Origin of the sequence: Sporobacter termitidis DSM 10068 (assembly GCF_900130065.1) — a bacterium.
GTDB classification, from domain to species: domain Bacteria; phylum Bacillota; class Clostridia; order Oscillospirales; family Oscillospiraceae; genus Sporobacter; species Sporobacter termitidis.
Map to the genome: position 1 here is coordinate 1 of NZ_FQXV01000014.1, position 57671 is coordinate 57671.

The following is a 57671-nucleotide window of genomic DNA, read 5'->3' on the forward strand; positions in this document are numbered from 1 at the left end:
GGGATATTCAGTTTGAGCGCCAGGGCTTTGAGGTCGTGAGATATCTCGGTGATCTCCTCATATTTTGATTTCCGCCTACTACCCGGCCGTATAAGACCCAAATAGTCGATGATAATTAGGCACGGATTGACTCTGACGGCCATTGTCTGTACATCTGCAACAGATGCCGACACGCGTTTATTGAGTATTACAGGAATCTCAGCCAGCGTTGATGCTGCATCTCCGAATTTCCGATATTCATCCGCAGAAAGAGAGCCGGTTAAGATTTTCATATTTGGAATACCTGTGAGCCTCGATATTCGCTTTGCCGTCATCTGCCGAACGCTCATTTCGAGACTAACAAAAAGCACATTTCCATGATACCCCGCCACATTGTCAGCCATCTGGAGCGCAACGCTAGTCTTTCCCATGCTAGTCCTCGCAGCGAGTATGTAATATCCGCCCTTCAGCAGACCGCCTCCGAGAATTCTGTCAAGATTCTCAAACCCTGTTCGTATAAACTCGCCGTCAGGCTTTTCGCTGATGGCATTCCGGTACTCATGAAGGTCTAAAAGCGCCGACACGCTGTCAATCACATCTACCGGCGTTCCGTTTTGCATCAGCTCATCAAGTTTCTTGATTGACCGGACAAGTATTTCCTGCCCATCATCGGTATCATGGACATCCTGCATCTCCGAGGACATCGATTTTAGAGAGCGAATCAGCGAGGCATTTTTCACGATGCGGGCGTATTCTTCGACATTGGCCGCCGTCACGGTCACGCTGGCGAAACTGCGGAGTATTTCGGCGGGGATTTTTTGTCCCTTGGCTTCGAGTTTCGCTTGGACGGTTACGGGGTCAATGATTTCACCATTACGTGACAGGTCAGAGATTGTTTGAAAAATATTTTGATGCAAAGCGAAATAAAAATCTTCTGTCCTTAAGTCGATAAGTTGAAATGACCCCGGATTTAGCAAGATTGAACCGATAACGTTTATCTCAGCTATGTCTGTTGCGTTAGTTGACACGGATTGCCACCTCTTTCCCATCAATCATCTTGGTCTCAAACACTGGTGCCACTATTGGCATGTTCTCTGCTGCGTCACCGATGTAGTTCGCGTCCATGTAATCGACGTAACCTGAGTTGAAAAATGTGGAGCCATTCTGCGGCTTGCGCCAGGCATCTTTTTTTAGGTCGTCAAGATACCGCTTAACACAACGCGCCATTTGTTCAATCCCAAGATCGTATAACCGCGTCTTCGCAGACGCCCCGACCTGAGCCTTACCCTTTTTATTCGGATACAGCTTCCATGCCGTTTCAAAGAAATCATCTATATTTTGTTTTAATGGTTGTTTTCTATGGCAATGCTTTTGCATTACACCCCTGTCATGCTCCTGCATGCCTGTCATGGCATCCTCTTGCATACCTGTCATGGCATCGCATGGCTGCAATGCTTTTGCATTACACCCCCCGATATTCCAAATATCGTGATCCTTGCAAAACGAAACGCTACGCGGGCTTGAGAACGTCGGCTGCACCGTCACTTTAACAATCCCCGCTTTTTCTAAAGCTTTAAACTCCGTATGAACATTTTGGCGTTTGATTCCGAGCCTCGAAGCCATATACGCATCAGAGAAAGCACATTCCTTACGAGAAAAACCGTATGTTTCCCGCCATAGAAGAAGCACAATCCGCCATTGCGTCCCGTTAAGCGGCAGCCGGACGAGATTATCCAGGATTTCATTTGCTACTGGTGTATATCCATTTTTAAGTTGGACGTCGGCCATCCGGCAGCCTCCTATACCTGAAACTTTTCCATCAAAATTTATGAATTATCATCATCAAAAATATGTAGATCATCGATGAACGTAACCGATGGACCACTCAATTCCACTTCGTGCTTGTCGTGCCAGTCCTGAGGGCGCCTGTTCTTCAGCCACCACGACGCGGCAGTCGTATCAGGAGGGATATGCTCAGTCGTCTCCGCCTTCACTATTTCACCACGATATTGAAATACCTTTTCCGCTGGAATTTCGTATCCTGTAGCCCTCTTAAATAGTGCTGCTGCTACGCGGGCGTCTGCCGCTTCCTTGCCGTTCTTCAAAGCTTCAGCAAACTCCGGATATGCTTTTTTCCACTCGTAAATCGTGTCTTCGTCGACCTCAAAGAATCGCGCCAGATCGGCATCTATGGCGCCAAGAAGGCAATAATTAAATGCTTGCTGAACAAACTCTTCTCGATATTTACTTGGTCTTCCGCCCGGATGTGTCATATCACTCAAATCCTTTTTACTCACTTTCTTATTATCTTTTTCAAGACATTGAATACGTTTACGAAGGCTTTTCTGTCGGGATTGTCAGCGTTTTCGATTGTGTCTGGATACTGTGTTAATTTGTCCTTGATCGCTTTAACGAGGAACTCTGAAACAACCGGGATGCAAACGGCTTCTTTTAACTGCGCCATCAATTCGGCGTCTGCAGCCATGCTATTTAGAAAGCTTGAAAACTCCGGGTCTTCTTCGATAAGCTTGTGATCCTGCGTGAGAAACGAGAAATCAACTGTCGTGTCGGAGCGATCAATCTTTTCAGGCTCCCGGGGCTTTTGGGGCTCTGGCGGATTCAGCCTCTCACCGCGCTTTATCTTTTCAATGGCGGCGGGACGCTCTGGCTCTGGCAACTTGGAGACAGCGCCAATGTCCTGCTTTGCTATAACCTTTGCGCCGGATAATATGTCCCGCTTTAACTCGGGATCAGATTCGCCGATGATATCAATACCTTTGGCGTATTTCTCGGCCCGCACGACCGTTCCGTATCCCACGCCGTGTTCCTCAGCAACAACTTGAGCCGTCTTGCCTTGCGGCAAAGTACCAGATTGGAACCTTGCCTCCTTGCTATATTGGTTCCCTCTATCTCCGCCGCGCTGCTTTTTGCGCGCCTCCTGTTCTTTGCCGATCAAATACGTCCGTTGTGAGTCGGTAATATTGCGTCGGCCCATTTGGTTCTTGCATATCCAGATGACGGCGTCTTCGCGGCTGTCGACCGCTATTGCCTCAACCCGGTATGGTAGACTGTGCTTGGTGCAAATCTCGAAACGGTTATGCCCATCGAGCAAAACGCCGCCCCAGGTTTTCAGGCTGTCAAGGCACCCGTCAGAAAGAATATTCGCTTCGAGCTGTTCGAACTCTGCTGTCGTCAGCGGAGGTATCAGCGATTTAAATTCGGGATCAATGGTTGGTGTCGTGATCGTAGACACCTCCTTTGGCATAACATGGCGTATGATATTTGCTTTAGTTGGGGGTATATCCTTACATACCCCAATGTGTGTTAAGCATCGTCCCGCGCCATCTTATGGCGTTGTTTCGAGGCAAAACGATAAGCTTTGAGGTGTTCGGCTTTCTTCTGTCTCTGTTCGTCGGTTAATCCTTGTCCCGGCATATGACCGAAGCGGAAAGGGTAAAGTGCACAGTTCGTCGAAGGACATGCTCTTACTTCGGGCGCTTTGTTCCCGCAACAGCCGAGACAGTAGGCTCGAATTGACTTTAGGGGTGTACTGCATTTTTCTTGAATATCCGCCATTATTCAGCTCCATTAACTAACCGCCTGATCCCGCAAACGGGTCCAGTAGTTTCAGGTGCCGATTCGATTGTCCCTTCAAGGAACTCGTTGAAAATCCGCTCATTTATGAGGACTTTCACACCGACTTTGACGTGACGTAATTTGCCCTCGGCACATAAGCGGCGTATTGCCCCTGGAGACATATGTGATTGGGTGGCAGCCTCGGCAACGGTTAGCATGATGCTCATGCACTCACCTCTTCCACTTTTAGCATTTCGATAATGTTCAGCACCTTCTGTTTCTGTGCTTCAGATAATTCGTGACGCAAAAGCCTAGAAAAATTACTATCAGCCATGCCGCCATTATAGCGCTCCGCAACTCGCCACAAACTTATTCTGTTTTCCTTGCAAGCCTTTCGAATATCGGCATTTGCTTTATACATTGATTTCCCTCCTTAATCGTCGATTCGCATTAAAATCGCCGCTTCCGAAAGGAAAGCGGCGCTTTTCATTATTTGCACTTGCTGATTATATTCTTTATTGCTAAATACGGTGTGAGATCAATTTTCCCATATTTGTTTCTACTATCGATAGTTTCCTCTCTGCACTTTTTTGCTCTTGATATTTTCCGATTTCGAGCCGTAAAGACACGCCTCCCTTCTCGCCCCCCGGAAATGCCTCTGGCAACATCGGGGTGGATTTGTGTTTGACAATTATTTCGTACTATGATACAATAATAGCAATAACATCGGACTTTGTCAATGTATTCTGACCGCCTTGATGTAAAAGCAACAGAATCGGACTATAAAGGAGTTAAAGATATGGAGGGGCAAAGAAAACCCGCCTTTTTGACGGAAAATAAACCTTTTCCCGCAGCACTCAAAGAACTCATGAAAAGGACGGGAGCGACTCAAACCAGTATTGCCGATTATGTTGGAGTGAAACGGCAAACGGTAAGCCTATATGTAAATGGCCAAAGCACACCAGATATAGAAGTTTTCGTGAAGATTACGGAGTATTTTCGAAAGTGCCACGGTATTAACGTTTCATATGACTTTTTGCTAGAAAATCGGGGTGCAATCGAGCGAGAGAATACGGATATCGGGGCAAGACTCGGTTTATCTGATAACGCGATCAAGCACCTTGAGACATACCATAATTACAAGCCCGGCTGGCCCGCTCTCGAAGAGGCAAAAGGGGCAGGTTTGGGAGAAGCCTATCATCTCATTGTTAATACGGCAATGACATCAAATTCTATGTTCGAGTGGGATCATAAAGTTGATGTCATAAATGCGTTACTTGATAATGAAGACGATATTATTGATGATTTGGAGAAATTTCTTTATTATCAATACACCCCATATGATAAAAGGGATCTCGCTTTCAATGTGATAACAGCAGACGGAACCCCCGAATCGTTCAAACGAGAAGATTTGAATAAAATCCACCTAATAACAATTCAAGAAAAACTGCTTAAACTCAGAGAACGGTTATTAAAGGAGGGTGAAAACAATGGCGAACATCAAGAAGATCGAAAATAAGTCTAGCACAAGTTATCAGATCACTGTTTCCCACGGTCGGGATGTAAACAAGAAGCAGATTCGTCATTTCATGACCTGGACGCCGCCGGAGGGATTGACGCCAAGAAAGCTTGAAAAAGAGCTGGAGCGTGTCGCAGCTGACTTTGAGAGAGATATTAAACTGGGATATGTCGTAGATAACAAGCAGACATTCGGTAAATATGCCGAGTACGTCATAGGGCTGAAGGAAAGCGGCGGAATAAAGCATAGAACCGTAGAGCTATATAAATCCCTCATGGAAAGAATAAATGAGGGGATTGGCCATCTAAAACTTGTCGAAGTGCGGCCCCAACATCTAAACGGCTTTTACAAGAATTTGAGTGAGGCCGGAATTCGAAAAGGAACCGGTAAAGCTACCGCTCGCGTTGACCTATCGGAATTATTAAAAACAAAAATGATGACGCGCGAAGCCTTATCTAAATCGGCGGGAATTTCTCAGACAACCGTCAACACGGCATTTAGGAACCAAAAAATAACCCTTACGAAGGCCGACGCCATCGCAAGGGTCCTTGATGCCAAAACTGCAGATGTCTTTGCCATTGAAAAGGACAAAACCCCTCTATCACCAAAGACAGTCCTACAGTATCACAGATTTATCTCGACTGTATTAGATCAGGCCGAAAAAGAAATGCTGGTACAATATAATGCCGCTTCAAAAGCCACTCCACCAAAACAAACGCACAATGAAGTTAATTATTTTCAGCCGGCGGATATCTTGCAGATACAGGACGCTCTCGAAAGCGAACCGATAAAGTGGCGCATGTTTACACATTTACTTCTTATCACCGGTTGCCGACGCGGCGAGATTGCCGGGCTGAAGTGGAGCAAGATCGACTTTAAAAATAATCAACTAAAAATTGATTCCGCACTTCTATATGCCCAAGATCGCGGTGTATACGAAGATACAACCAAAACAGGCGCGATTAGGTTTGTCAAGCTTCCAGCCGAATCTATGCAACTCCTGAAACAATACAAATCGTGGCATGCCGAACTGCAACTTAAAAGCGGAAGCAAGTGGCAAAATAAAGACTTTGTTTTTACTCAGGACAACGGCCTCCCCATGAACCCGGATAGCGTCACAAGCTGGCTGCGTGACTTTTCGCGTCGTCACGGCCTGCCTCACATCAATCCTCACGCCTTCAGGCATACAATGGCGAGTATCCTAATAAACAGCGGGAAAGACGTTGTAGCCGTTTCTAAGCGGCTGGGACATTCAAAGGTGAGCACCACAACGGACATATATAGCCACGTTATAGAAGAAGCAGACGCACAAGCCAGCGAGTGTTTGGCCGACGTTATGCTCAGAAAAGGCGAAAAGGCTATTGGATAAGGCCCAACAACACGGAAAAGGACGACTGTTCAATTACGGTCGTCCTTTCACAATATTCGTTCCACGATCCAGGAAACAAGCGATAGTTTACTTTTCCGTAGATCGGAAACATTTTGGCTCCAGGAACGCAAGTATATAAAGTCATATCTATATACCACCCACGGCAGCGCGCTCGACCATGCCACCCCCCTCCCCTTTCCATATATACCCCGGTTACGCAAGGCCCCTATGCGTACCGGAAGATTGACGGCACCCCACAAAATTTTACGCACATAATGCACGTTTTTTCAGTGTTGTGCGGTAAATGTGCGGTAAAACTGAATTTTCATATACTGTTCACAGAAAACGGAAAGCCCTGTGATTATTGCAATCACAGGGCTTTTTCTTGGTACGCCCGACTGGATTCGAACCAGCGACCTTCAGAGTCGGAGTCTGACACTCTATCCAACTGAGCTACGGGCGCGTATGCACTTTTGCCGGAGGGCGAGAGTCATTATATCAAATACGGCGCCGCATGTAAAGTACAAGTCTCAACGACCGGAAAAACAGCGCTTTCGGCGCGTCGGCGCAGGAATTCGTTAATATTTGGAGGGCATGGCCAATATACATATAGTAAAAGCGGCGCGCGTGTCGAGGCGGCGCCGGTGTCCGCGGACGAGAAAGGATGGCGCATATGGCTTACGAAGAAAAATACAAGACGGTGGATATCCCGCACAACGTGATCATGGAGGGCCGGAAGAAGGTCTCCGTCTCCGGCGTGGACGACGTTGAGAGCTTTGACGAGAGCGAAATCATCATGAGCACATCGCAGGGCGTCCTGATCGTCCACGGCAAAGAGCTCCGGATCGAAAAGCTGAGCCTGGACAGCGGCGACGTCGTCATGGAAGGTATCGTGGACAGACTGGAATACGAGGATGACGTCAAGGTGTCCGGCGGCCTGTTCTCCCGCCTGTTTAAATAGCGATGAATATTCCAATCTCAGAGCAGCTCATTCAGGCGGCGTCCTCCTTTGTCCTGGGGATGGCCGCCGGATTCTTATATGACTTTTTTCGCGTCGTCCGCCACAGGAGCCGTTCAAAAACGGTCACGGCCGTCACGGACTTTCTGTTCTGGCTGATTACGGGCCTTGCGCTTTTTCTCCTCGGCATCTCGCTCGGCCAGGGCCGGCAGCGGATTTTTATGAATGTTATCGCCATACTCGGCTGCATCCTCTATTTCTGTACGCTGAGCCGCTATTCTCTCATATTATGCAACGCGCTGGCCGACGCCATCGTGTTTTTGTTCTATTGTCTGTCGAGACCTTTCGTATGGGCTTATTTGGCGCTCAAAAAATTCAGACATTTTCTCAAAAATATCTTTCATTATATGCGCAAATGGTATAAAATATATCCCGATAATACCCTTCAGACAGAACATCGGGTTCATAAACCGAGATTTGAACGGGAAGGAGTCATTTATGAGGCTGAAAAGGGCCGGTATAATTACGAAGATCGTCATATTCGCTCTGATCGTTTACGCGTCGGTGACTCTGATCAACATGCGGGCACAGATCGACGCCGCTCTCGTCAGGCAGGCGGACCTGAAGCAGCAGGTTACGGAAAAACAAGCGACGAACGAGCAGCTCCAGTACGAAATAGACCACAGCGGCGATAGCGACACCATCGCGAACGCGGCCAGAAACGATCTCAACCTCGTCGTCCCCGGCGAAAAAATATTTATTGCGGGTAAATAGCCGTTTTGGCGGCTTGAAATTTTAGCCTCGGCGCGGAACGCGGCGGTACGGCAATTATCATAACCGAAGTACAATTATGATGTAAATACATTGAGAGGGTTTTACTTTTCGTATGGAGTTTGAAGTGGGATCAATCGTCACGGGCAAGGTTACCGGCATCACAAAATTCGGCGCTTTTGTCACGCTCGCACCGGGGAAATCAGGTCTCGTACATATTTCCGAGATCGCCAATTCGTATGTCAACGACATTCGCGAGCATTTGACGGAAGGCCAGGAAGTGACCGTGAAGGTGATCGGCCTGGACGACAACGGCAGAATCAACCTCTCCATCAAAGCGGCGCTCCCGCCGGCGCCGAAGCCTGACATCCCCCGCCGTCCAAAAATGCCGCCGATCCGGCAGCCTGGCGACAGGCCGTACAGTCCCCAGCAGGCCAGCGAGCCCTCTTTTGAGGATAAGCTGAAGCGCTTTATGCAGGATTCCGACAGCAAGATCTCCGGCATCAAGCAGTATGCCGACAAAAAGAACCCCCGGCGCAGGGGCGGCAGATAAGTTAAAATCCCAAAGCCCGCTTGACGCGGGCTTTCGTTGTATTAATCCGCAAACATGGTATGATACTTAATAATAACAGACGCGTATCGTCTCAACGGGGTGATCTCTATGGACAACAAGCATAAGGAAGACATGGCGGATTTCAAGCTCAAGCCGTCCGGCGCGTATCTGGACAGTCTGGCAGGCTTTGCCGACCTTCTGGGGACGATAGAAAACGCCGACAAGGCCGCCGACGAGCTGCTCCGTGAAACCGGCGGCGCGCTCCGCGATTCCGCGCCGAAGACAAACGCGGAAAAAGCCCCCGACAAGCCGGATCTCACAGCGCTTTTGCAGCAGCTGGACAGTCTCGTCGGCCTCGACAAGATCAAGGCCAACGTCAAGAGCCTTATCAATCTCGTAAAGGTGCGCAAGCTGCGGGAGGAAAACGGCCTGACCGTCCCCCCGATGTCGCTGCACATGGTTTTCATGGGCAACCCCGGCACTGGAAAGACGACCGTGGCCCGCATCCTCTCAGAGCTGTACTGTGCCATCGGCGTTTTATCGAAGGGTCATCTCGTGGAGGTGGACCGCTCGGGGCTCGTGGCCGGCTTTGTGGGGCAGACGGCCATCAAGACGGGCGACGTCATCAAAAGCGCGCTGGGCGGTATTCTGTTCATTGACGAGGCCTACGCCCTCGTCTCCAAGGACGGGGCCAACGATTTCGGCCACGAGGCGGTCGAGACGCTGTTAAAGGCCATGGAGGATCACCGCGACGATTTCATTGTCATCGTCGCCGGGTACGAGGCGCTGATGGAGGATTTCATCTCCTCGAATCCGGGCCTGGAGTCGCGCTTTAACAGGTATTTCGTCTTCGAGGACTATACCAGCGGCGAGCTGTACACCATCTTCGACGGCATGTGCGCCAAAAACGAATACGTACTGAGCGATGGCGCCAGAGCCTTCGCCGAGGACTACTTCAAAGAAATCTACGAGACGCGGGACGCGAATTTCGGCAATGCCCGTGACGTGCGCAATTTCTTCGAGGACGCCGTTTCCGTCCACTCCGACCGCGTCTCCTGTATCGACGCGCCTACCAGGGACGATCTGATGGCCTTTACAAAGGACGACCTGGAAAAAGCGTCTGAAATGGGATAGGGAAAGATGAAACAATCCGTCTATCTTTTTCTTTGCCTTTGCGGCTATCTTGCCATAAGTATCGGGCTGGTCGTTTATTCGGGGAACATCTCTTTTTTATTCTTCGTCTGGAACGTCTTTTTGGCGTTTCTTCCGTTTCTCTTTTCCCGGATGCTGAAAACATGCGTCACAAAGCAGCCCAGGCGAAGGGCTGTCGCTTTTCTGCTGGCTTTTCTGTGGTTTGTCTTCTTTCCGAACGCGCCCTATATGATTACCGATCTCATCTACGTCAGCGGCCCCTTTTACAGCTACGCGGGCAAGAACGTTATCTATTCAACAGATATATACAGCTGGGTCCACCTTGTCTATATCGGGCTGGGCGCCGTCTTCTCCGCGCTCATGGGGCTGCGGTCCATGTATGAGGTTCATATGCTGCTGAACAGGCGGCTGGGCAGGATGATCGGCGCCTTTTTGATCGCCGGGACTTGCCTGCTCAGCGGTTTTGCCATTTATGTGGGCCGCATACTCCGGTTCAACTCCTGGGATGTACTCCGGCCCTTTTCCATGCTCGTCAGGATCAGGGAGGAGCTCTCAGCCTTTTCGATCCTCTTTTCACTGCTCTTTTCGGCCTATATCGCCGCAACCTATATTGTTTACTACATTTCCGCCGGCGGCAAGCCGTCAAGTCCCGGAACGGGAGAATAGCCGGCGGCTTTTTAGCGCCGGGCGGGATCGGAGCGAGTTTCTTTAACGGCCCTTGTCGGTTTATGTAAATTACGCGGCGGGTGATGCAGATATTTATTTATTTACGACGAATATTTGCGTGATACTTGACGTTTATGAAGTTCGGGGTTAAAATTAATTCACATTTTTGCTTATTCCACGGAAAATTACCATTGCATATCGAGCGAATTCCTCTACGACCGCCCGTGTGTATGCATGGTTTTTTCTTTATACCGTCAATTTCTTTAACGCACTAGTGTAGCGCCGACCCAAATCGGCACTGCGTCATTCATTATGTAGCTCAAGGCTGGACATGCCGAGCAAATCAGCATGCGGTCTTTTGTGAAGATTTTTATGGAGGTTTAAAAATGAAAAAGATTCTTTGCATCGCTCTTGTCCTGATCTTTGCATTCGGCGCCCTCGCCGGCTGCGGTTCGGGCGGGACGAATACAACGCCTTCCGCGTCCCCCAGCGCCAGCGCCGACGGGAGCGCATCGCCCAGCGCGTCGGGCGGCGCGGCCAACGGCGGCACCATCAAGATCGGTATCCTCGGCCCCCTGACCGGAGAAGCCGCGCAATACGGCATCGCCGTTTCTCACGGCGCGCAGCTTTACATTGACCAGATCAACGATGCCGGCGGCATCAACGGCAAGAAGATCGAGACCGTCGTCTATGACGACAAGGGCGATCCGACGGAATCCGTCAACGCCTTCAGCCGCATGGTTGACGAGGGTATCACCGGGCTGATCGGCCCTGTGACGTCGAAGCCCACGCTGGCCGTCGTCGACGAAGCGCTTACGTACAATATGCCCCTGATCACCGCCTCGGCAACCGCTGCCGCCGTTACCTATAACGCCGACACGCAGACGGTCAATACAAACGTCTTCCGCACTTGCTTTATCGATCCTTTCCAGGGCGAAAAGATGGCCCAGTTCGCCAACGACGTTCTGAAGGCGAAGACGGCTGCCGTCATTTTCCAGACGGGCGACGATTATTCCGTCGGTCTGAAGGACGCTTTTGTCGCCAAGTGCGAAGAGCTCGGCATCAACGTTGTCGACCAGGAGGGCTACTCCAAGGGCGACAAGGACTTTAAGAGCCAGCTGACCAATATCAACTCGAAGAGCCCCGACGTCGTTTTCAGCCCCAACTATTATGAAGACGACGGCATGCTCGTCACGCAGGCCCGCCAGGCCGGCATCAAGGCCACCTTCATGGGCGGCGACGGCTGGAACAATGTTTCGAAATATGCCTCCCCGGCTGACCTCGAAGGCAGCGTTTACTGCTCCGGGTACGCGTCGGGTTCCACAGACGAGATCAAGGCGTTCGAAGCCGCTTTCACAGCCAAATATTCCGGAGAGACCCCCGACATGTTCTCCGCCCAGGCCTATGACGCGGCGATCGTCCTGCTTGACGCCATCAAGGCGGCCGAAGAAAAAGGACTGGAAGCCGGTTCCGACGATTATAAGGCGGCCGTCATCGACGCGATGAAAAACACCACATCCGTTGGCCTCGGCGGCAAATACTCCTTTGACGAGTACAACAATCCGATCAAGAGCGCCGTCATCATGAAGCTTGCCGACGGTAAGGAAACCTTCTCTCAGATGTTCTAAGCTCACGCTGCAAAGCCATGCGGGGAGACGATATGTCCGCCCCGCATGGCTTGCTTTGATTCATGGCAAAATTCCCGGTTAAGCGCCAATTTTTTTGATAATTAAGAAATTTCCATTGTAATGGCGGCGTTTACGCTGTTATAATGTTTGTGATTTTGCACCCACACATAAATATACCAAATCTATATTGAAAGAATGATAGAAGATGTCGGTTTTTTCTACCATCGTCAGCCAGCTGTTCAACGGGCTGCAGTCCGGCTCCATATACGCCCTGGTCGCGCTGGGCTACAGCATGGTATATGGGATCATCATGCTCCTGAACTTTGCCCACGGCGATATCATTATGGTCGGCGCCTATATCGCCTGGATCATGATGACCATGCTCGGCCTGCCGCCTGTTATCGGCATTATCGCCGCCATTGCCGGCTGTACGCTCCTCGGCGTGCTTATTGAAAAAGCGGCCTACTCCCCCCTGCGCAAATCCCCGCGTCTGTCCTTACTTATCACGGCCATCGGCATATCGTTTTTCCTGGAGAACATCTCCCAGCTCATTATGGGCGCGGGCGCGAAGGCCATGCCCTCGATCATCAGCGGCTCTAACTTCAGGCTCGGCACGACGGAAATCAGCTTTGTTTCCACCGTGACGATCGTCGTCTCCGTGCTCTCGATGGTCCTCCTCACGTTCCTCGTCCAGAAGACAAAGATGGGCAAGGGCATGCGCGCGGTATCCGAGGATATGGGCGCGGCCCAGCTCATGGGCATCAGCGTCAACAAAACGATTTCCTTTACCTTTGCCGTCGGTTCCGCGCTGGCGGGCATCGGCGCGGTGCTGTACTGCTCGGCCTATCCCCAGGCTTCGCCGACGATGGGCTCGATGCTTGGGCTTAAAGCTTTCGTCGCGGCTGTCCTTGGCGGCATCGGCTCTATCCCCGGCGCGATGATCGGCGGCTTTGCCATCGGCCTTCTTGAGGCGCTGGTGTCGGCGCTCGGCCTCTCCGTCTGGAAGGACGGCGTTGTCTTCGCCATTTTGATCGTCGTCCTGCTTGTCAAGCCAACGGGCATCATGGGCCGCGTTATTAAGGAAAAGGTATAAGGGGGTATTGATATGATCAAAGGCTACAAAGGTATCCCCATGCCGGTCCGATATCTGATCAACGCCGGGCTTTTTGTCGTATTTCTTGTGGTCGTCAGCAGCCTTACCGACGCGAAGGTCATTTCGACTTACAACAACAAGATCATCATGCTGATCGGCATCAATATCATTCTGGCCGTCTCGCTCAATCTGGCCACAGGCTATCTCGGCCAGCTGCCCCTCGGGCACGCGGGCTTTATGGCCGTCGGCGCGTATGCTTCGGCAATCTTTATGAAAGCCGTGATCAAAACCCTGCCGCTGGGGTTGTCCCTTCCGCTCGGGCTGCTCATCGGCGGCCTTGTGGCGGCGGTGTTCGGCTTTATCATCGGCATCCCGGCGTTACGGCTCAAGGGCGATTATCTGGCGATCATCACCCTGGGATTCGGGGAGATCATCCGCGTCATCCTCCTCAATATCGACAGCGTTATCGGCTTTAAGCTGACGTACGGGGCGGCCGGCCTCAAATCCATTCCGAAGACGACGACGTTTCTCGATACGTTTATCTGCGTTTTTCTCGTCTGCTTTGTCATCCACGCGATACTGAAGTCGCGTCACGGCCGCGCCGTCCTCTCCATCCGCGAAAATGAGATCGCGGCGGAGTCCTGCGGCATCAACACGACCTACTATAAGACGATGGCCTTTGTCATGTCCGCCTTTTTTGCCGGAGTGGCCGGCTCCCTTTATGCCGGATATATCGGTATTCTGGACCCCACCGGCTTCGGCTTTATGAAATCGATCGAGATTCTTGTCATGGTCGTTCTGGGCGGTATGGGCTCAATGATCGGTTCCGTCATCTCGGCGACTGTTTTGACAGCGCTGCCGGAGTTCCTGCGTGAATTTGACGCGTACCGCATGGTGGTTTATTCGCTCCTTCTCGTCGTGGTCATGATCTTTAAGCCGACCGGCCTTATGGGAACGTATGACTTCTCGCTCTCCCGGCTCTTGGGAAAGCCCTGGGAAAGGCTGACATCCGGCGGGAAATCGAAGAAAGCGGGTGACCGTTAATGGCAAAGCACGACCCCCACGAAACGCTCCTCCCCGATCGGGACATGGATAAATCCCCCGCCATCGAGTGCATCGGGCTCGGCATCGACTTCGGCGGCCTCACCGCTGTGGACGACTTCAACTTCACCCTGGGGCGGACAGAGATCGCCGGCCTCATCGGCCCCAACGGCGCCGGCAAAACGACGGTATTCAATCTCCTGACAAAGGTGTATCAGCCCACCCGGGGCCGGATGCTCCTGGAGGGCAGGGACACGAAGAACATGAACACCACCCAGGCCAACCGCGCCGGCATCGCGCGGACGTTTCAGAACATCCGCCTCTTTAAGGATTTAACGGTTCTCGACAACGTGCTCATCGGGCTGCACAACGAGATGGACTATCATCTGGCAAGCGCCATATTCCGTCTGCCGGGGTACTGGCGCGCCGAGAAGATTGCCCGCGGCCGCGCGCTGGATCTTTTGTCCATCTTCGACATGGCCGACATGGCCGATAATCAGGCCGGGAGCCTGCCGTACGGCGCCCAGCGCCGGCTTGAAATCGTCCGGGCGCTGGCCACGAATCCCACGCTCCTCCTTCTGGACGAGCCGGCCGCCGGCATGAACCCCTCCGAGACGAGCGAGCTCATGGAAAACATCCGGAAGATCCGCGACACGTTCCAGATATCGATTCTGCTCATTGAGCATGACATGAACCTCGTCATGGGCATCTGCGAAGGCATCGCGGTGCTGAACTACGGCAAAATCATCGCGAAGGGGACGCCCGAGGAGATCAAATCCGATCCGGACGTCATCGAAGCGTATCTTGGGAAAAAGGGGCACTGATATGCTGACAGTCAACGATATTAACGTCTATTACGGCCCCATCCACGCCATCAAGGGCGTCTCCTTTGAGGTCCGCCCCGGCGAGATCGTGGCGCTCATCGGCGCCAACGGCGCCGGTAAATCCACCGTTTTGAAGACGATCTCCGGCCTTCTCCGCCCCAAAACGGGCAATATCGTTTTCGACGGGCGCGACATCACCAAGCTGGAGGCGCATAAGGTCGTCCGGGCGGGGCTGGCGCACGTCCCCGAGGGGCGGCGCATTTTCCTCCAGATGACCGTCATTGAAAATCTCGAGATGGGCGCGTTTACGAAAAGCACCGTATCCGAGGAGGACCTGGAGGATATTTTCACGAAGTTCCCACGGCTCAAGGAGCGGCGGAAGCAGGTCGCCGGGACGCTGTCCGGCGGCGAGCAGCAGATGCTGGCCATGGGCCGCGCCCTCATGAGCAAGCCGAAGCTCATGATGCTGGACGAGCCCTCCATGGGCCTGGCCCCGATCCTCGTCGAGCAGGTTTTCAGCATCATCACCGAGCTGAACAAAGCCGGCACAACGATCCTGCTGGTGGAACAGAACGCCGGCATGGCCCTTGACGTGGCCCACCGGGCCTACGTCCTTGAGACCGGCAACATCACCCTCTCCGGCACCGGCGAGGAGCTGGCCCAGAGCGACGAGATCAGAAAAGCCTATCTCGGCGGTTAAATAAATCCATACGGCGGGGGCAATGTCACGCTTGGGACATTGCCACCGCCGTTTTTATATCGCCGAAGGCCTGTTATGTTCTGTTTGAGCATATAATATCAGGGAATAATTCTATGAGATGCGTTTTGACCGAACATAGAATCGAAAGGAATTATTCAATGGATATGACAGGCGAAAAAGGCGCCGTGATGCTTGTGGCGTTTTATAACACAAAGGCGCTGGGCGTGCGTTATCTCGAAACCGCACTGGAGCGGCAGGGCTATACGGTGATCACCGTTTTTTACAAGGACTTCAACAGCCTCCATCCCTCGCGGACGACCGAGGCGGAAATCGCCCTGCTCTGCGGCGAGATCACCCGGGCAAAGCCCATGCTCATCGGACTATCTGTGATGAGCTCCATGTATCTCGAGACCGTCGACGCGGTGATTGGCGCAATCACGGCGCAGTTCAGTATTCCGACGGTCTGCGGCGGCGCGTTCGCCTCCATGTTCCCCGAGCGTTTTCTGGAGCGGGGGATAGATTTTGTGATCCGCGCCGACGGCGAACACGCCATCTGCCGGCTGGCCGACGCCCTCAGCCGCGGGGACGATTATTCGGGCATCCCCTCCTTGTGCTACAGATCACACAACATGAATGTGATCAACGACGTGGGGGACGTCAGCGAAAATATAGACGATTACGGCATGCCGGCCATCGTCAGCAAGAACGCCTGTTTCATAGAGCACGACAGGCGCGCCGAAGGAGACCCGCAGCTGCACGCTCTGAGCTATGAGCTCATCGCTTCCCGGGGCTGCCCGTTTACCTGCTCGTACTGCTGCTGCGTGAATTTAAAGCGCCTTTTGCCCAGATGCATCCCTGGCGTCCGCACCCGTTCGGTGAACAGCGTCATTGAGGAGCTTGCCGAAGTGAAAAGCAAGCTCAATCGCGTGACCCTGATTCATTTCTACGACGAGGTATTTCCGAATTCGCCCGGCTGGGTGGAGCAATTTGTCATCGCGTATAAAAAGCGCGTCAATTTGCCGTTTGTGATCTGGGCGCACCCCAAAACGGTCGACGCCGACACGCTGAAAAAGCTCGTCTCCGCGGGCCTGACGGAGGTCGTCATGGGCGTGCAGTCCGGCGCCATGCAGATCAGAAAGGATATCTTCCACAGGTACGAAACCCAGGAGGATATCATCGGGGCGGTTCAAAAAATCCGGGACGCCGGCGTGGCCAGCGCGATCTACGACTTCATGCTGCAGCACCCGTTTGAAACCATCGAAACCCTGAAAGAGACATATGCGCTCATCGAGAAATTCAGCGCGCCGTTCGAGCTGCAGCTCCACGGCCTGAACTTTCTGCCGGGAACGGACATCGTCCCGCTCACGATTGAACGCGGAATCTTGTCCACGGAGGAAATGGACACCATTATGTACGCGCCTATGCAGGAGCAGTTCAGCGCCTATTGGCGCGGTGACAACGGGCCGGAGGGCCGGCTGTGGTATAAGCTGATCTACTGCCTGCAGTTTGCCGGCCTGCGGAGCAGACTGACCGCTTACGCCGGCGATCCCGTGAAATATGAATCGCAGATCAACAGCACCTACACGCTGGCGACAAGGCTGTTCCGGCTGCGTCATCTGTACAAGAAAGGACGCACCGTTGTAAAAAGCAAGATCGCTTTATTGACCTGATTTGCGGCGCCGGATATTAATACGGCGGCAATTTGTGCATGAAAATACCAGGGCCGCGCTCCCTGGTATGCTCTCCGGTTTATTTCTCGCTGACCGCGTCTTCCTCTTCCGTGAAAATCAGATCGTCCAGATCCTTGTCGTCCTTGATCGTAAAGCGATAAAATTCGTCTTCCTGTTTTGAAATTAACATCATAAATCCTCCTTTCTCCTACAGGATACGCCCGACGGATATCATCTGCAATAACAGTCCGGTTAAATCATTGTAAATACCTACAACAAACCGCGGACGGTTTTACCCGCCCGCGGCCGTTTTTTGTCTTATTCGCCGGAGGCTTTCAGCTTGTCCGCCTCTTCCTGCTCCAGCACCGTATAGGCCACCTTGCCGACGAGGGTTTTAGGCAGGGCGTCCCGGTATTCGATCTCATAGGGCAGGGCGTATTTGGCGATGTTCTTTTTACAGTGCGCCAGGATAGAGGCTTTGATCTCGTCGGTGGCCTTTTCGCCGTCCCGCAGGACGACGAAGGCTTTGACCTTCTGCATCTTGTAAGGGTCGGGGACGCCGATGACACAGCTCGTCAGGACCTTTTCGTGGGCGTCGATGACATTTTCGATCTGGGAGGGATAGATGCTGTAGCCGGAGGAGATGATCATGCGCTTGAGGCGCTGGCGGAAATAGACGAAGCCGTCCTCGTCCATGGAGCCCAGGTCGCCCGTATGCAGCCAGCGCCGGCCGTCGGGATGGGTCTGGAGCACCTGCGCCGTTTCCTCCGGGCTCTCGGCGTAGCCCTTCATGAGGGTCGGGCCGGTGATACATATCTCGCCCACCTCGCCGTAAGGGACCATCTCCTGCGTGCCGGGCCGGACGATTTTAAAAAACATGTCCGGGTACGGGATGCCGATGCTGCCTTCCTTGTGGAAATCCCGCGGCGTCAGGCAATTGGCGGTAACGCTCTCGGTGAGCCCGTAGCCCTCCCGGATCTGTACCCTGGCTCCGTGGGCCTTCAAAAACGCGTCCACCTTGCGCTTGAGCTCTATGGACAGCGAATCTCCGCCGGAGAAAACGCCCTCCAGCTGGGACATGTCGAGTCCGTCCAGCTTGTCGATGCGCAAAAGCGCTTCAAAAAGCGTCGGCACGCCGGCAATGTAGTGGGGCTTATACTTTTTCAGGAGCGCCGCGTAGGAGGCGACGGAAAACTGCGGCACCAGAATACCGCTGACACCGCTGATGAACATCGTGTGAATGCAGACGCCGAGGCCGAAGCCGTGAAAAACGGGCATGATGGCCAGCATGACGTGGCCGGGGACAATGCAGTTGCCGGCAGCGGCCGTCTGCATGGCCAGCGCGTTGAAGTTCAGGTTGGTCAGGAGGATGCCCTTTGTCCTGCCGGACGTGCCGCCGCTGTACAGGATCGCGGCCAGGTCGTCCCCTTTTCCGGGAAAAATATAGGGTGCCCCGTAACTCTCCCCGTTCCGGATGAAATCGCCCCAGCGGATCACCTTCCCGCCCGTTTTGACCCGTTTGATCTTCCGCCCCTTCGTAAGCCTGTAGGCGGGCTTTCTGAGCCCGCCGAGCCCGTCGTCAACGCCGGCGACGATCAGCGCCCGCAGGGACGTCCGCGCCATAATGGCGCTGAATTTCGGGTAAAACTGGTCCAGTGTCAGCGCGGCGGTGCTTTTTGAGCTGTTTATATAAAAGACGAGCTCTTCCTCGGCCGACAGGGGGTGGACCATGTTGGCCACCGCGCCGATCAGATTCAAGGCATAGAACATAACGACGGCCTGGGGCGTGTTCGGCATGCAGATCGTCACACGCTGGCCCGGCCCGATCCCCATCGCGGCAAGAGCCCGGGCGCAGCGGTCGATCTTTTCGGCAAAATCCCCGTACGTTGCCCTGGTGCTGAAGAAATCGTAGGCGACGGTATCAGGGGATTTTTTCACCGCCTCGAGCACCAGCCCGGCCATGGAACAGTCGGGGTAATCGAGATGCTGCGGGACATTCCCGTAGTGCCTGAGCCAGGGCGCGTTCACGTTCATGCTGTATCCTCCAAAAAAGTGTGGCATACCGCCTTTTCAGGTAGTATACCACACGTTTGTCCGCTTCAACAATATGAACCTGTGATCAGCCGGCCTTCCTGATTTCGCCGCGGACGTCGGCCAGCGTCTTGACTTCCTTGTGGATAATGGGCTTCCACTCGACCTTGCCGAAAAGCGCCGCCAAAGCGATGGGGATGTACGTAAACTCAAAGATTGGGAATGAGAAGAGATACATGATCTTGTAAAAGGCCTTGCAATGGATCTGCTTCCACTCCGAGATCAGCGTAATCAGGCCGATGGCAAAGAGGAGCAGGTAGCCATTGATGAACGTCCAGATCAGGGAGTTGACCGCCGAGGAGACGTCGTAGCCAAGGGTGGCCCCGGCGATGGTCGCCACGACATTGAACAGCACGCTGAACATCGTCAGGAAGATCGCCGGCAGGATGATCATCAGGATATCGTAGCAGGAAAAGCTCCGGCGCGTGAAAACCGCCTTTGTCAGCGCGGCGCCGTACTTCTGGAACACCTGCAGGAAGCCCTTGGCCCAGCGCAGGCGCTGCCGCCAGGACTGCTTGAACTCGGTGGGCTGCTCGTCGTACAGGACGGCGTTTTTGCAGAAGGCGATACGCTCGCCGTTTATAATGCTGTGCACGGAAAACTCGATATCCTCCGTCAGGAGGTGGAACTTCCAGCCGCCGTTTTTCTCGATGATATCCCGGTGCATCAGAAACCCGGTGCCGCCGATGGCGCAGCTGGTGCCGAGCAGCATCCTGGAGTTGTTGAGGAACTGCGACTCGCGCAGGAACCACAGGGAATACCCGGCGGAGATCCAGTTGGCGTCGTAATTCTTGGAATTTCTGTAGCTGGTAATGATTTTATGGCCTTGCGAAAACGTCTTGTTCATTTCCGCGATGTAGTTCTCGTCGAGGAGATTGTCCGCGTCAAAGACGAAGAAACCGTCGAACGCGTCCTTGGCGTAATCCTCGGAGATGCGCGTCAGCAGATAATCGAGGGCGTAGCCCTTGCCGACCTCCAGCGTGTTGAAACGCTCATAGACGACGGCGCCGGTGTCGCGGGCGACAATGGCCGTGTCGTCGGAGCAGTTGTCCGCCACGACGAAAATCGTCACAAAGTCCTGCGGATAATTTTGTTCTCTGATATTCTGGATGAGATTGGCGATGACCGATGATTCGTTGCGGGCCGAGATCAGAACGCCGTATCTGTGCAGAATGGTGGCCGATGCCGCCGGCTTGCTCTTTTTGAATATCGGCGCCAGCAGATAAATGAACTGGTACAGATAGCAAACCGTAAACGCTATCGACAGGATAAAGTTGATAAGACCAACCGTCTTCATTGTTTACTGCTCCTTTAGGTAAACATATACATCACACACACACCAGTATATATATACCCTTTTCGCGGGAAATAAACAATCTTTTTAATAAATTCTTAATAAATTCTTAATAATTTAATAGATTCGCAATAAGCGCACAGGGCATTTTCGTCATTTTAACATGCACAAATCCCGGAAATGGGGTGATATCTGTCAATTCCGGCCTGCACGTGCGGGAGCTTGTGACATAAACAGCCTGTTTCAGACGCCGGTCAGGCGCCGCCGGAGCTGCCCGCACACCACCTCCTTCACACCGCAGGCGGCCAGATAGGGGCCGATGCCGCCGTATTTATCTTTCAGATGCGCCAGAAGCGCCGCCATATTGGCCGGGGCTGTTTTAAAAAACGGGTCCGCCAGGCTGACCGGCTCCGTTGGGAAGCGCTTGAGGAAAGCGGCCCGGAGACCCTCGTAAACAGCCCTCAGATACACCTCTGAGACACAATAATCGGCAATGATATCCTCCTCCGGGACGTCCGCGAGGCCTAAAAGCAGCGCGGAGATGATGCCGGTCCTGTCCTTGCCCGTGGTGCAGTGGTACAATACGGCGCCGTCCGCGGCGGCGCAGAACTCCAGCGTCTCCCTGACCCAGCCCATGCAGTCGTCCGCCATTTCGATATATTTGGCGCCCCAGTCCACGAAGGCGCTAACCGGCGGCGCACCGGCACCGGCGCCACGGGTGGCGAAGGCGACCTGCTCGTTGAAGGTGGGGCTTTGGAGATATCTGATCCAGCCGACGTTCCGCAGGCAGCTGGGCTCGGCCGTGATTTCCCGCGCACCCCTGAAATCTATGGAGTCCGTCACCCCGTAGTTCTTTAAAAAGGCCAGGTCCCCTTCGGTGAGGTTTTTCGGCGCGTCGCTCCTTATAAATACGCCGAATCTCGTCGTGCCGCCGTCCCGCGTCGGGTATCCGCCCAGATCCCTGGCATTATAAAGCCTCCGCAGCGGCAGCCTCCTGTAAAAGCCGGCCATATATACACGCTCCTTCCTACTCGTTCGTTTTCAGCGATTCAACCATATTGATGCGTTTTATGTGCCGCTGCCCGATAAAATTGACCGCCACGGCAAACAGGAAGGTGAGCAGCGCGGCCAGAATGTAGCTGGACGGCTTCGGTGTGCGGCCGAACATGACAAAGCTCAGCTCCACCGTACGGACAAGCCAGGCGTGCAGGAACTTTCCGCCCACAAGGCCCAGCGCGGCGCCGATGACCGTCAGGATCATGTTCTCCCGGACGATGTACCAGGAGACCTCCCTGTCGTAAAACCCGAGCACCTTGATGGTGGCCAGCTCCCGGGTGCGCTCGGTGATATTGATATTCGTCAGGTTGTAGAGGACAACGAACGCCAAGAGGGCCGCGGAGACCAGGATGATCACGACGACGGCGTTGACGCTGTTCATCGAATCTCTGAAGGTTTTGGCCACCGACGTGAAATGGGACACATACGCCACGCCGCCGTCTTTCAAAATCTCAGACGACACCTGGTCCGCCGCGCTGTCCGTATCCTCCTTCAGGCGGATAAACGCCTGATTGGCCTTTTCGTCCCTGCCGAAGACCTCTTTGTAGTAGCCGGGCGTCATGTAGACGTAATGATACACGTAGTTTTCCACGATGTCCGCGACCTTAACGTTATATTTCCCGTCTGCCTCCACGGTAAACGTGTCGCCCGGATGAAGATTGAGAAGCTCCGCCATTTTTTCCGTGATCACGGCGCCGTCGTCCGTGAGCGCGACGGCCCTGCCGTCCGCCCGGTGGGCCAGCCGGACGAAGTCGCCGAGCCGGTCCGGATCGTCCGGGACGATCACTTGTCCGTCCACCGTGCCGCTGCCCGCCGTGAAATCCGCCGCCGTCGACTGCTCGAACAGATAGTCCGTCACACCGGCGCTGTCTTTCAAAACGACTGAGGCCGCGTCCTCTCCCGCGCCGTCCGGCAGGTAGGCCAGTAAATTATAATGGAATATCCGGCCAAACTGGATATCGGCAATGTCCGTGATGGAATCCCGGAGACCGAAGCCCGTGACGATGAGCGCCGTACAGCCCGCGATGCCTAAAAGCGTCATAACCAGGCGCTTTTTGTACCGGAAGATGTTCCGCGCCGAGACCTTCGCAAAAAAAGACATCTTCTTCCACAGATTCGTGATATACTCAAGCAGCACGCGCTTTCCGGGCTCCGGCGCCTTTGGCCGCAGAAGGCTGGCCGGCGTCTCCCGGAGCGCGGACAGGCAGGCCGCCGTGGTGGCGCCGACCGTACAGATGAGCGCGGCCGCGCCGGCCGTAACGCAGACACCGGCTTGCACCGGCGTTAAAAGCGGCGGCAGGTCGTACAGAATGGAATACGCCTTGAATATGAACTGCGGGAGTCCAAGCAGCCCGGCGGCGAGCCCCCCGGCCACGCCGATAACGGTGGCCGACAGGCTGTAATAGACGAACTTCCCCGCCGTCGTCAGCCGGCTGTGGCCAAGGGCTTTATACGTGCCGATCTCCACGCGCTTTTCGTCCACCATGCGCGTCATCGTCGTCAGGCACACCAGGGCCGCCACGGCAAAGAAGATGACCGGGAACACGCCGCCCAGCGCGCCGATCCTGTCGGCGTCCTCGCCGAAGCTCTGGTAACCGGCATTGCCGCTCCTGTCCTGGACGTACCACTTCCCCTGGGGAATGTCCGCGATTTTCGCCGCGGCGTCCTGGATATCCTTTTCGCCCTGGGCGAGCTTATCCGCGCCGTCTTCGACCTGCGCCTCGCTGTCGGCGAGCTGCGCTTCGGCATCCTTCAGCTGCGCCGCGGCGCCGGCGAGCCTTTTGTCGGCCTCGGCCTTTTGGCTCTCGTACTGCCGGCGTCCGTCGTCCAGCTGCCGCTGCGCCGTCAGGAGAGACGCTTTCCCAGTGTCAAGCTGCCGCTGCGCCGCCGACGTTTGTTCATTAAGGGTCGCGCTTTGGCTGTCCAGCGCCTGGAGGCCCGCCGTCAGGGCGGCCTGCTGCGCGTCCAATTGCTGCTTCTGGGCGGCCAGCCGCGCGCCGGCCTCCTCCAGCTGCCTGGCCGTGTCCGGCATCGTCTGCTTGATGCTGTCGGGCAGCGCGTTAAACTGAGCCAGCTGCTCCTCATACGCCGCGCGGGCGGCGTTATATGCGGCGTACGCGTCGTTCAGCGCCGCCTGCTTGCTGCTTAAATCATTCTGGGCCGCGTTTATTTGCGCCTCTCCGGCTGCCTTCTGCGCGTCCAGCTGCTTTTGCGCCGCGTCAAGGTCCGCCTTGTTTTTCGCGATCTCTCCGGCGGACGCGTCCAGCGTGCCGCGGGCCTTTTGAAGCGCGCTGTCGGCCCTGGCCTTTTCCCCGGCATACGCCGCCTGTCCGTCGGCCAGCTGGGCCCTGGCGTCGTTCAATCGCTGCCGCGCGTCCTCCAGCTCCGCCTTTTTTTCGTCCAGCTCCGCCCCGGCGCTCCGCAGGTCGCCGTTGGCTTTATTGTAAACCTCGTCATAGCGCTTCTGCGCCTGGGTCTGGCCGAGGGCGTCAATGCGGTCGGAAACCGTTTTTACCGTATCGCTGTATTCGTCGGTATACGCTGTTTCGTCGGCCGCGCCGGAGACAAGGATATCGGCCTGGGTGTAATAATCCAGCGTCACCGCGCCGGCCGGTATCACGATGTAGGCGGCCACGCTGCCGCTGCCCAGCGTGGAGCTCCCCCGCTGGACCTTGGAGATATAGAGCGGGGAGCGCACCAGGCCGACGATTTTGAAGGTCGTGTCCCGGAGCGCCCCGTCAAAGCCGGACTGGACCTCCTTAACGGCGAAGCTGTCCCCCACGCGCAGCCCCGTCTGGGCGAGGAACCTGTCCTCCACGGCACATTCGTCAGGGGAAGACGGCAGCCGCCCGGAAAGTACCTCCGGAGAATTGATGCCGGCCTCGCTCAGTGTTTCCACAGAGACGACGATGTCCTGCTTTTCTGACGCGGCGACCGCGTCAAACTGCTTGAGGCCCGCCGCCAGAGCGACGCCGTCTGTTTTTCCGAGGGCGGCGATGTCGTCGTCGCTGAGACCAAGGGTTGACCGGACGCGCAGGTCGTACATGCCGTGGGCGTCCATGTAGGCGTCGGCGGTGAGGCGCATATCCGGCTGTGTGGCACGCAGCCCGGTAAAAAACGCGACAGACAGGACAAGCATCAGGATGATCGACACGAACCTGCTGGCTGTTTTCCTGATCTCCCGCACAATGTCCTTGACGCTGGCCTTTTTCACCATTCAATCTCCTCGACGGATTGTGGGGCAATATTTTTGAGCACCCTTTCCTGCCGGCCGTTTTTGATGTGGATGACCTTGTCGGCCATCGGCGTGATGGCCTGATTATGCGTGATGACGATGACCGTCATCCCCTTGTCGCGGCAGGTCTCGTGCAGCAAGCGCAGGACGTCCTTGCCGGTGGCGTAGTCCAGGGCGCCGGTAGGCTCGTCGCACAGGAGGAGGCGCGGATTTTTGCACAGCGCGCGGGCAATGGCCACCCGCTGCTGCTCGCCGCCGGACAGCTGGGCGGGGAAATTGTTTTTCCGCTCCCCCAGGCCGACCTCCTCCAGGGTTTTCCCGGCGTCCAGCGGCGCGCGGCTGATCTGGGACGCCAGCTCCACGTTCTCCAGCGCCGTCAGGTTCTGGATCAGGTTGTAAAACTGGAATACGAACCCGATATCATGCCGCCGGTAAGCCGTCAGCTCCTTTTTCGACAGGTCGCTGACGCGCCGGCCGGCCACCGCAATGACGCCGCCGGTGACGGACTCCATGCCGCCCAGAAGGTTTAACACCGTCGTCTTCCCGGCGCCGGAGGGCCCGACGATCACGACAAATTCGCCCTCGTCGATCTCGAAGGAGACATCCCTGAGGGCGTCGGTCACCACTTCGCCCGTTTTGTATTGCTTGCTGACATGCTCAAGGCTTAAAAAACTCACGGTCTCACTCGCTTTTTTGAGGTTTTGATTGGGAAGATATCATCCATAATAATACATGAAAATACTGCCAATGTCGTGAACTGATTGTGAACAACAGCTTTTACACTTAAAAACCGGCTATTCAGCGGGCGATCGCCGGTATTCGACAGCGTTCCGCCTGATTTTTGTGGGAATTTGTGGACAATTCTGTGGGTTTGTTGATAATGCGACGAAGCTGTTGATTATCCGCGCCAACTCCATTATAATAATTTCGCGCTTTATGTGCAAACATCCCGACAATATTGCTGCCCTCAGTGCCGAACGCCTGATACCCGACAGCTTATTTGAGAGAAGGTTTATCATTGACATCAAATGTTTTGAATCTGAACAATCTCCGGCTGGCCGTGCTGATTGACGCGGAGAACGTCCCGCGCAACTGCATCAAGAGCGTCATGGAAGAGATCGCCATCTATGGCACCCCCACCATCAAGCGCATCTACGGCGACTGGACGAATCCCTCCATCGCCGGGTGGAAGTTCTCTCTATTGGAAAACGCCATCACGCCGATCCAGCAGTACAGCTACACCGTCGGCAAGAACTCCTCCGATTCAGCGATGATCATCGACGCGATGGACATCCTCTATACGGAGAAGACGGACGGTTTCGTCATCGTCTCCAGCGACAGCGACTTTACCCGCCTGGCCATCCGCCTGCGCGAGGCCGGCCAGCGCGTTATCGGCATCGGCGAGACGAAGACGCCCAGCCCCTTTATCGCCGCGTGCGATAAATTCACCTATATCGAGGTCATCCGGGCCAAGGCCGTTGAAGTGAAGCAGGCCGAGGAGGATGCGGCCCAGAAGCCGGTGGAAAAGCAGAAAAAGCCGCAGGTCCAGATCAAGTCCCGCGGGCAGAAGGTCCCCGAGGACGTGGTGCAGATAATCGCCGACTCGATCTCCGACCTCACGGAGGACGACGATTGGGTGTTCATGGGCGAGCTGGGCAACCTGATCCTGAAAAAGCAGCCCGATTTCGACCACAGGAATTTCGGCTACAAGAGCCTGTCGTCACTCATCAAGTCCATCGACCGGTTTGAGGTCGATTTCCGCCAGACGACGGACCCGAATATCAAGCACCCCTTTGTCCGCGACAAATATGACTGACGCCCGCCGCAGTCCCGCGCACCGGTATAACAAATGAGAAAAACAAAAAAGCGCCGGCATCTCGGCCTTCCCATATTTTTAATATTTGCCCTGCTGCTCGCGTTTTTGTTCTACGACGGCAACACGCGCATCGTCACGGACGACTACCCCGTCCAAGCCAGCGCCCTGCCCGCGGCCTTTGACGGGTACCGGATCGTCCAGCTGTCCGACATCCACGCCGCCACCTTCGGCAAGGATAACGCGGCGCTTGTCGGCGCCGTCAAAAAGGCCCGGCCCGACATCATCGCCGTCACAGGCGATCTGATCAACAACGACGACGACAAGAGCGCCGACCTGGCCGTCGTCCGGCCTCTGATCCAGTCCCTTGTCAGCATCGCCCCGGTCTATTACGTGACCGGCAACCACGAGTGGGATTCCGGCTGGGTCCGGGAGCTTTTGACAACGCTCACCGACAGCGGCGTCACCGTCCTGCGGAACGACTACGAGCGCCTGGCGGTGGGCAAAGCCTCCATCATCCTCGCCGGTATCGACGACCCCAACGGCCCGGCGGACATGATAACGCCCGAAGAGCTCATCGCGGACATCCGCGCGAAGGAGGGCGACGCATACATCGTCCTGCTGGCCCACCGGAACAATTATCTGGACCGTCTCTCCAAGGCCGGGGTCGGCCTCATTTTGTGCGGGCACGCCCACGGCGGGATCGTCCGCCTGCCGCTGGTCGGGGGCCTGGTGGGTCCGTCGCGGGAGCTGTTCCCGCGGTACACCAGCGGCGTTTATTCGAAGGACGGCACCAGCATGCTCGTCTCGCGCGGCATCGGCAATCATACGGGCTTTCCCCGCTTTTTGAACAACCCGGAGATTGCCGTGGCGGTGCTGAAAAAATAATAAATTTACGGAACATAAAAAAGCCCTCGGGCATATGATGATGTTATCAGCAATTTGGGAGTGATAGTATGCTTCATAACATCGTACAATGCTCAGGCGGGCTGGAGCAGGATATCGACGACCTCATTTACGGCGACATCCGTACTGTTCCCAGCCAGCGGCTGCACTGACCAGGGCCTCTTATAGAGGCAGGCGGGCGGCCGGACAGCTCAATTACGAATGAAAGTGGTCAGCCAATGATAGAATTTGACGATTACAAAGTAAAAGTAAACGCCCTGAAGCCGGCGCTCACAGCTCTCGGCGGCGCGCTGAAGCTCGACGACGCGGAATCCGAGCTCGAGCGTCTCGAGCACGAGAGCGCCGAGGACGGCTTCTGGAACGATCTCGACAACTCCCAGAAGGTCCTACAGAAAATAAAGCTGCTGAAAAACAAAATCTCCGGCTATAAAAAGCTGAACTCCCGGTGGGACGATCTCATGGCCCTGTGCCAGATGGGCATCGAGGAGCAGGACGAAAGCCTCCTGCCGGAGCTGGAGGCGGAATTTGAAGCGTTTGAGCGGGACCTGGAGGCCGCGCGCCTGTCTACGCTCCTGTCGGGCGAATACGACGGCTGCACCGCCATAATGTCCTTTCACGCCGGCGCCGGCGGCACCGAGGCACAGGACTGGACGGAGATGCTTTACCGTATGTACACCCGCTGGGCCGAGCGCCACGGCATGAAATACAAAATTCTGGACTATCTGGACGGCGAGGAGGCCGGCATCAAGTCGGCGTCCATCGAGATCGAGGGCGAGAACGCCTACGGCTATCTGAAAAGCGAGGGCGGCATCCACCGCCTCGTTCGGATATCGCCCTTTGACGCCTCCGGCCGCCGGCACACGTCCTTTGCCGCCGTGGAGGTCGCGCCGCTCATCTCCGACGATGTGGAGGTCGAGATCCGGCCCGAGGACCTGCGGGTGGACACCTACCGCTCCTCCGGCGCTGGCGGCCAGCACGTCAACAAGACGGAGAGCGCCATCCGCATCACGCACATCCCCACCGGCATCGTCGTGGCCTGTCAGATGGAGCGCAGCCAGCATCAGAACAGAGAGGTCGCCATGCGCATGCTCCGCTCCAAGCTCGTGGAGATCAAGGAGCGGGAGCACCTGGACAAAATCAGCGACATCAAGGGCGAGCAGATGAAAATCGAATGGGGCAGCCAGATCCGCTCCTATGTTTTTATGCCGTACACGCTGGCAAAGGACCACCGTACGAACTTTGAAAACGGCAATATCGGCGCCGTCATGGACGGCGACATCGACGGTTTCATCAACGCGTACCTCTCCATGCAGGCGGGAAAAACCGAATAAAATACGTACAAGGGGAGACTTACGTCTCCCCTTGCGTTAGCTTAGCCTTATGATCGGCGATCCAGCCCAGAACCAAAAAATAATCGCGTTTTCCTGCGGGGATTTCCAGGCCAAGCTGTAGGAGTTCCTGTTGCGTAAACGTCATGCCTATGCCATTCAATTCGAGCATTACCAGCATTACGAGTATGCCAATCCGCTTATTGCCATCGAGAAACGGATGGTTCGTCGTGATCGCATACGCCAGCCGGGCCGCTTTTTCCTCAACCGTGGGGTACTGCTCAGTTTCATCAAATCCGGCGGCGGCGCTGTAGACCGCCGATTCAAGAAGGCCTCTATCGCGCAGCCCGTGCAGTCCACCCGTCTTTTCAACCAGCTTATCATAAAGCTCTATGATCTCGTCAACTGTCAAGACAATCATTTCGCCAGTTCCAGGAAAGCCTCAAGGTTGTCATCGATAATCTTTTCACTGACGGCAGAAATACGGTCCCGGCGGGATTCTCTTGCCGCCTGGATTTCATTGTATTCGGAAAATTCCACGACCACATATCTCGGTTTGTTATTTTTCATGATAACAGCCAGCCCCTCTTCGTCAACAAGCCGGACAACCTTGGAAAAATTTTGATTCGCTTCGGTCATCGGGACCAAGACATCGGTATTGACGTTCATAAACAATCACCTCATTTCATAGTATAGCGAAAATGTAGGATATTTTCAACCTATTTTTATTAAATTATCCGCGCCAAAGATACGTTTCCGGATTCTGCTGCGTGTCCGACAAAAGTAGTGATAAAGCGACAAATACTCCTATTTACACTTTCTGTAAATTGGAGTATTATAATGACACAGCTTATCCAATGGCATGAGGATGCCGCAGGTCCCAATCTTCTTTTTTTACCGGAGATGACGGACGTAAGCTCATATCTTTATCCCACAACCCTTTCTTTGGCGGACCGTCCTGCGGTTCGCCCTTTTTTTGACATAAGCTATAAAATGCGCTCACCCTGCGGCGGCGTTTCAATCGCCGATACACAAAAATAGCCTGCAAGCTTGACAAACAGGGCAAAGCCTGATAAAAATAAAAGAAGCTCATTAAACTGATAAAGCACCGGGAGAGGGGCAGAAATGGACAGAGTGTTTGCCGCGCAATATATGACGCCATCCGGCTTCGCCCGTTTCCGGGGCTTTTCCCGTGATGCCGAAAATACGTGTGCTCCAACGACAAGACATGCTTTGACCGCATGTCTTTTTGTTATTTTCTGCTTTAGTTCCATTATTTATCTTGGCCTGCCGGTTATTGCGGCGGGCCTGCTTGGCTTGCTTGTACTTCTCCGCCCGGTACTTTACCAATACAAAAAAATATTTCCTGGAACACGACTTAATTGATGTGCGCCGACACAACATCAAAGCTCCGTTCTTGGAAGACGGAGCTTTTTACATCCGCTGAAACGACAGGTGGAATCATATTGAACGATCATATCATCCGGCCTTTTTTAAAAAGGATCCTCATCGTCACCGGCCATTACGGCAGCGGCAAAACGGAATTTTCCGTGAGCCTCGCCCTGCGTCTGGCGCGGGAGACCGAACGCCCCTATCCGCGGTTGGCTGTCGTCGACCTGGACATCGTCAACCCGTACTTCCGCTCCCGGGAGCGGATGCAGCTGCTGGAGGACGCGGGCGTCCGCGTCTACGGCAGCATCTACAAAACGGAGATCACCGCCGAGCTGCCGGAGCTGGCCGCCGATGTCCGGGCGCCGCTGGAGGACAAAGGGTGCCGCGTCATCATCGACGCCGGCGGCAACGACAGCGGCGCCAAGGTCCTCAACCAGTTCAAAAAATACTACGCGCCGGAGGAGACGGCGGTTATCGCCGTCCTGAACTTCAACCGCTTTGAAACGCGGGACACGGACAGCGCCATCGCGCACGTCCGCGCCATCGAAGCCGTCTCCGGCCTCACCGTGGAGGGCATCGTGAACAACACGCACCTTTTGCGGGAGACGACGGCCGAAACCGTCCTCCGGGGCCACCGGCTCAGCAAGGAGTTCTGCGAAAAGACAGGCAAGACGCTCTGGTGCGACTGCTATCCCGAGCAGCTTGTATCGAGAACCGCGCTGGCCGCCATCGACGGATACCTGATGCCCCTCGGCCTCTACATGCGGCCGACCTGGCTTGACAGATAACAAGACGCAAAGATGCGGGCATCTTCCAGGGGAAACAGTTCTCCCCAGATACGAGCCTATGGCTCGATACCCGCTCCGGCCTCCGGCGGGATTTGAACGACCGGAGATATGTGGCAAAACCCCACACCATGCGATATCGGCCCACCGCAATAATAAGGTTATAAGCACAGCCCCTCATTCGACGCTCCGTGCCATCTTCCCGGAGGGAAAGGCGAAAAGGGAGCATGGAGCACAGCCCTTTCATTCGGCGCTGTGCCACCTTCCCCCCGAGGGGGAAGACAAAAGGGGCATGGGGCGAAGCCCCATACCTTTAAAGGGCGGGTGGGTGGGAATTTAATAACTTACCGAAAGGAGCAAAGATATGGCCAAATTCCAAGTTCAGTTCAACAGCGAAAAGTGCAAAGGCTGTGAACTGTGCCGCGCGTTCTGTCCCAAGGGCATCATCGTCATGAGCGCGCAGATCAACAACAAGGGCTACGCGCCGGCGTCCGTTTCCCGGCAGGAGGAATGCATCGGATGCCAGTCCTGCGCGCTCGTCTGCCCTGACGGCGCCATCGCAATTTACCAGGAGGAGGAAACGCCATGACGGATAAAGTACTCATGAAGGGCAACGAGGCGTTTGCCGAGGCCGCCATCCGCGGCGGGGCCCGTTTCTACTTCGGATATCCGATCACGCCGCAGAGCGAGATCCCCGAATTCATGTCCCGCGAGCTGCCAAAGCGCGGCGGCACGTTCCTGCAGGCGGAAAGCGAGCTGGGCGCCATCAACATGGCTTACGGCGCCGGCGCCTCGGGCGGCAACGTCTTCATGTCGTCCTCCTCCCCCGGCATCGCGCTGATGCAGGAGGGCCTGAGCTTTATGTGCTCGGCGGAGGTCCCTCTTGTCATTTTAAACGTCTCCCGCGGCGGCCCCGGCATCGGCGGCATCCAGCCCGGCCAGGCGGACTATTTCCAGGTCACCCGCGGCGGCGGCAACGGCGACTATAGAATCCCCGTTTTCGCCCCCGCCAGCATCCAGGAGGCCGTGGACCTCATTTACGAGGCCGTACCCCTGGCCGATTACTGGCAGAACCCCATTTTCATCTTTGCCGACGGCATTATGGGCCAGATGATGGAGCCGGTACGGCTCCCCGAGCCGCACCCCTTCGTCAGGGAAGAGGAGATTGCCGCCAGAAAGCCCTGGGCCATCGTCGGTTACGGCGACGACGACAGCAAGAGAAACATCGTCAAGTCCCTCCGCATGGAGCCGGACGCGCTGGAAGCCCACGTGGAAAAGCTTTTCAAGAAATACGAGCTGGCCAAAAAGGAGCTCTGCCGCTGGGAGAGTATCGACACGGAGGATGCCGACATCGTTTTTGTCGCCTTCGGCACCATGGCCCGCATCGCCAAGGAGGCTATGGAGCTCCTGGCCGCGCAGGGCATCAAGGCCGGACTGATCCGCCCCATTTCCCTCTGGCCGTTCCCGTACCAGGCGTTTGATGCGCTCGGCGACAAGACGAAGGTCGTCATCTCCGCGGAACTGAATATGGGCCAGATGCTCGACGACGTCAAAATGGGCGTTTGCGGCCGTTATCCGGTCGATCTCATCCACCGGACGGGCGGCATGATCCCCACGTCCATCGAGATGGCGGAAAAGGCGAAGAAGATTTATCAGAACGCGCTTCCGGCAGATAGGAGGTAACTATGAAACCAGTATTTACATACACCAAGGGCATGACATCGGTCGACACCAGCTACTGCCCCGGCTGCACCCACGGCATCGCCCACCGGCTCATTACGGAGACGCTGGAGGAAATGGGCAAGCTGGGCCAGACTCTGGGCGTGGCGCCCATCGGCTGCAGCGTCCAGGCCCATAAATTCATGAACCTCGACATGTGCGAGGCGGCCCACGGCCGCGCGCCGGCGGTGGCCTCCGGCATCAAGCGCGTCCACCCCGACAAGCTCGTCTTCACCTACCAGGGCGACGGAGACCTGGCCTCCATCGGCATGGCCGAGATCATCCACGCCGCCGCCAGGGGCGAAAAATTCTGCACCTTCTTCATCAACAACTGCATTTACGGCATGACCTCCGGCCAGATGGCCCCCACGACGCTGATCGGCCAAAAGACGACCACGTCCCAGGAGGGCCGCACCGTAGAGCAGGCCGGCATGCCGATCAAGGTATCGGAGCTCCTGTCGACGCTGGACTGCGCCGTCTATGTCGAGCGTGTGGCCCTGGACACCCCGGCGCACATCAGGCTGGCGAAAAAAGCCGTCCGCCGCGCCTTTGAGGTCCAGGAGAAGAAGCTGGGCTTCGCCCTTGTGGAGCTTTTGTCCACCTGCCCGACGAACTGGGGCCTCACGCCGCCCGACGCCATGAAGTGGGTGGGCGACAAGATGATCCCCTACTACCCGCTGGGCGTCTTTAAGAAACCGGAGGGCGTGCAATGAGTACACACAAGCTGTTTTTCGCCGGCTCCGGCGGCCAGGGCATCCTCCTGATGGGCCAGATGATCACCTACGCCGCCATGCTGGAGGACAAATCCGCCACCTTTCTCCCGTCCTACGGCCCCGAAATGCGCGGCGGTACGGCCAACTGCACCGTCGTGGTGTCCGACAAGCCTGTGGGTTGCCCGCTCATTTATGAGGCCGACGCCATCGTCGTTATGAACCTGCCGTCACTGATTAAATTCGAGCCCATGGTCAAGCCGGGCGGCGCGCTCCTCGTCAACACCTCCATCATCGACCAGCCGGCAAAGCGCACGGATATCAGGGTGCTGAACGTCCCGGTCAATGAGATCGCCATAGAGCTGGGGAACGTGAAAGTCGGCAACATGGTCATGCTGGGCGCTCTCGTCCGGGCCACGGGCGTCGTATCGGAGGAATCCATCCATCAGGTCATGCATAAGACGTTCACCGGCGCGAAAGCCAAGCTCAACGACGCCAACATGAAGGCGTTCGCCTACTATAAATGAAAGGGCGTGCAAACTGTGGAAAAGAAGAATTTGGATTGGGCCAATCTTGACTTCAGCTATCGGAAAACAGACAAGAGCTATGTGTCAAATTACGCAGACGGCGCATGGGACGAGGGACAGCTGACCGGGGAGGGCACGATCACGATCAGCGAATGCGCGGGCGTGCTGCAGTACTCCCAGTCCTGTTTTGAAGGGCTCAAGGCCTACACGACGGAGGATGGACACATCGTCGCCTTTCGTCCCGACATGAATGCCGCGCGCATGGAGAACAGTGCCAAACGGCTGGAAATACCGGTTTTTCCGAAGGAAAGATTCGTGGACGCGGTCACGCAGACGATCAGGGCAAACGCCGCCTATGTCCCTCCCTACGGCTCGGGCGCGACGCTTTACCTCCGTCCCTTTATGTTTGGCAGCGGACCCGTCATCGGCGTGGCGCCGGCCAAGGAATATCAGTTCCGTATACTGGCAACGCCCGTCGGCCCGTATTTTAAAGGCGGCGTCCGTTCGCTGACCCTCTGCGTCAGCGATTTTGACCGCGCGGCCCCCAACGGGACGGGCAATATCAAGGCGGGCCTGAACTATGCCATGAGCCTCCACGCCATCGTCACCGCCCATAAAAACGGCTATGACGAGAATATGTACCTGGACGCGGCCACCCATACAACGGTCGAAGAGACCGGCGGGGCAAACTTTGTTTTTGTGACCAGGGACAACAAGGTCGTCACGCCGAAATCCAGCAGCATCCTGCCGTCCATCACCCGTATTTCCCTGCTCCATATCGCCAAGGAATACCTGGGCCTTGAAGTCGAGGAAAGAGAAATCGCGTTGGGCGAGGTCAAGGATTTTGTGGAGTGCGGCCTTTGCGGCACCGCCGCCGTCATTTCACCCGTCGGCAAGATCGTCGACCACGGCAAAGAAATCGTCATGTCCGGTACCGCGCAGGGCATGGGCCCTGTTACAAAGAAGCTGTACGACACGCTGACGGGCATCCAAATGGGCCGCATCGAAGCCCCCAAGGGCTGGATTCATATCATTGAGTAATCGGAGGGCATGCCGTGTCAGATATAAAAATCGTTGATATCTCCCTGCGGGAGAGCGAGCAGCTCTCCGCGTCCGGCCTCAGCTTCAAGCAGAAAATCGAGATGGCAAAGCTCCTCGAGAAGCTGAAAATTGACGTCATCGAAACAGGCTTTGTGTCGGGCGCCCCGGCGGACGCGGTGCTTGTCCGCACCCTGTCGACCATGCTGGACGGGAGCGTTATCTGCGTGCCCGTCTCTCTGGACCGGCCCGGCATTGAGCGGGCCGCGTCCGCCCTGTCAAAGGCAAAAAAAGCCCGGCTGAATCTCATCGTGCCCGCCTCCACTGTCCAGATGGAGTATATCTACCACCTGAAGGCCGACACGGTTTTGAGCCAGGTCAGGGACACAGTGGAATACTGCGTCTCGCTCTGCCCGGACGTGGAATTCACCGCCGAGGATGCCACGCGCGCCGAGCCCGATTTTCTCTCGGCCATGCTGCAATCGGCCATCAGCGCCGGGGCAAAAACGGTCACTCTCTGCGACGCCACCGGCGAAAAGACGCCGGACGAGATCGCCGCTTTTCTTCAGTCCGTCAAGCAGAAGACGCCCGCGCTTCAAGCTGTGACGCTGTCGCTTCACCTGCGGGACAATCTGGGGCTCGCGGCCGCTTCCGCTCTGGCCGCCGTGCCCTGGGTGCAGCAGTTCAAGGTGTCCTGCGGCGCCGCGCCGGGCCACCTGCCGCTGGAGCAGTTTTTAAATGTGCTGAAGGTGCGCGGCGAGGCCCTGGGCGTCGCCGCCGGCCCGGACGTTACGTCGCTCTTCCGCACCTGCCGGAAATTGGACGCCCTCACCGGCGCCGGCCATTCGGGCCGAGCTGCCGCCTTCGGCCTTGCCGGAGAAAGCGCGCCGGCCGGCACGGAAGTGCTGAGCGCGGACGCCGACATCGCCGCCGTCCGCAGCCGGATCGAACAGCTCGGCTACGAGGTGAGCGAGGAGGACCTCAATGAGATTTACCGGCTCTTCAAGGAGATCGCCCGCAGCAAAAAAGTCGACAGCCGCGACATTGAGGCCCTCATCGCCGATACGGCCGGGCAGGTCGCGCCGACGTTCCTTTTGGACAACTACGTTATCAACAGCGGCAGCGCCATCACCGCCACGGCGTTCATCCGCGTGGTGAAGGACGGGGACCCCATCCAGGCCATCGCCTTGGGCGACGGCCCCATCGACGCCGCCTTTAACGCCATCGGGCAGATCATCGGCCGCCATTACGAGCTGGACGACTTCCAGATCCAGGCGGTGACGGAGGGCACCGAGGCCATGGGCGGCGCGCTGGTGCGGCTCCGGCAGGACGGCAAGCTCTATGCCGGCCGCGGCCTTTCCACCGACATTGTCGGGGCCAGCATCCGCGCCTATTTAAGTGCTGCCAACAAGATCGTGTTTGAGGAAAAGGGCCTATGAGACTGTCGTATTTCACAGGGAACTGGCCCGATTTATCCTGGGACGCGCACTGCGAACTGGCCGAGAGTATGGGGCTGCAGAGCCTGGAGCTCTGCTACAGCCCGACGGAGGCCCGGAGCATCCTCGACGGCGCCGAGCGGCAGCAGTTCCTGCGCCATCTGGGCGACAGGAAGCTCGCCGTCTCCTGCGTCACCGTAAGTCTCCCGACGGACGGCGGGTCCAGAAACACATCGCTCAAAAACGCCGCCGACAGCATCCTGCTGGCCTCGGCGCTGCACGCGCCGTACGTCTGCCTGGACATGCCGGCAGCCGGCGCGGAGGACGAGGAGCGCTGCGCCGGCATGATCTCCGAGCTCCTGCCCCTGGCGGAATCGGAGGGCGTCATCCTGCTCGTTGAAACGAAGGGCGTTTTTTCGGACACGTCGCGGCTCTGCCGGCTGCTGGACCGGTTCGCCAGCGATCACCTCGCCGCGCTCTGGAATTTCCTGAACCCGTACGCCCTAATTAACGAGTCGGCGGACAGGACGATACAGAACCTGGGCGCGTACGTCAAGCACGTCCGCGTGAGCGATTCGGAGACGATGGGTCCGGACCTGCGCCCCTGCCTCGTCGGCGAGGGCGTCGTCCCCATGGCGGAAATGGCCGACGCGCTGCGTTCCATCGATTACAGCGGCACGCTTTCGCTGGATTTCACAGCGGGTAAGGACGGCCTCAACGATCCGGACATTGTCCTGCCGCATTATGTCAACGTCATCAGCCGGTTCATCAAGGTTCGGGAACGCGGCGACAAATATTTTGAAAACAAGAGAGGCACCGGGAAATTCATCTGGCCGAAGGACGAGCTCCTTGAGCTGACGTTCTCCCAGGTACTGGACAGGCTCTGCGAGGAGTTCCCGGACCAGTATGCCTTCCGCTATACGACGCTGGACTATACGCGCACCTACGCCGAGTTCCGCGAGGACGTGGACCGGTTTGCCCGCAGTCTCGTTGCCCAGGGCGTCAAGGCCGGGGACAAGGTGGCGGCCTGGGCCACCAATGTGCCCCAGTGGTATATCGCCTTTTGGGCGACGGTGAAAATCGGTGCCGTGCTCGTCACGGTGAACACAGCGTATAAAATTCGGGAGGCGGAGTATCTTCTGCGCCAGGCCGACGTCCACACCCTTGTCATGATCGACGGGTACCGGGATTCCGACTACGTCTCCATCGTCAAAGAGCTCTGCCCGGAGCTGGAGTACACGCCGTCCGACAAGCCGCTCCACTGCAAGCGCCTGCCGTTTCTGCGGCACATCGTCACCGTGTCGTCCAGACAGAAGGGCTGCCTGACGTGGGACGAAGCGCTGGCGCTGTCGGACCGCGTCCCCGTGGAGGAGGTCCACCGCCGCGCCGCCCTTGTCCGCTACGACGACGTGTGCAACATGCAGTACACCTCCGGCACCACCGGCTTCCCCAAGGGCGTCATGCTGACGCACTACAATATCGTCAACAACGGCAAATGCATCGGCGACCGCATGGACCTCTCCACGGCCGACCGGATGATGATCCACGTGCCGATGTTCCACTGCTTTGGCATGGTGCTGGCCATGACGGCCTCTATGACCCACAGCGTCACCATGTCGCCGCTGCCGTATTTTTCTCCGAAATCGGCGCTGACCTGCATAGGGCAGGAGCGCATCACCTGCTTCCACGGCGTGCCGACGATGTTCATCGCCATGCTGGAGCACAAGGATTTCAATCCCGACGACTTCTCCCATATGCGCACCGGCATCATGGCCGGCTCGCCCTGCCCTGTTGCCGTCATGCGCGACGTGGTGGAAAAGATGCACATGTCGGAGATCACCATCGTCTTCGGCCAGACGGAGGCTTCCCCCGGCTGCACCATGAGCTCCACGGACGATCCTTTGGACGTGCGCGTGGCCACCGTCGGGCGGGCGCTGCCGCAGATCGAGTGCAAGATCGTCGACCCGGAGACAGGCGAGGACTTGCCGGATAACGTCACCGGCGAGTTCGTTGCCCGCGGCTACAACATCATGAAGGGCTATTACAAAATGCCGGGCGCCACGGCCGCCGCCATCGACAAGGACGGCTGGCTGCATACCGGCGACCTGGCCTGCCGCACCCCGGAGGGCAACTACCGCATCACCGGCCGCCTCAAGGACATGATCATCCGCGGCGGCGAGAACATCTATCCCAAGGAGATCGAGGAATTCCTGTACACGCACCCCAAGATCAAGGACGTGCAGGTCATCGGCGTACCGTCGGCTGCCTACGGCGAGGAGATCATGGCCAGCGTCATCCTGAAGGACGGCGCCGCCCTGACCGAGCAGGAGGTCAAGGACTTCGTCCACGCCAGCATGGCCAAGCACAAGGTCCCCAGCTACGTCGACTTCGTCGCCGAATTCCCCATGAACGCCGCCGGCAAAATCCTCAAATACAGGATGCGCGAGGACGCGGTGATAAAATTCGGCCTGCAGAAGGCCGCAAGCATCGAAACGGCGTAAAAAATATCGTCAAATAAAAAACCTGATTCCATGCTGCCCGCGCGGAACTTATTCTCCGCGCGGGCAGTCTTAATTTTGCAAATCCTCTTGACAAACCTTGGTGACAGATGTAACCTGTAATCATCTGGTGACAATTGTCACATGGAGGAATGACGATGAAAGGGAAGAGCCCGATATCCGACGCGGAGGCGGAGGTGCTTCGGGTGCTCTGGGGTGCCGGCGGCCCGGTGACGACGGCGGAAATCTGCCGGGATATCTCTGATAAAACGGGATGGGACCGCTCCACGGTGCGCACGCTCATCCGGCGGCTTGTGGAAAAAGGTGCGATCGAGGAGCAGCGGCTCGGCGTTCTGTCTTACCGTCCCCTACTGGCTGAGGAGGATTACCGCCGCAGCCTGACAAAAAGCTTTCTGGAGCGCCATTACGGCGGCAGCGCCAAGCGGCTCATCGCCTCGCTCGTTCAGAGCGACAACCTCACCGCAGGCGATATCGCGGAGCTGCGGGAATTTTTAAACACAGGAGGCGACGGCCGTGAGCGAGGTCTTTAAGCTTGTTTTATCCCTGTCCCTGTCCGGGTCCGGCCTCATCCTTCTGCTGCTGGCGCTGCGGCCGCTGTTCAGGAATAAGCTGTCAAAGACGTGGCAATATTACCTATGGCTTATCGTGCTTTTGCGGCTCATCGTTCCATACTCTCCATCCTTCGGGTTGACCGGAATTTTCACCGAAACTGCCGGTTCGGCGGCGGAAGCGCGGCAGATTGCTCCCGTCGAGGCGTTCTCGGCGCCGGCGAAGGCCGGCGGGCAGGCTCTGCCGGAAGCCGGCGCAGCGCCTCCGGCGCAGGCCGCGGCGAGTCCTGACATTTTTCAATTCCTGGGCGTTGTCTGGCTGTCGGGCGCCGTGCTGGCATTCGCCGTTAAATCAATCCAATACGCGGTTTTTACACGGAAAATCCGCAAGGGCGCGCGCCCCGCGGCGGATGCCGGAGTTCTTGATATTTTTGAAAAAACGGCGGCGTCCCTGGGTCTTGGGAAAATCGCAGCCCCCCTCGTCAGCGCGCGGATATCCACGCCGATGCTGGTCGGGCTTTTGAGACCGGCCGTCTTGCTGCCGGAAGCCGCCTTGTCCGCCGGCCGGGCCGCCCTGCCCTATGTTTTCCGGCACGAGCTGACGCATTTGAAGCGGCGCGACATCGTGTACAAATGGTTTGCCGAGGTGATCCTCTGCGTCCATTGGTTCAATCCCCTGGCGTATCTGATGACAGGATATATCGCCGAAGCGTGCGAGCTCTCCTGCGACGAGGCCGTCGCGGCCCGACTCGGCGACAACGAAAGGCGCGCCTACGGAAACGCGCTGCTGGATACGGCGGCGCAGGCTTCCGGCCGCCGGCATCTTTTAATGATGACGCTGCGGGAGGATAAAATCAGTATGAAGGAAAGGCTGAGAACAATAATGAAAGCTGGGAAAAAATCCAGAAGAACCGTCATCGCGTCCTCCGCGCTGGCCTTGAGCCTGTGCCTGGCCGCCGTCCTGCTGGGCGCCTGCTCGGCGGGCGGTACGACGGTGGGCGGTCCGCCGCCTCAGGAGTCGTCGGCTTCACCGGATACCTCTCCGTCGCCGTCCGGCGACGCCACGGACGCCATGGGCCAGAATATCGTTTATAAGAATACGGACTACGGTTTCGACTTTACGCTGCCGAAGGACTGGCAGGATTACACCATCGTCAGCCAGCAGTGGAGCGGCTGGGACATCGGCAATACCAGCAATATTCTGGCCACAGGCCCGCAGCTCCTCATCCGGAGCCCTCAGTGGACCGCCGCAAAGCCGACGCAGGATATTCCGATCATGATCTTTACATTGACACAGTGGGAGGACCTGCAGCAGGAAAAATTCGTCGTGTCCGCCGCGCCGGTACCGCCCAGCGAGCTCGGCAGAAATTCCAAATATGTTTTTGCCCTGCCGGCCCGCTACAACTTCGCGTATCCGCCCGGTTACGAGGAGGTTGAGCAGATCATGAACGGCGAACCGCTCACCCCGACGGAGGACATCAGCGTCCTCCCCGACACGCCCGCAGCGTCGTCGTCCACGCCCACCCCCGCCATTGTTTATAAAAACACCCAGTACGGCTTTAACTTCGATCTCCCCGCCGAGTGGAAGGGCTATAAGATCGTTTCGGAGGAATGGAAGGGCACGCCGCTCACCGACCAGCAGGCGGCAACGACAGGGCCGCAGCTCCTCATCCGGAACCCCAAGTGGACCAAGGACACGCCAACACAGGATATCCCGATCATGGTGTTTACAATGAAGCAGTGGGATGACGTACAGGAGGGGAATATCGCCGTCTCGGCGGCTCCCATCCTGCCCAGCGAGCTCGGGCGGAATTCCAAATACGTCTTCGCCCTGCCGCCGCGGTACAATTACGCGTTCCCGGCCGGCTACGAAGAGGTCGACCAACTCCTGCAGGGCAAGCCCCTGCACGCCAACGAAAGCTTTAAATAGCGTGTAGCGCGCGAATATGCGCCGGACGGACTCTCTTTCGAGTCCGCCCGGCGTCTGTTTGTCAAAAAACCTGCAAGCAGAGGATAAAGCCCAAAGGGCTTTATCGGCAGTCTGGCGCCGCGCGGTTTCTTGACAGGGCGCCGAAAATATGTCATAGTGGGTCCATGCCGCACGCAGGATGGAGGACCGGCCATGCCCAAAAACGAAACCAGACAGGCGCAGGAGCACCGGCGCGAATATCTTTCCTGTGTCGGCGAAATCCTCGACGACGAGGCGGTCAGGTCCATGCGGCAGTTTAATCAGCACGGCGGCGTGGACTGCTTAAAGCACTGCCTGAACGTGTCTGTGGCGAGCTTTACGATCTGCAAAAGGCTCGGCCTTGATTACCGCTCCGCCGCCCGCGGCGGGCTGCTGCACGATTTTTTCCTATACGACTGGCACAAAAAAAATGAGCACGCCGGACTTCACGGCTTTACCCATCCGAAAATTGCGGCGACGAACGCGCGCAGGCGTTTTAAGCTGAACAGCCGGGAGCAGGACGTCATTACAAAGCACATGTGGCCGCTGACGCTCTCCCTGCCGAAATACCCCGAGACCATGGTCGTCGTCCTCGTGGATAAGTTTTTTTGCATCGCCGAGGCGTTCCGCACCCCAGGGCGCGGCCTTGCCCGCCAGCTTCACGACGACGTGTGCGCGCCGTAATCCCCGCGCCCCATCAACAACATAGTCCAGCGGCCGGAGACGCCTTATGACGATACTCCGGTAATTTTTTACTCTCAAAATACGTTTAAGTTGGAGCAATGCGTATGCATTTTATGAGCTTGTTTCTCTGGTTTGTCATCTACAGCTTTATCGGCTGGGCCTGGGAAACCGTTTTGTTTACCGTACAGGAAAAAAGATTTATCAACCGCGGATTTTTAAACGGGCCCCTCTGTCCCGTCTACGGCGTCGGCGCGCTTTTGCTGCTCTGGGCCCTGAACCACAAGACCGGCGACACGCTGCTCCTGTTTCTGGCGGCACTTGTACTGACCACGGCCCTCGAATACCTGACCGCCCTGCTGCTGGAAAAGCTCTTTCACGCCAAATGGTGGGACTATTCGATGTTCCCCCTGAACTTTCAGGGGCGGATCAGCCTGATCTCCTCCGTCGTCTTCGCCGTTATGGCCGTTCTTCTGATCAGGTACATCCATCCGTTTGTCTCCGGGCTCACCGGTCAGATTTCGGCGGGCGCCAAGCAGGTGTTCTTTTTCATCTTCACGCTCTATCTCGTTATTGACCTGGCTCTCACCGTCCGGCACGTTCTCCTGCTGAACGGCCGCCTGAGCGAGATACAGTCCGCGCTCAACTGCTTTTTAGGGAAGTACACCAGACTGGCCGGCGAATTCAAAAACGCGATTCTGGTGAGCTTTGAGGAGAGCGAATTCTACTCCGACCGCATCAGGATTCTCTTCAACCTCGACCGCCTCCAGAGCCGACGGATTCTCAAGGCATTCCCGAAGTTCCGGTCCCTCAATTATAACGAAGCGCTCTGCAAGCTCAGAGACAGGCTGCTGGGTCAGAAGGACGGCGGCGGGAACGACGAGTGAACAAAGGCGAGTGAACAAAAAGGGCTGCCGCATTTTAAATGCAGGCAGCCCGAGTATTATGCCGTTTATTGCTGCTGGGCCAGGGCCTCCAGCTCCTTGGCCAGATCGATGCGCGGGAAGATGACGTCGCCCTTTTTAACGGTGACGTCACGGGGCAGCGCGCCGAAGGCCGCGGCGGAATCCCACGTCCGCACCTCCTCGCCGGCGCCGATCTGCTCAAAGATTTTTTCGCTGGTGACCGGCATAAACGGCTTTAAGAGCACCGCGCAGACGCGGATGGACTCCAGGAGGTTGTACATGACCGCCGCCAGGCGGGGTGACTGGCTCTCGTCCTTGGCCAACACCCAGGGCGCCGTTTCGTCGATATACTTGTTGGCGCGGGAGGTCACGCTGAAAATCTCCTTCAGCGCGTTTTGAAACGCGAATTTCTCCATCTGCGCCTCATACTTGTCGCGCAGCCCGGCCGTCATCGAGATAAGCTCGTCGTCCATGCTGTCGGCCGTCTGCGATACAGGCAGCGTGCCCCCAAAATATTTGACCGCCATGGCCACGGTCCGCGACACCAGGTTCCCGAGATCGTTGGCCAGGTCCGTGTTGATGCGGGTAATGAGCAGCTCGTTTGAAAAATTGCCGTCGGAGCCGAACGGGAAATCCCGCAGCAGGAAGAAACGCAGCGCGTCCACCCCGTAGCGCCCGGCCAGGATAACGGGGTCCACCACGTTGCCCACGGATTTGGACATCTTTCCGCCGTCCAGGAGCAGCCAGCCGTGGCCGAACAGCTTTTTCGGCAGGGGCATATCCATGCTCATCAGGAAAGCCGGCCAGTAGATCGAATGAAAGCGGACGATCTCCTTGCCCACGAAATGGACGTCCGCGGGCCAGTATTTGTCGTAATCATCGTATTTGTCGTTTAAGAACCCCAGCGCCGTGGTATAGTTAAACAGTGCGTCCAGCCAGACGTAGACCACATGGCCGGGGTCAAAATCCACCGGTACGCCCCAGGTAAAGCTGGTGCGCGACACGCAGAGGTCCTGCAGGCCCCCTTCGCAGTCGATGAAGTTATTGATCATTTCGTTGACCCGAGAGGCCGGCTCCAGGAAGGTCCCGCCGCGCAGCAGCTCGCGGACCCGGTCGGTATATTTGGACACCCGGAAAAAATAGGCCTCTTCCTCGGCGTATTTGACCTCCCGCCCGCAGTCGGGGCATTTGCCGTCCACCAGCTGGTTTTCGGTCCAGAAGGACTCGCAGGGCGTGCAGTAGAGGCCCTTGTACGCGCCCTTGTAAATATCGCCCTTCTCGTACATGGCCTTGAAAATGCGCTGAATGGAGACCATGTGATAGTCGTCGGTGGTGCGGACAAACCTGTCGTAGGAAATGTTCATCAGCTTCCACAGATCCTTGATGCCGGCCACAATATTGTCCACAAACTGCTGGGGCGTGACCCCCGCCGCTTTGGCCTTGTCCTCGATTTTCTGGCCGTGCTCGTCGGTCCCTGTGAGGAACATGACATCAAAGCCCTGCATTCGCTTATACCTCGCCATCGCGTCAGTCGCCACCGTGCAGTACGTGTGTCCGATATGAAGCTTGTCGGAGGGATAATAGATGGGCGTTGTGATGTAAAACGTTCCTTTGCTCATGTGTCTCTTTCCTCTCGTTATTTTTTTGCGGCGATTTGACCGCGGCCTTTATAGATGCTTTTTTCGGGTATATACCCTCTGACGGAGCTCAGCGGGTAGACGACGCTGTTCTTGCCGACGACGGTCCCCGGGTTCAGTACGGAATTGCAGCCTACCTCAACATTATCTCCAAGTATCGCGCCGAACTTTCGTAAACCGGTCTCGATGCTTTCATTATCATGTTTTACTTTAACCGTTCCGCCGGTGGATTTTAAATTGGACAGGATCACGCCGGCGCCGATATGCGCTTTATACCCCAGGATGGAGTCGCCCACATAGTTGAAATGCGGCGCCTGAGCGTTGTCAAAGAGTATCGAATTCTTGACCTCGGTGGAATTCCCTACAACGACATTATTGCCGATCAGGACGTTTTCCCTTAAATATGCCGAATGCCTGATCTCGCAATCCCGGCCGATGATCGCGGGGCCTTTTATCAGGGCGCTCTTTTCGATAACGGTCCCCTTCCCGACCCATACAAATTCCCCTATCCTCTCATAATCTCCGGGGAGCCTTCCGGAATATTCGATTAAAAAGGCCTTGAGCCTTGACAAAGCGTCCCAGGGGTATTCAACGCCGTCAAATACCGAGAACAAGTCCAATTTAGAGCTGTCAAACAAGCTTTCGACCGTTATATCCATTCCGCTCGCGCCTCCGTCCTGGTTAGATATGTATGTGAATTTTTATTATACGCCTAATAAAGTCCGGTTACAACCCAAACATTTCTGTTGACTAGACGCCATCTTAAAATGTAAAATAGTTTAATAGGCGCCAAATCGGCGATTTGAATATATATTACAAAAACAACGGAGCGTCAATGGAGCGTTACGATAAAAGTACGGATACGGAAAGGCGGGGCGGCGGATATTCCCACGCCAGCATCGTCTGGGGCGGCGACGAGGACGCCCGCAACGACTTCGCCTACCGGATGGCCCGGGCGATCGTTTGCGGCGCCGCCGGCACGGAGCCCTGCGGCCATTGCGCCCACTGCGACAAGTCCTCCCGCCACAGCCACCCCGACATCATCCTTATCGACAGGCCCGAGGACGCCCGGAACATCCAGGTCGACCAGATCAGGGCGCTGAAGGAAGACGCCATTGTCATGCCGAACGAGGCCTCCGCAAAGGCGTATATCATCCGTCACGCCGACGCCATGAACGTCCAGGCGCAGAACGCGGTCCTGAAGCTTTTGGAGGAGCCGCCGGAAAGCGCAAAATTTATCCTGGTCGCCGAAAACCACACGGCGCTGCTGCCGACGGTCCGGTCGCGCTGCGTCGAGCTCCCCTGTGAGCGCGCGGATACCGCGCGCGAGACGGACAAGACGGTCGCCGCCTTTTACGAGGCCTTGGCGGAAGGCGGCCTGAAGATGAGCGCGTTCTGCTTTGTCCTGGAAAAGCTGGACAAGGGCGGCTTCATCGATTTTATCGGCGGCGCCTGCGCCCTGCTGGAGGAAAAGCTCCGGGAAGCGGTCCGCGGCGGCGGCAGCCTGACGCCGGAATATCTCATGCGGGCCGTCGGCGTCCTGAACCGCGCCAAAGAATATTTTGACGGCAACGTCGGCCTCGTGCATATCGCCGGACTGATATGCGCGGAGCTTACTGTGCGAAATGAGGAAAACAATGACTGAGGTTATTAGCGTACGTTTTAAGAATAAAGGGAAAATATACTTTTTCGATCCGACCGGCCAGACCGTGCCGACAAACGCCCATGTGGTTGTCGAGACGGCCAAAGGGCTGGAATACGCCGAGTGCACCTGCGGCAATCACGACGTTGAGGACACGGCGATCATCCCGCCGCTCCGCCCCGTCGTCCGCGTGGCCACGGCCGAGGACGACAGAAAAGCGGCGGAAAACAAAGCAAAGGAATCGGAGGCTTTCGAGTTCTGCCAGAAAAAAATCGCGGAGCACCGCCTGGACATGAAGCTCGTGGACGTGGAATTCAGCTTTGAGGGCAGCAAAATCCTCTTTTTCTTCACCTCCGACGGCCGCGTGGACTTCCGGGAACTGGTGAAGGACCTGGCGTCCGTCTTCAAGACGCGCATCGAGCTGCGGCAGATCGGCGTCCGGGACGAGGCCAGGATGCTGGGCGGCCTCGGCATCTGCGGAAAGCCCTTCTGCTGCGAGCAGTTTCTGGACGAGTTCCACCCCGTCTCCATCAAGATGGCGAAGACCCAGGGCCTGTCCCTCAATCCCGTCAAAATTTCGGGCACCTGCGGCAGACTGATGTGCTGCCTCAAATACGAGGAAAACGCCTACGAGGATCTTGTGAAAAAAGCGCCGAAAATCGACGCCTTTGTGGACACGCCCTCCGGCAAGGGCTCCGTCATCAGCATAAACCTCCTGCGCGGCAACGCCAAGGTGCGTCTGGAGGACGGCATGGACACCACCCTCAAGACCTTTACCTTTGACGAGCTGGACGTTTTGGGCGGCAAGGCCCGGCGCGCTGAATACATCGCGGCCAGGGCCGAGGGCAAGCTGGAGGAAGCCGGCTTTACCGAGCGGCCCCGGGAGCCCCGCTTTGAGCCGAAGCCGGAAACCCGGAGCGAGCCGCGGCCGGAGCAGCCGCGGCGGGAGTTTTCCTCCGAGCAGGCCAGAAGGCCGGAGCATTCGCCCAGAAATGAGCAGCGGAACGGCAGGCCCCATCACGCCAAGCCGGCGCCCAAGGCGGAGAAAAAGCAGCCGCCTGTCCAGAAGGAGGCCGCGCAGCAGCCCCAGGGCGACAAAGCCGCCGTCAAGAAGCCCGGCAAACGGCATCACCGCGGCGGCAAGGGCCGCAATAAATTCCCCAAACCCGCTGGGGGGCAGCCCGCCGGAGCAGCGGACAGCGGCGGCGCCGATTCGTAATAGGCGCCGCGCAAACCATAAGAGAACGAGCATGGCAATCCTACCGGGGTCCGACCGCGTCGGCGCCGGCGGCGGTTGCCATGCTTTTATATCATTTTGCAGGATCAAATATTTCCGGCTTCATTTCTTTGTCAATTATGCCTGAAAACATCGGATGGAAAATAATTAATAGGTTTTTTTATGATTTTTTGATCAAAAGGTATTGCAAAACGTCACCGGACCCCTTAAAATATCATATACTGCCCCACTTGATATTTTGCCGGGCAGAGTTTTTTACTTTGTCTTGTTACTGCGCTGAATCGGTGAATCCTCCGCCGACGCTCCGGCCGCAGGCACCGTTCAGCTCGTAAACTGGCGGTCCCGGCCGGCTTCTTGAAAGGATTGGTTAGAATTTATGAACACGAGTAATTTCCCATTGCCGCAGGGTCTGTATGACCCACGTTTCGAACATGACGCCTGTGGTATAGGCTTTATTGCCAATATTAAAGGGGAAAAATCGAACCTGATCCTGCGCCAGGCTCTGACCGCCTTGAAGAACCTCAGCCACCGGGGCGGCCTCGGGAGCGAGCCCACCTCCGGCGACGGCGCCGGCATCCTGTTTCAGATCCCCCACGTTTATTATAAAAAGGTATGCTCGGCGCTCGGTATCACCCTGCCCGCGGCGGGCGACTACGGCACCGGCATCGTGTTTCTGCCCCACGACACGGCGAAAAGCGCCGCGTTCGAGAAGGAATTCGCCGCCATCGTGAAGGACGAGGGCCAGACGCTCCTCGGCCTCAGGGATGTGCCCGTCGACGCGTCCATGCTCGGCGCAACAGCCAAAAGCAGCATGCCCTCCATGCGCCAGATATTCATCGGCAGAAACGGCGTTAACGCCGGGCTGGATTTTGAGCGCCGGCTGTACATCATTCGCCGCCGCATCGAGAACGCCGTACATAAAGCAAACCCGGACGACTGCTTCTATCTGCCCAGCCTGTCCTCCCGCACCATCGTGTACAAGGGCATGCTGACCGCCGAGCAGCTGGACGAGTTTTATATCGACCTGCAGGACGAGAGCGTCGTCACGGCGCTGGCGCTCGTCCATTCGAGATATTCCACCAACACGTTCCCCAGCTGGGAGCGCGCGCACCCCAACCGCTGCATCATCCACAACGGCGAGATCAACACGCTGCGCGGCAACGTCAATTATATGGACGCCCGCGAGGCCATTTTAAAAAGCGACGCCTTTGGGGACGACCTCAAAAAGGCGCTGCCTATCATCGACAAAAGCGGCAGCGACTCGTCCATGTTCGACAACACGGCGGAATTTCTCATGCTGTCCGGCATGCCCATCGAGCGGGTCATGATGCTGATGGTACCCGAGCCCTGGGTGGGCAACGAGAGCATGAGCGAGGAGCAGAAAGCCTTCTACGAGTACAGCGCCTGCCTGATGGAGCCTTGGGACGGCCCGGCCGCCATGGGTTTTACGGACGGCGTACGCATCGGCGCCACGCTGGACCGCAACGGCCTGCGCCCCTCCCGCTACTATGTGACCACGGACGGCACGGTCGTTCTGGCCTCCGAGGTCGGCGTGCTGAATATTCCGCCCGAAAAGGTCGTCAAAAAAGAACGCCTCCATCCCGGGCGCATGCTGCTCATCGACACCGAGGCCGGCCGGATCATCGAGGACGAGGAAATCAAAAACGCTGCGGCCGCCTCCGAGCCTTATGGCGATTGGCTTAAAAAATACCTGGTCGACATCGACCAGCTGCCGACAGCGTTGGCCTGCCCCGTCGATACCCGGCCGCTCCTGCAGCTGCAGAGGGCCTTCGGCTACAGCTACGAGGACCTCCGCATGTTCCTGGCCCCCATGGTCGCCACCGGCGTTGATCCCGTGGGCGCCATGGGCAACGACACGCCGCTGGCCGTCCTGTCCAAAAAGCCGATGCTGCTGTACGAATACTTCAAGCAGCTCTTCGCCCAGGTCACAAATCCGCCCATCGACGCCCTCCGCGAGGCGCTCATCACCTCCTCCGTCGTCTTCCTCGGCTCGGAGAGCAATATCTTAAAGCCGGGCCCCGACAGCTGCCGGCGCATCAAGCTCCACGCCCCCGTTATCGGCAACGACGAGCTGGCAAAGCTGAAAACCGCCGGCATCCCCGGCTTCAAATCGGAGACGCTGCCGATCGTTTTCAAAGCCGGCGGCGGCGGAAAGGCCCTGCGCGGCGCCCTGGACGCGCTGTTTGAAGATGCCGCAAAGGCTATTGACGGCGGCGCCAATATCCTCATTCTCTCCGACAGGAGCGTGGACGAGACGCACGCGGCCATCCCGGCGCTTCTGGCCGTCGGCGGCCTGCACCATTACCTGATCCGCGCGGGCCTCAGGACAAAGGCGAGCATCGTTTTAGAGTCCGGCGAGCCCCGGGAGATTCACCACTTCTCCTGCCTCATCGGTTACGGCGCCGCGGCGGTGAACCCCTATATCGCGCTGGAGTCGGTGGCCGAGCTCGTGAGGAGCGGCTACATTTCCGGCTACACCGAGGACAAGGCCGTTCATACCTACATCAAGGTCGCCTACAAGGGCGTTATCAAGGTGCTCTCCAAGATGGGCATCTCCACCATACAAAGCTACATGGGCGCTCAGATTTTCGAGGCGCTGGGCATCGGCAAAGAGGTCATCGACAAATACTTCACCATGACCCCGGCCCGCATCGGCGGCGTCGGCCTGGAGGAAATCGCCAAAGAGGCCGAAATGCGCCACGCCGCGGCTTTCAAGGCACAGGACCCGGAGGAGGAGCTCGATACCGCCGGCAACTACCAGTACCGCCGGAACGGGGAATATCACATTTACAACCCCGAGACGATCGACAAGCTGCAGCGCTCCACCCGTACGGGAGATTACGCGCTCTTCAAGGAATACGCCAGGCTCATTAACGAAAACGAGAGAGAGCACGCCACGCTCCGCTCCGCGATGAAATTCAAAAAAGGCACCCCCGTCCCCCTGGACGAGGTGGAGCCGGTGGAGTCTATTGTCAAGCGCTTCAAGACGGGCGCCATGTCCTTCGGCTCCATCAGCAAGGAGGCCCACGAGGCCATGGCCGTCGCCATGAACCGCCTGGGCGGCAAATCGAACACCGGCGAGGGCGGTGAGGATCCGGCCCGCTACAAGCCTGACGCCAACGGCGATTCCCGCTGCAGCGCCGTCAAGCAGGTGGCCTCCGGCCGCTTCGGCGTCACCAGCGAATATCTGGTGAACTCCAAGGAAATACAAATCAAGATGGCTCAGGGCGCCAAGCCCGGCGAAGGCGGGCAGCTGCCCGGCCGCAAGGTTTATCCCGAAGTCGCCAAGGTGCGCTACTCCACGCCTGGCGTCGGCCTCATCTCGCCCCCGCCCCACCACGACATCTATTCGATCGAGGACTTAAAAGAGCTCATTTACGACCTTAAAAACTCCAATCCTCAGGCGCGCATCAATGTCAAGCTCGTCTCCGAGGCCGGCGTCGGCACCGTCGCGGCCGGCGTGGCCAAGGGCTTTGCCGACGTGGTGCTGGTCTCCGGCTACGACGGCGGTACCGGCGCCTCTCCGAGAACGTCCATGCGCCACGCCGGCCTGCCCTGGGAGCTGGGCCTTGCCGAGACGCACCAGACGCTTGTTTTAAACAATCTCAGAAACAGGATCGTCATCGAGACGGACGGCAAGCTGATGACCGGCCGCGACGTGGCGGTGGCGGCGCTTCTGGGTGCGGAGGAATACGGCTTTGCCACGGCCCCGCTCGTCACCCTCGGCTGCGTCATGATGCGCGTGTGCAACATGGACACCTGCCCGGTGGGCGTTGCCACCAACAACCCCGCGCTCCGCGCGAAATTCACCGGCAAACCGGAATACGTCATGAACTTCATGAAATTCGTGGCTGCGGAAATGCGCGAATATATGGCGGAGATGGGCTTCCGGACAGTGAATGAAATGATCGGCCGCGCCGACATGCTGGAGCCGGATATCCCCGAATCCTCCTGGAAGGCCGGCGGGCTCGATCTCTCCGCTATCCTCTATAAACCCGAGGTCCCGGAGGGCACACCGCTCCATCAGACCATCGCGCAAAACCACGGCCTGGAGTCGACAGTCGACATGACCGTTCTCTTAAATGCCTGCCGGCCCGCTCTTGAAAACGGCGAAAAGGTGGAAACCGCCGTCAGGGTCAAAAACACCGACCGGGCCATCGGCACGATCCTGGGCAGCTGCCTCACCAGGAAATACGGCGAAAGCGGCTTGCCGGACGACACCATCAGGCTGAACCTCACAGGCTCGTCCGGCCAGAGCCTGGGCGCTTTTGTCCCGAAGGGCGTCACCATCACGCTGACGGGCGACTCCAACGATTATACGGGCAAAGGCCTGTCGGGCGGCAAGATCATCGTGCGGCCCCCGAAGGAAGCGACCTTCAACCCTGAGGAGAATATCATCATCGGCAACGTCGCCTTCTACGGCGCCACCAGCGGCGAGGCCTACATCAGAGGCGCCGCCGGCGAGCGCTTCTGCGTCCGGAACAGCGGCGCCGTCGCCGTCGTCGAGGCTGTGGGCGACCACGGCTGCGAGTACATGACGGGCGGGCGCGTCGTCGTCCTTGGCAAAACAGGCCGCAACTTCGCGGCCGGCATGTCGGGCGGCATCGCCTACGTCTACGATGAGGACGGCACGTTTGCCACCCGCTGCAACACGGAGATGGTCAAGACGGTCCCCGTGGACGGCGAGGGCGCGGCGGAAATCAAAAAGCTGGTCGCGGCCCATCTGGAGTACACCGGCAGCGAAAAAGCCGCGGCGATCTTAAAGAGCTGGGACAGCGCGCTGGCGAAATTCGTCTGCGTCATGCCCAACGACTACGAGCGCATGATTAAAGCGATCAAAAAGGCCCATGAGGACGGTTACACCGGCGACGCGGCCCTGATGATCGCCTTCGACGCCAACAACCGCGACGTCTCGCGCCTGAGCGGAAACTAAGGGGGTCTGAACAATGGCAAAACCGACAGGATTTTTGGAACAAGTACGGGAAAACGCGCCCGACAGGCCGGTTCGAGAGCGCATCAGGGACTGGAACGACTTTCACACCACGCTACCGCTGGAACAGCTGAAAGCCCAGAGCGCGCGGTGTATGGACTGTGGCACGGCGTTCTGCCAGATGGGACTGATGCTGAACGGCACGGCCTCCGGCTGTCCCCTGAATAACCTCATCCCCGAGTGGAACGAGCTCCTCTACAAGGGCATGTACGAGCAGGCCTACAAGCGCCTTATCAAAACGAGCAGCTTCCCCGAATTCACCTCGCGGGTCTGTCCCGCGCTCTGCGAGGGCTCCTGCACCCTGGGCCTGAACGACGCGGCCGTCACCACAAAGCAAAGCGAGCGTGCCATCATCGAACACGCCTATGAGAGCGGCCTCGTAAAGCCCCGCCCGCCGAAAACGCGTACCGGCAAAAAGGTGGCCGTGGTGGGCTCCGGCCCCTCGGGCCTGGCGTGCGCCGACGCGCTCAACAAGCTGGGCAATTCCGTCACCGTTTTTGAAAAGGACGACCGGGTCGGCGGCCTTCTCATGTATGGTATCCCGAACATGAAGCTGGAAAAGCAGCTCATCGACCGGCGCGTTAAACTTATGCAGGCCGAGGGCGTCGTCTTTAAAACCGGCGTCGAGATCGGCAGGGACATCCCGGCCGAGAGCCTGAAAAAGGATTTTGACGCCGTCGTCCTCTGCATCGGCGCCAAGAAGCCCCGGGACCTCGCCGTCGCGGGCCGGGACTGCAAGGGCGTCTGCTTCGCCGTCGATTTTCTCGCCGCCAATACCAAAAGCCTCCTGGACTCCGGCCTCGCCGACGGCAACTTCGTCTCCGCCAAGGATAAAGACGTCATCGTCATCGGCGGCGGCGACACGGGCACCGACTGCGTGGCCACGGCCATCCGGCACGGCTGCAAAAGCGTCAACCAGTTTGAGATCATGCCCGCCGCCCCGGCGGACCGGAGCGAAAAGAACCCCTGGCCCGAGTGGCCCAAAACCCTTAAGACCGATTACGGCCAGGAGGAAGCCATTGAGCTCTTCGGCCGCGACCCCCGGAACTTCTGCCTGACGACGAAGAAGATCGAGTGCGACGAAAGCGGCAATGTCAAGGCGCTCCACACGGTGGAGGTCGACTGGACGGGCGGGGGCATGAAGGAAGTCACCGGCACGGAAAAGGTCTGGCCGGCACAGCTTGTCCTCATCGCCATGGGCTTTCTGGGGCCGGATGATAAAATCATCAAGGACCTCTCCCTCGGTCAGGACAAGCGGAGCAACATCGACGCCAAGGAGGGCGACTACGCCACGAACGTCGAGGGCGTTTTCGCCGCCGGAGACGCGCGGCGCGGGCAGAGCCTCGTCGTCTGGGCCATCAAGGAAGGGCGCGACGCGGCCGCGGCCTGCCACAAGTACCTGACAGGCAAATAAAAAACAGAAAGATTCTTCGGGGCCGAAAGGCCCCTCAGAATGACAACGATGTCATGGCAAATCTGTCATTCTGAGCCGTCAGGCGAAGAATCTTATTTGTGGTCAAAATATCGGTGCAGCCACGTCCTCGTCCTTGACCCGGTTTGTCAGGACGGTCGTAAAGGCGCGGCTGGAAAACGAATTTTTGCGGGCTCTTTATTCACTGTATGCAAAATCCCCGGCAGACGGCCTCCGGGCCGGGCGGTTCGTCTTATCGGCAAAACGAATTTTTATATATTGCGAAAGCGTGTGCCGAGTGTTACAATACGGTCAGACTGCGCCCTTGGAGCGGCTATTTGCGATGCGCCGCATAAATATATAAAACGATCAAATGAATAAAAAACTAATTTCTACTGATAAAGGATGGTAAAAATGAAGAAATTGATCCCGGTCCTGCTGGCAGTCGTGATGATTGTCAGCCTCGCCGCCTGCGGTCAGAAAGCGACAACTGAGCAAAAGGTTTTAAAGGTAGCCATGGAGGCCGCTTACGCACCGTATAACTGGACGCAGTCCGATGACTCCAACGGCGCCGTTCCGATTTTCGACAGCAAGGATTACGCCTACGGCTACGACGTCATGATGGCCAAGCTCATCTGCGAAAAGCTCGGCTGGAAGCTGGAGGTCCATAAGATGGACTGGGACAGCATCCCCGTCGCGGTACAGTCCGGGACGGTTGATGCCGGCATCTGCGGTCAGTCGATCACGGCCAAACGCCTGCAGACCATGGATTTCTCGGAGCCCTACTACTATGCGTCCATCGTCTCGCTGACGCGCACCGATTCGCCTCTGGCCAGTGCCACCGGCCTGTCCGGCCTCGCCGGCGCCACCACTACCTCGCAGATCAACACCGTCTGGTACGACACCTGCCTGCCCCAGATCAAGGACGCCAATATCCTGCCGGCGATGGACACCACATCGGCCATGCTGATTGCCCTCGAATCGAAGAAGGTCGACCTGATCGTCACAGACGAGCCGACCGCCATGGCGGCCGCGTCGGTCTACCCCGATATGAAGGTGCTGGATTTCACCGGCAAGGACGACAACTTCAAGGTCTCCGACGAGGAGATCAACATCGGCATCTCCGTGAAAAAAGGCAACAAGGACCTTGCGGACCAGCTCAATTCGGTGCTGTCCACCCTGACGGCCGACGATTACAAGCAGATGATGGCGGACGCGATCAAGGTCCAGCCGCTGTCCAAATAAATTACCGTTAATCTGATTACCGGGGGAGCGGAGTGCTGCTCCCCCGCGTTATCTTGAAAGGGATGTGAGCGTATGTCTCTGCCTTCTGATTTTTTAGGCAGGATCATATTAATTCTGCAAAATTACGGCGGGTCGCTCCTGCGCGGGGCGGGGAATACCTTACTGATCGCGATTATCAGCACTTTAGTCGGCTGTATCATCGGGCTGATTGTCGGTATTATTCAGACGATCCCGGTCGGCAGGAACGACAATATCGTCAAAAGGGCCGTCCTCTGGATCGTCAAGCTTATACTCAATATTTATGTCGAGGTCTTCCGCGGGACGCCAATGATGGTCCAGGCCATGTTTATTTACTACGGCTCCGCGCTGGTGTTCAACATCAATATGGACAACATGTTCGCGGCCTTTCTGATCGTTTCCATCAACACCGGCGCTTATATGGCGGAGACGGTGCGCGGCGGCATCCTGTCCATTGACGAAGGCCAGACCGAGGGCGCCAAGGCCATCGGCATGACGCACTTCCAGACGATGCTGCATGTCATCCTGCCGCAATCCATCCGCAACATCATGCCCCAGATCGGCAACAATCTTATTATCAACATCAAGGATACGTGCGTTCTCTCAGTGATCAGTGTCGTCGAGCTGTTCTTTGCCTCCAAATCCGTCGCCGGCTCCTACTATATCTACTTTGAGACGTTTACCATCACGATGATCATGTACCTCATCATGACCGTGTTCTTCTCCCGCCTCCTGCGCTATGTGGAGAAGAGGATGGACGGACCGAAAAATTACGATCTGGCCACGTCGGACACTCTGGCGCACACAAGCGGCATGTACAATTTTCCTGGAAATAACGGAGGGACAAGACGATGAGCGAGGCTAAACTTCTGGAGGTCCGGCACCTCAGCAAGTCGTTCGGGAACAACTCCGTCCTCCGCGATATCGACTTTTCGGTGAATAAGGGCGACGTCATCTGCATTATCGGGGCCTCCGGGTCCGGCAAATCGACGCTGCTCCGCTGCATTAACATGCTGGAAACACCGTCCGGCGGCGAGGTCCTGTTCCACGGCGAGGACATCACCAAAGGCAAATTCAACGTGCCGGCCTATCGGGCCAAGGTGGGCATGGTGTTCCAGAGCTTCAATCTGTTCTCCAATATGAACGCCCTGAAAAACTGCATGATCGGCACGACAAAGGTCCTGAAAAAGGACCGGAAAACAGCCGAGCAGACGGCGCTTTATTACCTGGACAAGGTGGGCATGTCCCCATATGTGAAGGCCAAGCCGCGCCAGCTCTCCGGCGGGCAGAAGCAGCGCGTGGCCATCGCCCGGGCGCTGGCCATGGAGCCGGAGATCCTGCTGTTCGATGAGCCCACGTCGGCGCTGGACCCGCAGATGGTGGGCGAGGTGCTGGCCGTCATGCGCCAGCTGGCCGCCGAGGGCCTGACGATGATCGTCGTCACCCATGAGATGGCGTTTGCCCGGGACGTGGCGACACACGTGGTGTACATGCAGGCCGGCGTCATCTGCGAGGAGGGCACGCCCGAGCAGATTTTCATGCACCCCGAAAAGCAGGAAACGAAAGATTTCCTGGCCCGTTTCCTAAACGGCTGAGGCATCATTGGCTCAGAGAGCGCAAATGGCCAAAATTATCGTTTTAATAAAGCTATAATTTCACAAAGATTTGACAAACATATAAAAGGCACGTATTGACAGCTGTATTTTAATGTGTTAGTATGCGACTGTTATCGCTTTTTCACACCATATCAGAGTAGAGAATTTTTGACCGTATTCGCGGTTTTGCGGATATAAGAGGCCGGACGGACAGCCAGGTCAAATGCCGATTGGCAACTTTCGTTGCCTTATTGATTGAGCACAGCGCCTAAAAGCGCAGCGTATTCAAATACGCCGCTCAAATTTTATAAGTTGGTTACTCAAAACCATACACACTTGTGAAACGATCAATAAGAGTAGTAAAAGTAATTCTTGCTATATAGACTCTGACTGTCAAAGAATGAATAAATAAATGCGAATTTGATTCGAGAATAAATAAAACATT

Annotated in this window: 52 protein-coding genes, 1 tRNA gene and 1 pseudogene; 38 read left to right on the forward strand and 16 right to left on the reverse strand. The window is 56.9% G+C overall.

Annotated features, from left to right (window positions below; all coding sequences use genetic code 11):
• The 6 genes from BUB60_RS16155 to BUB60_RS16180 all read right to left on the reverse strand — a co-directional run.
• Positions 1-1007 (reverse strand): replicative DNA helicase (locus BUB60_RS16155; RefSeq protein WP_073081263.1); only part of this gene is annotated, 1007 nt, incomplete at its 3' end.
• Positions 997-1767 carry a replication protein gene (locus BUB60_RS16160; RefSeq protein WP_073081276.1) on the reverse strand — a complete coding sequence of 257 codons (771 nt, stop codon included), beginning with the start codon at positions 1765-1767 and terminating at the stop codon, positions 997-999. The genes BUB60_RS16155 and BUB60_RS16160, both read right to left, overlap by 11 nt.
• A gap of 38 nt (positions 1768-1805) precedes the next feature.
• Positions 1806-2276: a helix-turn-helix domain-containing protein gene (locus BUB60_RS16165; protein ID WP_242941231.1), complete on the reverse strand. Its 471-nt coding sequence runs from the start codon at positions 2274-2276 to the stop codon at positions 1806-1808.
• Positions 2273-3232 (reverse strand): ParB N-terminal domain-containing protein, encoded by a 960-nt coding sequence (locus tag BUB60_RS16170; protein ID WP_159435445.1) that lies wholly within the window; start codon positions 3230-3232, stop codon positions 2273-2275. The genes BUB60_RS16165 and BUB60_RS16170 overlap by 4 nt, the downstream gene beginning before the upstream one ends.
• Before the next feature lie 322 nt (positions 3233-3554).
• Positions 3555-3782, reverse strand: a complete 228-nt coding sequence (locus BUB60_RS20880) for a helix-turn-helix domain-containing protein (RefSeq protein ID WP_073081283.1) — start codon at positions 3780-3782, stop codon at positions 3555-3557.
• The gene (locus BUB60_RS16180) at positions 3779-3976 is read right to left on the reverse strand and encodes a hypothetical protein (protein WP_073081285.1); all 198 of its coding nucleotides are present in this window, start codon (positions 3974-3976) and stop codon (positions 3779-3781) included. Before BUB60_RS16180 ends, BUB60_RS20880 begins: the two co-directional genes overlap by 4 nt.
• 378 nt (positions 3977-4354) lie before the next feature.
• On the opposite strand from BUB60_RS16180, the gene BUB60_RS16185 reads away from it, so the two are divergent.
• On the forward strand, positions 4355-5074 hold the full coding sequence (locus BUB60_RS16185) for a helix-turn-helix domain-containing protein (protein WP_073081287.1): 720 nt from the start codon (positions 4355-4357) through the stop codon (positions 5072-5074).
• Positions 5046-6443 carry a tyrosine-type recombinase/integrase gene (locus tag BUB60_RS16190; RefSeq protein ID WP_073081290.1) on the forward strand — a complete coding sequence of 466 codons (1398 nt, stop codon included), beginning with the start codon at positions 5046-5048 and terminating at the stop codon, positions 6441-6443. Before BUB60_RS16185 ends, BUB60_RS16190 begins: the two co-directional genes overlap by 29 nt.
• Positions 6444-6829: 386 nt before the next feature.
• Here the strand turns inward: BUB60_RS16190 and BUB60_RS16195 are convergent.
• A tRNA-Arg gene (locus BUB60_RS16195) sits at positions 6830-6906 on the reverse strand.
• Positions 6907-7116: 210 nt separating this feature from the next.
• Here BUB60_RS16195 and yabP point away from each other — a divergent pair.
• From yabP to BUB60_RS16255, 12 genes and pseudogenes are all read left to right on the forward strand, one after another.
• Positions 7117-7404 carry a sporulation protein YabP gene (gene yabP / locus BUB60_RS16200; protein ID WP_073081292.1) on the forward strand — a complete coding sequence of 96 codons (288 nt, stop codon included), beginning with the start codon at positions 7117-7119 and terminating at the stop codon, positions 7402-7404.
• A gap of 59 nt (positions 7405-7463) precedes the next feature.
• Positions 7464-7619 (forward strand): annotated as a pseudogene (gene yabQ, locus BUB60_RS20885) (spore cortex biosynthesis protein YabQ); the annotation flags it as partial.
• A gap of 280 nt (positions 7620-7899) precedes the next feature.
• A complete protein-coding gene (locus BUB60_RS16210) occupies positions 7900-8175 on the forward strand; it encodes an FtsB family cell division protein (protein ID WP_073081294.1) in 276 nt (91 codons plus the stop codon).
• Positions 8176-8299: 124 nt separating this feature from the next.
• Positions 8300-8725, forward strand: coding sequence for a S1 RNA-binding domain-containing protein (locus tag BUB60_RS16215; RefSeq protein ID WP_341444232.1), 426 nt, complete (start codon positions 8300-8302; stop codon positions 8723-8725).
• A 108-nt stretch (positions 8726-8833) separates the two neighbouring features.
• On the forward strand, positions 8834-9859 hold the full coding sequence (locus BUB60_RS16220; RefSeq protein WP_073081298.1) for an AAA family ATPase: 1026 nt from the start codon (positions 8834-8836) through the stop codon (positions 9857-9859).
• Positions 9860-9865: 6 nt separating this feature from the next.
• Positions 9866-10543, forward strand: coding sequence for a DUF1361 domain-containing protein (locus BUB60_RS16225; RefSeq protein WP_073081300.1), 678 nt, complete (start codon positions 9866-9868; stop codon positions 10541-10543).
• A gap of 386 nt (positions 10544-10929) precedes the next feature.
• Entirely contained in the window at positions 10930-12171 is a 1242-nt protein-coding gene (locus BUB60_RS16230) for an ABC transporter substrate-binding protein (RefSeq protein WP_073081302.1), read from the forward strand.
• Between the two features lie 205 nt (positions 12172-12376).
• Entirely contained in the window at positions 12377-13264 is an 888-nt protein-coding gene (locus tag BUB60_RS16235) for a branched-chain amino acid ABC transporter permease (protein WP_073081304.1), read from the forward strand.
• A gap of 12 nt (positions 13265-13276) precedes the next feature.
• Positions 13277-14308, forward strand: a complete 1032-nt coding sequence (locus BUB60_RS16240; RefSeq protein WP_073081306.1) for a branched-chain amino acid ABC transporter permease — start codon at positions 13277-13279, stop codon at positions 14306-14308.
• Between the two features lie 44 nt (positions 14309-14352).
• Complete coding sequence (locus BUB60_RS16245; RefSeq protein WP_242941232.1) at positions 14353-15129, forward strand: ABC transporter ATP-binding protein; 777 nt, start codon at positions 14353-14355, stop codon at positions 15127-15129.
• 1 nt (position 15130) lies between these two features.
• The gene (locus tag BUB60_RS16250) at positions 15131-15829 is read left to right on the forward strand and encodes an ABC transporter ATP-binding protein (RefSeq protein ID WP_073081311.1); all 699 of its coding nucleotides are present in this window, start codon (positions 15131-15133) and stop codon (positions 15827-15829) included.
• Between the two features lie 158 nt (positions 15830-15987).
• The gene (locus BUB60_RS16255) at positions 15988-17499 is read left to right on the forward strand and encodes a B12-binding domain-containing radical SAM protein (RefSeq protein ID WP_073081313.1); all 1512 of its coding nucleotides are present in this window, start codon (positions 15988-15990) and stop codon (positions 17497-17499) included.
• Between the two features lie 318 nt (positions 17500-17817).
• Here the strand turns inward: BUB60_RS16255 and BUB60_RS16260 are convergent, their stop codons facing one another.
• The 5 genes from BUB60_RS16260 to BUB60_RS16280 all read right to left on the reverse strand — a co-directional run bounded on the left by BUB60_RS16260 (position 17818) and on the right by BUB60_RS16280 (position 25852).
• On the reverse strand, positions 17818-19533 hold the full coding sequence (locus tag BUB60_RS16260; protein WP_073081323.1) for an AMP-binding protein: 1716 nt from the start codon (positions 19531-19533) through the stop codon (positions 17818-17820).
• An 85-nt stretch (positions 19534-19618) separates the two neighbouring features.
• Complete coding sequence (locus BUB60_RS16265) at positions 19619-20887, reverse strand: glycosyltransferase family 2 protein (protein WP_073081324.1); 1269 nt, start codon at positions 20885-20887, stop codon at positions 19619-19621.
• 240 nt (positions 20888-21127) lie between these two features.
• A complete protein-coding gene (locus tag BUB60_RS16270; protein WP_073081326.1) occupies positions 21128-21895 on the reverse strand; it encodes a tyrosine-protein phosphatase in 768 nt (255 codons plus the stop codon).
• Positions 21896-21911: 16 nt separating this feature from the next.
• Positions 21912-25157: an FtsX-like permease family protein gene (locus tag BUB60_RS16275; RefSeq protein WP_073081328.1), complete on the reverse strand. Its 3246-nt coding sequence runs from the start codon at positions 25155-25157 to the stop codon at positions 21912-21914.
• Positions 25151-25852 carry an ABC transporter ATP-binding protein gene (locus BUB60_RS16280; RefSeq protein WP_073081330.1) on the reverse strand — a complete coding sequence of 234 codons (702 nt, stop codon included), beginning with the start codon at positions 25850-25852 and terminating at the stop codon, positions 25151-25153. Before BUB60_RS16280 ends, BUB60_RS16275 begins: the two co-directional genes overlap by 7 nt.
• Before the next feature lie 356 nt (positions 25853-26208).
• Here BUB60_RS16280 and BUB60_RS16285 point away from each other — a divergent pair, with 356 nt between their 5' ends.
• From BUB60_RS16285 to prfB, 3 genes are all read left to right on the forward strand, one after another.
• Positions 26209-26991 (forward strand): NYN domain-containing protein, encoded by a 783-nt coding sequence (locus BUB60_RS16285; RefSeq protein WP_073081620.1) that lies wholly within the window; start codon positions 26209-26211, stop codon positions 26989-26991.
• A 33-nt stretch (positions 26992-27024) separates the two neighbouring features.
• Positions 27025-27876 carry a metallophosphoesterase gene (locus BUB60_RS16290; RefSeq protein ID WP_073081332.1) on the forward strand — a complete coding sequence of 284 codons (852 nt, stop codon included), beginning with the start codon at positions 27025-27027 and terminating at the stop codon, positions 27874-27876.
• A gap of 236 nt (positions 27877-28112) precedes the next feature.
• Positions 28113-29225, forward strand: a complete 1113-nt coding sequence (prfB, locus tag BUB60_RS16295) for a peptide chain release factor 2 (RefSeq protein WP_073081334.1) — start codon at positions 28113-28115, stop codon at positions 29223-29225.
• A 19-nt stretch (positions 29226-29244) separates the two neighbouring features.
• Here prfB and BUB60_RS16300 read toward each other — a convergent pair whose 3' ends face one another.
• Both BUB60_RS16300 and BUB60_RS16305 read right to left on the reverse strand, forming a co-directional pair.
• Complete coding sequence (locus BUB60_RS16300) at positions 29245-29643, reverse strand: type II toxin-antitoxin system death-on-curing family toxin (protein WP_073081337.1); 399 nt, start codon at positions 29641-29643, stop codon at positions 29245-29247.
• Positions 29640-29891 carry a type II toxin-antitoxin system prevent-host-death family antitoxin gene (locus BUB60_RS16305; protein WP_073081342.1) on the reverse strand — a complete coding sequence of 84 codons (252 nt, stop codon included), beginning with the start codon at positions 29889-29891 and terminating at the stop codon, positions 29640-29642. Before BUB60_RS16305 ends, BUB60_RS16300 begins: the two co-directional genes overlap by 4 nt.
• A 171-nt stretch (positions 29892-30062) precedes the next feature.
• On the opposite strand from BUB60_RS16305, the gene BUB60_RS20460 reads away from it, so the two are divergent.
• The 14 genes from BUB60_RS20460 (at position 30063) to BUB60_RS16365 (ending at position 43412) form a co-directional block, all read left to right on the forward strand.
• Positions 30063-30263: a hypothetical protein gene (locus BUB60_RS20460; protein ID WP_143162389.1), complete on the forward strand. Its 201-nt coding sequence runs from the start codon at positions 30063-30065 to the stop codon at positions 30261-30263.
• A gap of 84 nt (positions 30264-30347) precedes the next feature.
• Complete coding sequence (locus BUB60_RS20465; RefSeq protein ID WP_143162390.1) at positions 30348-30608, forward strand: hypothetical protein; 261 nt, start codon at positions 30348-30350, stop codon at positions 30606-30608.
• A gap of 80 nt (positions 30609-30688) precedes the next feature.
• Complete coding sequence (locus BUB60_RS16310; protein WP_084726563.1) at positions 30689-31402, forward strand: hypothetical protein; 714 nt, start codon at positions 30689-30691, stop codon at positions 31400-31402.
• Positions 31403-31763: 361 nt separating this feature from the next.
• A complete protein-coding gene (locus BUB60_RS16315) occupies positions 31764-31988 on the forward strand; it encodes a 4Fe-4S dicluster domain-containing protein (RefSeq protein WP_073081345.1) in 225 nt (74 codons plus the stop codon).
• Positions 31985-33082 (forward strand): 3-methyl-2-oxobutanoate dehydrogenase subunit VorB, encoded by a 1098-nt coding sequence (vorB, locus tag BUB60_RS16320; RefSeq protein ID WP_073081349.1) that lies wholly within the window; start codon positions 31985-31987, stop codon positions 33080-33082. The genes BUB60_RS16315 and vorB overlap by 4 nt, the downstream gene beginning before the upstream one ends.
• Positions 33083-33084: 2 nt before the next feature.
• Positions 33085-33831 carry a thiamine pyrophosphate-dependent enzyme gene (locus BUB60_RS16325; RefSeq protein ID WP_073081353.1) on the forward strand — a complete coding sequence of 249 codons (747 nt, stop codon included), beginning with the start codon at positions 33085-33087 and terminating at the stop codon, positions 33829-33831.
• Entirely contained in the window at positions 33828-34355 is a 528-nt protein-coding gene (locus BUB60_RS16330; protein ID WP_073081357.1) for a 2-oxoacid:acceptor oxidoreductase family protein, read from the forward strand. The genes BUB60_RS16325 and BUB60_RS16330 overlap by 4 nt, the downstream gene beginning before the upstream one ends.
• Before the next feature lie 15 nt (positions 34356-34370).
• On the forward strand, positions 34371-35396 hold the full coding sequence (locus tag BUB60_RS16335; RefSeq protein ID WP_073081360.1) for a branched-chain amino acid aminotransferase: 1026 nt from the start codon (positions 34371-34373) through the stop codon (positions 35394-35396).
• A 14-nt stretch (positions 35397-35410) separates the two neighbouring features.
• Positions 35411-36832: an alpha-isopropylmalate synthase regulatory domain-containing protein gene (locus BUB60_RS16340; RefSeq protein ID WP_073081363.1), complete on the forward strand. Its 1422-nt coding sequence runs from the start codon at positions 35411-35413 to the stop codon at positions 36830-36832.
• The gene (locus BUB60_RS16345; RefSeq protein ID WP_073081367.1) at positions 36829-39330 is read left to right on the forward strand and encodes an AMP-binding protein; all 2502 of its coding nucleotides are present in this window, start codon (positions 36829-36831) and stop codon (positions 39328-39330) included. Before BUB60_RS16340 ends, BUB60_RS16345 begins: the two co-directional genes overlap by 4 nt.
• Before the next feature lie 155 nt (positions 39331-39485).
• Positions 39486-39878 carry a BlaI/MecI/CopY family transcriptional regulator gene (locus BUB60_RS16350; RefSeq protein WP_073081370.1) on the forward strand — a complete coding sequence of 131 codons (393 nt, stop codon included), beginning with the start codon at positions 39486-39488 and terminating at the stop codon, positions 39876-39878.
• A complete protein-coding gene (locus BUB60_RS16355; protein ID WP_073081392.1) occupies positions 39862-41826 on the forward strand; it encodes a M56 family metallopeptidase in 1965 nt (654 codons plus the stop codon). The genes BUB60_RS16350 and BUB60_RS16355 overlap by 17 nt, the downstream gene beginning before the upstream one ends.
• Positions 41827-42018: 192 nt before the next feature.
• Positions 42019-42528, forward strand: coding sequence for an HD domain-containing protein (locus BUB60_RS16360; RefSeq protein ID WP_073081396.1), 510 nt, complete (start codon positions 42019-42021; stop codon positions 42526-42528).
• Between the two features lie 104 nt (positions 42529-42632).
• Positions 42633-43412: a putative ABC transporter permease gene (locus tag BUB60_RS16365; protein WP_073081399.1), complete on the forward strand. Its 780-nt coding sequence runs from the start codon at positions 42633-42635 to the stop codon at positions 43410-43412.
• 65 nt (positions 43413-43477) lie between these two features.
• On the opposite strand, the gene metG is transcribed toward BUB60_RS16365, so the two are convergent.
• Together metG and BUB60_RS16375 are read right to left on the reverse strand one after the other, a co-directional pair.
• Positions 43478-45049, reverse strand: a complete 1572-nt coding sequence (metG, locus tag BUB60_RS16370; RefSeq protein ID WP_084726565.1) for a methionine--tRNA ligase — start codon at positions 45047-45049, stop codon at positions 43478-43480.
• Positions 45050-45066: 17 nt separating this feature from the next.
• Positions 45067-45726: an acyltransferase gene (locus BUB60_RS16375; RefSeq protein WP_073081402.1), complete on the reverse strand. Its 660-nt coding sequence runs from the start codon at positions 45724-45726 to the stop codon at positions 45067-45069.
• A 176-nt stretch (positions 45727-45902) separates the two neighbouring features.
• Between BUB60_RS16375 and BUB60_RS16380 the strand changes: the two genes are divergently transcribed.
• From BUB60_RS16380 to BUB60_RS16410, 7 genes are all read left to right on the forward strand, one after another.
• Positions 45903-46712 carry a hypothetical protein gene (locus BUB60_RS16380; RefSeq protein ID WP_143162391.1) on the forward strand — a complete coding sequence of 270 codons (810 nt, stop codon included), beginning with the start codon at positions 45903-45905 and terminating at the stop codon, positions 46710-46712.
• A complete protein-coding gene (locus BUB60_RS16385) occupies positions 46705-47928 on the forward strand; it encodes a PSP1 domain-containing protein (protein ID WP_073081409.1) in 1224 nt (407 codons plus the stop codon). The genes BUB60_RS16380 and BUB60_RS16385 overlap by 8 nt, the downstream gene beginning before the upstream one ends.
• 394 nt (positions 47929-48322) lie before the next feature.
• Entirely contained in the window at positions 48323-52900 is a 4578-nt protein-coding gene (gene gltB / locus BUB60_RS16390) for a glutamate synthase large subunit (RefSeq protein ID WP_073081412.1), read from the forward strand.
• Positions 52901-52913: 13 nt separating this feature from the next.
• Positions 52914-54371 carry a glutamate synthase subunit beta gene (locus BUB60_RS16395; protein ID WP_073081414.1) on the forward strand — a complete coding sequence of 486 codons (1458 nt, stop codon included), beginning with the start codon at positions 52914-52916 and terminating at the stop codon, positions 54369-54371.
• Between the two features lie 411 nt (positions 54372-54782).
• Positions 54783-55613, forward strand: coding sequence for a transporter substrate-binding domain-containing protein (locus BUB60_RS16400; RefSeq protein WP_084726566.1), 831 nt, complete (start codon positions 54783-54785; stop codon positions 55611-55613).
• 72 nt (positions 55614-55685) lie between these two features.
• Positions 55686-56486 carry an amino acid ABC transporter permease gene (locus tag BUB60_RS16405; RefSeq protein ID WP_073081418.1) on the forward strand — a complete coding sequence of 267 codons (801 nt, stop codon included), beginning with the start codon at positions 55686-55688 and terminating at the stop codon, positions 56484-56486.
• Entirely contained in the window at positions 56483-57226 is a 744-nt protein-coding gene (locus BUB60_RS16410) for an amino acid ABC transporter ATP-binding protein (RefSeq protein WP_073081420.1), read from the forward strand. The genes BUB60_RS16405 and BUB60_RS16410 overlap by 4 nt, the downstream gene beginning before the upstream one ends.
• Positions 57227-57671 lie beyond the last annotated feature (445 nt).

Bases quoted from the DNA above. Each gene is read 5' to 3' on its own strand.
- BUB60_RS16160 (WP_073081276.1), bottom strand. From the start codon at position 1,767: ATGGCCGACGTCCAACTTAAAAATGGATATACACCAGTAGCAAATGAA.
- BUB60_RS20880 (WP_073081283.1), bottom strand. From the start codon at position 3,782: ATGAGCATCATGCTAACCGTTGCCGAGGCTGCCACCCAATCACATATG.
- BUB60_RS16180 (WP_073081285.1), bottom strand. From the start codon at position 3,976: ATGTATAAAGCAAATGCCGATATTCGAAAGGCTTGCAAGGAAAACAGA.
- BUB60_RS16185 (WP_073081287.1), top strand. From the start codon at position 4,355: ATGGAGGGGCAAAGAAAACCCGCCTTTTTGACGGAAAATAAACCTTTT.
- BUB60_RS16190 (WP_073081290.1), top strand. From the start codon at position 5,046: ATGGCGAACATCAAGAAGATCGAAAATAAGTCTAGCACAAGTTATCAG.
- yabP (WP_073081292.1), top strand. From the start codon at position 7,117: ATGGCTTACGAAGAAAAATACAAGACGGTGGATATCCCGCACAACGTG.
- BUB60_RS16210 (WP_073081294.1), top strand. From the start codon at position 7,900: ATGAGGCTGAAAAGGGCCGGTATAATTACGAAGATCGTCATATTCGCT.
- BUB60_RS16220 (WP_073081298.1), top strand. From the start codon at position 8,834: ATGGACAACAAGCATAAGGAAGACATGGCGGATTTCAAGCTCAAGCCG.
- BUB60_RS16225 (WP_073081300.1), top strand. From the start codon at position 9,866: ATGAAACAATCCGTCTATCTTTTTCTTTGCCTTTGCGGCTATCTTGCC.
- BUB60_RS16230 (WP_073081302.1), top strand. From the start codon at position 10,930: ATGAAAAAGATTCTTTGCATCGCTCTTGTCCTGATCTTTGCATTCGGC.
- BUB60_RS16235 (WP_073081304.1), top strand. From the start codon at position 12,377: ATGTCGGTTTTTTCTACCATCGTCAGCCAGCTGTTCAACGGGCTGCAG.
- BUB60_RS16240 (WP_073081306.1), top strand. From the start codon at position 13,277: ATGATCAAAGGCTACAAAGGTATCCCCATGCCGGTCCGATATCTGATC.
- BUB60_RS16245 (WP_242941232.1), top strand. From the start codon at position 14,353: ATGGATAAATCCCCCGCCATCGAGTGCATCGGGCTCGGCATCGACTTC.
- BUB60_RS16250 (WP_073081311.1), top strand. From the start codon at position 15,131: ATGCTGACAGTCAACGATATTAACGTCTATTACGGCCCCATCCACGCC.
- BUB60_RS16255 (WP_073081313.1), top strand. From the start codon at position 15,988: ATGGATATGACAGGCGAAAAAGGCGCCGTGATGCTTGTGGCGTTTTAT.
- BUB60_RS16260 (WP_073081323.1), bottom strand. From the start codon at position 19,533: ATGAACGTGAACGCGCCCTGGCTCAGGCACTACGGGAATGTCCCGCAG.
- BUB60_RS16265 (WP_073081324.1), bottom strand. From the start codon at position 20,887: ATGAAGACGGTTGGTCTTATCAACTTTATCCTGTCGATAGCGTTTACG.
- BUB60_RS16270 (WP_073081326.1), bottom strand. From the start codon at position 21,895: ATGGCCGGCTTTTACAGGAGGCTGCCGCTGCGGAGGCTTTATAATGCC.
- BUB60_RS16275 (WP_073081328.1), bottom strand. From the start codon at position 25,157: ATGGTGAAAAAGGCCAGCGTCAAGGACATTGTGCGGGAGATCAGGAAA.
- BUB60_RS16290 (WP_073081332.1), top strand. From the start codon at position 27,025: ATGAGAAAAACAAAAAAGCGCCGGCATCTCGGCCTTCCCATATTTTTA.
- prfB (WP_073081334.1), top strand. From the start codon at position 28,113: ATGATAGAATTTGACGATTACAAAGTAAAAGTAAACGCCCTGAAGCCG.
- BUB60_RS16300 (WP_073081337.1), bottom strand. From the start codon at position 29,643: ATGATTGTCTTGACAGTTGACGAGATCATAGAGCTTTATGATAAGCTG.
- BUB60_RS16305 (WP_073081342.1), bottom strand. From the start codon at position 29,891: ATGAACGTCAATACCGATGTCTTGGTCCCGATGACCGAAGCGAATCAA.
- BUB60_RS20460 (WP_143162389.1), top strand. From the start codon at position 30,063: ATGACACAGCTTATCCAATGGCATGAGGATGCCGCAGGTCCCAATCTT.
- BUB60_RS20465 (WP_143162390.1), top strand. From the start codon at position 30,348: ATGGACAGAGTGTTTGCCGCGCAATATATGACGCCATCCGGCTTCGCC.
- BUB60_RS16315 (WP_073081345.1), top strand. From the start codon at position 31,764: ATGGCCAAATTCCAAGTTCAGTTCAACAGCGAAAAGTGCAAAGGCTGT.
- vorB (WP_073081349.1), top strand. From the start codon at position 31,985: ATGACGGATAAAGTACTCATGAAGGGCAACGAGGCGTTTGCCGAGGCC.
- BUB60_RS16325 (WP_073081353.1), top strand. From the start codon at position 33,085: ATGAAACCAGTATTTACATACACCAAGGGCATGACATCGGTCGACACC.
- BUB60_RS16330 (WP_073081357.1), top strand. From the start codon at position 33,828: ATGAGTACACACAAGCTGTTTTTCGCCGGCTCCGGCGGCCAGGGCATC.
- BUB60_RS16345 (WP_073081367.1), top strand. From the start codon at position 36,829: ATGAGACTGTCGTATTTCACAGGGAACTGGCCCGATTTATCCTGGGAC.
- BUB60_RS16350 (WP_073081370.1), top strand. From the start codon at position 39,486: ATGAAAGGGAAGAGCCCGATATCCGACGCGGAGGCGGAGGTGCTTCGG.
- BUB60_RS16360 (WP_073081396.1), top strand. From the start codon at position 42,019: ATGCCCAAAAACGAAACCAGACAGGCGCAGGAGCACCGGCGCGAATAT.
- BUB60_RS16365 (WP_073081399.1), top strand. From the start codon at position 42,633: ATGCATTTTATGAGCTTGTTTCTCTGGTTTGTCATCTACAGCTTTATC.
- metG (WP_084726565.1), bottom strand. From the start codon at position 45,049: ATGAGCAAAGGAACGTTTTACATCACAACGCCCATCTATTATCCCTCC.
- BUB60_RS16375 (WP_073081402.1), bottom strand. From the start codon at position 45,726: ATGGATATAACGGTCGAAAGCTTGTTTGACAGCTCTAAATTGGACTTG.
- BUB60_RS16380 (WP_143162391.1), top strand. From the start codon at position 45,903: ATGGAGCGTTACGATAAAAGTACGGATACGGAAAGGCGGGGCGGCGGA.
- BUB60_RS16385 (WP_073081409.1), top strand. From the start codon at position 46,705: ATGACTGAGGTTATTAGCGTACGTTTTAAGAATAAAGGGAAAATATAC.
- gltB (WP_073081412.1), top strand. From the start codon at position 48,323: ATGAACACGAGTAATTTCCCATTGCCGCAGGGTCTGTATGACCCACGT.
- BUB60_RS16395 (WP_073081414.1), top strand. From the start codon at position 52,914: ATGGCAAAACCGACAGGATTTTTGGAACAAGTACGGGAAAACGCGCCC.
- BUB60_RS16400 (WP_084726566.1), top strand. From the start codon at position 54,783: ATGAAGAAATTGATCCCGGTCCTGCTGGCAGTCGTGATGATTGTCAGC.
- BUB60_RS16405 (WP_073081418.1), top strand. From the start codon at position 55,686: ATGTCTCTGCCTTCTGATTTTTTAGGCAGGATCATATTAATTCTGCAA.
- BUB60_RS16410 (WP_073081420.1), top strand. From the start codon at position 56,483: ATGAGCGAGGCTAAACTTCTGGAGGTCCGGCACCTCAGCAAGTCGTTC.